The sequence below is a fragment of the Roseburia porci genome, from assembly GCF_009695765.1.
Lineage (GTDB): Bacteria > Bacillota > Clostridia > Lachnospirales > Lachnospiraceae > Roseburia > Roseburia porci.
This window is the reverse complement of record NZ_VUNI01000003.1, coordinates 1-57,259: the sequence shown is the minus strand read 5'-3', so window position 1 is coordinate 57,259 and position 57,259 is coordinate 1. Positions and strand designations below refer to the sequence as shown.

At 40.3% G+C, this 57,259-nt stretch carries 64 protein-coding genes and 1 riboswitch (1 of these 65 cut by a window edge); of the genes, 31 read left to right on the top strand and 33 right to left on the bottom strand.

The window, feature by feature from the left end:
• The 5 genes in view from FYJ75_RS02860 to FYJ75_RS02840 are tightly spaced (at most 60 nt apart) and all read left to right on the top strand, a layout consistent with a single transcriptional unit that may run on beyond the window.
• A protein-coding gene (locus FYJ75_RS02860) for a hypothetical protein (protein WP_154428666.1) crosses the window boundary here: on the top strand, nt 1-214 show its end. It extends 968 nt beyond the left edge of the window; 214 of the gene's 1,182 nt are visible here — the last part of the coding sequence; its start codon lies off the left edge, out of view; the stop codon is at nt 212-214.
• The gene (gene ybeY, locus FYJ75_RS02855) at nt 214-714 is read left to right on the top strand and encodes an rRNA maturation RNase YbeY (protein ID WP_154428664.1); all 501 of its coding nucleotides are present in this window, start codon (nt 214-216) and stop codon (nt 712-714) included. The genes FYJ75_RS02860 and ybeY overlap by 1 nt, the downstream gene beginning before the upstream one ends.
• Nucleotides 715-723: 9 nt before the next feature.
• Nucleotides 724-1,830 (top strand): DUF3048 domain-containing protein, encoded by a 1,107-nt coding sequence (locus FYJ75_RS02850; RefSeq protein WP_154428662.1) that lies wholly within the window; start codon nt 724-726, stop codon nt 1,828-1,830.
• A 14-nt stretch (nt 1,831-1,844) separates the two neighbouring features.
• Nucleotides 1,845-3,509: a putative polysaccharide biosynthesis protein gene (locus FYJ75_RS02845; protein ID WP_154428660.1), complete on the top strand. Its 1,665-nt coding sequence runs from the start codon at nt 1,845-1,847 to the stop codon at nt 3,507-3,509.
• Between the two features lie 60 nt (nt 3,510-3,569).
• Nucleotides 3,570-3,932, top strand: a complete 363-nt coding sequence (locus FYJ75_RS02840; RefSeq protein WP_154428658.1) for a hypothetical protein — start codon at nt 3,570-3,572, stop codon at nt 3,930-3,932.
• Between the two features lie 2 nt (nt 3,933-3,934).
• Here the strand turns inward: FYJ75_RS02840 and FYJ75_RS02835 are convergent, their stop codons facing one another.
• Together FYJ75_RS02835 and FYJ75_RS02830 are read right to left on the bottom strand one after the other, a co-directional pair.
• On the bottom strand, nt 3,935-5,461 hold the full coding sequence (locus FYJ75_RS02835; RefSeq protein WP_154428656.1) for a sodium/proline symporter: 1,527 nt from the start codon (nt 5,459-5,461) through the stop codon (nt 3,935-3,937).
• 199 nt (nt 5,462-5,660) lie between these two features.
• Nucleotides 5,661-6,260 carry a TetR/AcrR family transcriptional regulator gene (locus tag FYJ75_RS02830; protein ID WP_154428655.1) on the bottom strand — a complete coding sequence of 200 codons (600 nt, stop codon included), beginning with the start codon at nt 6,258-6,260 and terminating at the stop codon, nt 5,661-5,663.
• A gap of 140 nt (nt 6,261-6,400) precedes the next feature.
• Between FYJ75_RS02830 and FYJ75_RS02825 the strand changes: the two genes are divergently transcribed.
• From FYJ75_RS02825 to FYJ75_RS02750, 16 genes are all read left to right on the top strand, one after another.
• A complete protein-coding gene (locus tag FYJ75_RS02825) occupies nt 6,401-7,669 on the top strand; it encodes a BaiN/RdsA family NAD(P)/FAD-dependent oxidoreductase (protein WP_154428653.1) in 1,269 nt (422 codons plus the stop codon).
• Entirely contained in the window at nt 7,666-9,273 is a 1,608-nt protein-coding gene (locus FYJ75_RS02820) for an NAD(P)/FAD-dependent oxidoreductase (RefSeq protein ID WP_154428651.1), read from the top strand. The genes FYJ75_RS02825 and FYJ75_RS02820 overlap by 4 nt, the downstream gene beginning before the upstream one ends.
• A gap of 22 nt (nt 9,274-9,295) precedes the next feature.
• Nucleotides 9,296-11,926, top strand: a complete 2,631-nt coding sequence (mutS, locus tag FYJ75_RS02815; protein ID WP_154428884.1) for a DNA mismatch repair protein MutS — start codon at nt 9,296-9,298, stop codon at nt 11,924-11,926.
• 21 nt (nt 11,927-11,947) lie between these two features.
• On the top strand, nt 11,948-13,909 hold the full coding sequence (mutL, locus tag FYJ75_RS02810; RefSeq protein ID WP_154428649.1) for a DNA mismatch repair endonuclease MutL: 1,962 nt from the start codon (nt 11,948-11,950) through the stop codon (nt 13,907-13,909).
• Nucleotides 13,909-14,892 carry a tRNA (adenosine(37)-N6)-dimethylallyltransferase MiaA gene (miaA, locus tag FYJ75_RS02805; protein WP_154428647.1) on the top strand — a complete coding sequence of 328 codons (984 nt, stop codon included), beginning with the start codon at nt 13,909-13,911 and terminating at the stop codon, nt 14,890-14,892. The genes mutL and miaA overlap by 1 nt, the downstream gene beginning before the upstream one ends.
• On the top strand, nt 14,861-16,150 hold the full coding sequence (locus FYJ75_RS02800) for a methionine gamma-lyase family protein (protein ID WP_154428645.1): 1,290 nt from the start codon (nt 14,861-14,863) through the stop codon (nt 16,148-16,150). The genes miaA and FYJ75_RS02800 overlap by 32 nt, the downstream gene beginning before the upstream one ends.
• Before the next feature lie 91 nt (nt 16,151-16,241).
• The gene (radC, locus tag FYJ75_RS02795) at nt 16,242-16,931 is read left to right on the top strand and encodes a RadC family protein (protein WP_154428643.1); all 690 of its coding nucleotides are present in this window, start codon (nt 16,242-16,244) and stop codon (nt 16,929-16,931) included.
• Between the two features lie 23 nt (nt 16,932-16,954).
• Nucleotides 16,955-17,971 (top strand): rod shape-determining protein, encoded by a 1,017-nt coding sequence (locus tag FYJ75_RS02790; RefSeq protein ID WP_154428641.1) that lies wholly within the window; start codon nt 16,955-16,957, stop codon nt 17,969-17,971.
• 9 nt (nt 17,972-17,980) lie between these two features.
• Entirely contained in the window at nt 17,981-18,892 is a 912-nt protein-coding gene (gene mreC / locus FYJ75_RS02785) for a rod shape-determining protein MreC (protein ID WP_154428639.1), read from the top strand.
• Between the two features lie 15 nt (nt 18,893-18,907).
• Nucleotides 18,908-19,429, top strand: coding sequence for a rod shape-determining protein MreD (gene mreD, locus FYJ75_RS02780; RefSeq protein ID WP_154428637.1), 522 nt, complete (start codon nt 18,908-18,910; stop codon nt 19,427-19,429).
• Nucleotides 19,419-22,214, top strand: coding sequence for a penicillin-binding transpeptidase domain-containing protein (locus FYJ75_RS02775; RefSeq protein ID WP_154428635.1), 2,796 nt, complete (start codon nt 19,419-19,421; stop codon nt 22,212-22,214). Before mreD ends, FYJ75_RS02775 begins: the two co-directional genes overlap by 11 nt.
• A 66-nt stretch (nt 22,215-22,280) precedes the next feature.
• Complete coding sequence (gene minD, locus FYJ75_RS02770) at nt 22,281-23,090, top strand: septum site-determining protein MinD (protein WP_154428633.1); 810 nt, start codon at nt 22,281-22,283, stop codon at nt 23,088-23,090.
• Nucleotides 23,080-23,283 carry a cell division topological specificity factor MinE gene (locus FYJ75_RS02765; protein WP_154428630.1) on the top strand — a complete coding sequence of 68 codons (204 nt, stop codon included), beginning with the start codon at nt 23,080-23,082 and terminating at the stop codon, nt 23,281-23,283. Before minD ends, FYJ75_RS02765 begins: the two co-directional genes overlap by 11 nt.
• Before the next feature lies 1 nt (nt 23,284).
• Entirely contained in the window at nt 23,285-24,397 is a 1,113-nt protein-coding gene (locus FYJ75_RS02760) for an FtsW/RodA/SpoVE family cell cycle protein (RefSeq protein ID WP_154428628.1), read from the top strand.
• An 11-nt stretch (nt 24,398-24,408) separates the two neighbouring features.
• Nucleotides 24,409-24,804: a methylglyoxal synthase gene (locus tag FYJ75_RS02755; protein ID WP_154428626.1), complete on the top strand. Its 396-nt coding sequence runs from the start codon at nt 24,409-24,411 to the stop codon at nt 24,802-24,804.
• Between the two features lie 13 nt (nt 24,805-24,817).
• Nucleotides 24,818-25,816 carry a D-alanyl-D-alanine carboxypeptidase family protein gene (locus FYJ75_RS02750; protein WP_154428624.1) on the top strand — a complete coding sequence of 333 codons (999 nt, stop codon included), beginning with the start codon at nt 24,818-24,820 and terminating at the stop codon, nt 25,814-25,816.
• A 62-nt stretch (nt 25,817-25,878) separates the two neighbouring features.
• On the opposite strand, the gene FYJ75_RS02745 is transcribed toward FYJ75_RS02750, so the two are convergent.
• Complete coding sequence (locus FYJ75_RS02745) at nt 25,879-26,085, bottom strand: DUF378 domain-containing protein (protein ID WP_154428622.1); 207 nt, start codon at nt 26,083-26,085, stop codon at nt 25,879-25,881.
• 148 nt (nt 26,086-26,233) lie between these two features.
• On the opposite strand from FYJ75_RS02745, the gene FYJ75_RS02740 reads away from it, so the two are divergent.
• The 7 genes from FYJ75_RS02740 to FYJ75_RS02710 all read left to right on the top strand — a co-directional run bounded on the left by FYJ75_RS02740 (nt 26,234) and on the right by FYJ75_RS02710 (nt 31,971).
• The gene (locus FYJ75_RS02740) at nt 26,234-27,634 is read left to right on the top strand and encodes an HlyD family efflux transporter periplasmic adaptor subunit (RefSeq protein WP_328596843.1); all 1,401 of its coding nucleotides are present in this window, start codon (nt 26,234-26,236) and stop codon (nt 27,632-27,634) included.
• A 21-nt stretch (nt 27,635-27,655) separates the two neighbouring features.
• On the top strand, nt 27,656-28,348 hold the full coding sequence (locus FYJ75_RS02735) for a YggS family pyridoxal phosphate-dependent enzyme (RefSeq protein WP_154428618.1): 693 nt from the start codon (nt 27,656-27,658) through the stop codon (nt 28,346-28,348).
• A 14-nt stretch (nt 28,349-28,362) separates the two neighbouring features.
• Nucleotides 28,363-28,878, top strand: a complete 516-nt coding sequence (locus tag FYJ75_RS02730; RefSeq protein WP_154428616.1) for a cell division protein SepF — start codon at nt 28,363-28,365, stop codon at nt 28,876-28,878.
• Nucleotides 28,879-28,883: 5 nt separating this feature from the next.
• Nucleotides 28,884-29,636, top strand: coding sequence for a YlmH family RNA-binding protein (locus FYJ75_RS02725; protein WP_154428614.1), 753 nt, complete (start codon nt 28,884-28,886; stop codon nt 29,634-29,636).
• Between the two features lie 100 nt (nt 29,637-29,736).
• Nucleotides 29,737-30,318: a signal peptidase II gene (gene lspA, locus FYJ75_RS02720; protein WP_154428612.1), complete on the top strand. Its 582-nt coding sequence runs from the start codon at nt 29,737-29,739 to the stop codon at nt 30,316-30,318.
• Nucleotides 30,319-30,328: 10 nt separating this feature from the next.
• Nucleotides 30,329-31,237 (top strand): RluA family pseudouridine synthase, encoded by a 909-nt coding sequence (locus tag FYJ75_RS02715; RefSeq protein WP_154428610.1) that lies wholly within the window; start codon nt 30,329-30,331, stop codon nt 31,235-31,237.
• Nucleotides 31,238-31,338: 101 nt separating this feature from the next.
• Nucleotides 31,339-31,971 carry a cytidylate kinase-like family protein gene (locus tag FYJ75_RS02710; protein WP_154428608.1) on the top strand — a complete coding sequence of 211 codons (633 nt, stop codon included), beginning with the start codon at nt 31,339-31,341 and terminating at the stop codon, nt 31,969-31,971.
• Nucleotides 31,972-32,265: 294 nt separating this feature from the next.
• On the opposite strand, the gene dtd is transcribed toward FYJ75_RS02710, so the two are convergent.
• Entirely contained in the window at nt 32,266-32,718 is a 453-nt protein-coding gene (dtd, locus tag FYJ75_RS02705; RefSeq protein ID WP_154428606.1) for a D-aminoacyl-tRNA deacylase, read from the bottom strand.
• A 62-nt stretch (nt 32,719-32,780) separates the two neighbouring features.
• On the opposite strand from dtd, the gene FYJ75_RS02700 reads away from it, so the two are divergent.
• Both FYJ75_RS02700 and FYJ75_RS02695 read left to right on the top strand, forming a co-directional pair.
• Nucleotides 32,781-33,521, top strand: coding sequence for a tRNA lysidine(34) synthetase (locus FYJ75_RS02700; protein ID WP_154428604.1), 741 nt, complete (start codon nt 32,781-32,783; stop codon nt 33,519-33,521).
• Nucleotides 33,518-34,579 (top strand): tyrosine-type recombinase/integrase, encoded by a 1,062-nt coding sequence (locus FYJ75_RS02695; RefSeq protein ID WP_154428602.1) that lies wholly within the window; start codon nt 33,518-33,520, stop codon nt 34,577-34,579. Before FYJ75_RS02700 ends, FYJ75_RS02695 begins: the two co-directional genes overlap by 4 nt.
• A 9-nt stretch (nt 34,580-34,588) precedes the next feature.
• Here FYJ75_RS02695 and FYJ75_RS02690 read toward each other — a convergent pair whose 3' ends face one another.
• From FYJ75_RS02690 to FYJ75_RS02680, 3 genes are all read right to left on the bottom strand, one after another.
• Nucleotides 34,589-35,065, bottom strand: a complete 477-nt coding sequence (locus FYJ75_RS02690) for a gamma carbonic anhydrase family protein (RefSeq protein WP_154428600.1) — start codon at nt 35,063-35,065, stop codon at nt 34,589-34,591.
• 4 nt (nt 35,066-35,069) lie between these two features.
• Nucleotides 35,070-35,786: a lysophospholipid acyltransferase family protein gene (locus tag FYJ75_RS02685; RefSeq protein WP_154428598.1), complete on the bottom strand. Its 717-nt coding sequence runs from the start codon at nt 35,784-35,786 to the stop codon at nt 35,070-35,072.
• A 130-nt stretch (nt 35,787-35,916) separates the two neighbouring features.
• A complete protein-coding gene (locus FYJ75_RS02680) occupies nt 35,917-36,300 on the bottom strand; it encodes a LysM peptidoglycan-binding domain-containing protein (protein ID WP_154428596.1) in 384 nt (127 codons plus the stop codon).
• 199 nt (nt 36,301-36,499) lie between these two features.
• On the opposite strand from FYJ75_RS02680, the gene lexA reads away from it, so the two are divergent.
• Nucleotides 36,500-37,120: a transcriptional repressor LexA gene (gene lexA, locus FYJ75_RS02675; RefSeq protein WP_154428594.1), complete on the top strand. Its 621-nt coding sequence runs from the start codon at nt 36,500-36,502 to the stop codon at nt 37,118-37,120.
• A gap of 59 nt (nt 37,121-37,179) precedes the next feature.
• Here lexA and ribH read toward each other — a convergent pair whose 3' ends face one another.
• The 26 genes from ribH to hisG form a co-directional block, all read right to left on the bottom strand.
• Nucleotides 37,180-37,644 (bottom strand): 6,7-dimethyl-8-ribityllumazine synthase, encoded by a 465-nt coding sequence (gene ribH, locus FYJ75_RS02670; protein WP_154428592.1) that lies wholly within the window; start codon nt 37,642-37,644, stop codon nt 37,180-37,182.
• A gap of 1 nt (nt 37,645) precedes the next feature.
• On the bottom strand, nt 37,646-38,851 hold the full coding sequence (locus FYJ75_RS02665) for a bifunctional 3,4-dihydroxy-2-butanone-4-phosphate synthase/GTP cyclohydrolase II (RefSeq protein ID WP_154428590.1): 1,206 nt from the start codon (nt 38,849-38,851) through the stop codon (nt 37,646-37,648).
• Between the two features lie 11 nt (nt 38,852-38,862).
• Nucleotides 38,863-39,498, bottom strand: a complete 636-nt coding sequence (gene ribE / locus FYJ75_RS02660) for a riboflavin synthase (protein ID WP_328596841.1) — start codon at nt 39,496-39,498, stop codon at nt 38,863-38,865.
• Nucleotides 39,480-40,583, bottom strand: a complete 1,104-nt coding sequence (ribD, locus tag FYJ75_RS02655) for a bifunctional diaminohydroxyphosphoribosylaminopyrimidine deaminase/5-amino-6-(5-phosphoribosylamino)uracil reductase RibD (RefSeq protein WP_154428588.1) — start codon at nt 40,581-40,583, stop codon at nt 39,480-39,482. Before ribD ends, ribE begins: the two co-directional genes overlap by 19 nt.
• 161 nt (nt 40,584-40,744) lie before the next feature.
• Nucleotides 40,745-40,859: riboswitch (FMN riboswitch) on the bottom strand.
• A gap of 125 nt (nt 40,860-40,984) precedes the next feature.
• Nucleotides 40,985-41,650 carry an ABC-2 transporter permease gene (locus FYJ75_RS02650; RefSeq protein ID WP_154428586.1) on the bottom strand — a complete coding sequence of 222 codons (666 nt, stop codon included), beginning with the start codon at nt 41,648-41,650 and terminating at the stop codon, nt 40,985-40,987.
• The gene (locus FYJ75_RS02645) at nt 41,647-42,498 is read right to left on the bottom strand and encodes an ATP-binding cassette domain-containing protein (protein ID WP_154428584.1); all 852 of its coding nucleotides are present in this window, start codon (nt 42,496-42,498) and stop codon (nt 41,647-41,649) included. Before FYJ75_RS02645 ends, FYJ75_RS02650 begins: the two co-directional genes overlap by 4 nt.
• A gap of 2 nt (nt 42,499-42,500) precedes the next feature.
• Nucleotides 42,501-42,872 (bottom strand): GntR family transcriptional regulator, encoded by a 372-nt coding sequence (locus FYJ75_RS02640; protein ID WP_154428582.1) that lies wholly within the window; start codon nt 42,870-42,872, stop codon nt 42,501-42,503.
• A gap of 69 nt (nt 42,873-42,941) precedes the next feature.
• The gene (locus tag FYJ75_RS02635) at nt 42,942-43,670 is read right to left on the bottom strand and encodes a YdcF family protein (RefSeq protein WP_235906988.1); all 729 of its coding nucleotides are present in this window, start codon (nt 43,668-43,670) and stop codon (nt 42,942-42,944) included.
• Nucleotides 43,671-43,709: 39 nt separating this feature from the next.
• Nucleotides 43,710-44,189 carry a GNAT family N-acetyltransferase gene (locus FYJ75_RS02630; protein ID WP_154428580.1) on the bottom strand — a complete coding sequence of 160 codons (480 nt, stop codon included), beginning with the start codon at nt 44,187-44,189 and terminating at the stop codon, nt 43,710-43,712.
• Nucleotides 44,190-44,218: 29 nt separating this feature from the next.
• Nucleotides 44,219-44,710 carry a GNAT family N-acetyltransferase gene (locus FYJ75_RS02625; RefSeq protein WP_154428578.1) on the bottom strand — a complete coding sequence of 164 codons (492 nt, stop codon included), beginning with the start codon at nt 44,708-44,710 and terminating at the stop codon, nt 44,219-44,221.
• Nucleotides 44,711-44,797: 87 nt separating this feature from the next.
• The gene (rsfS, locus tag FYJ75_RS02620; protein WP_154428576.1) at nt 44,798-45,136 is read right to left on the bottom strand and encodes a ribosome silencing factor; all 339 of its coding nucleotides are present in this window, start codon (nt 45,134-45,136) and stop codon (nt 44,798-44,800) included.
• Nucleotides 45,124-45,711: a bis(5'-nucleosyl)-tetraphosphatase (symmetrical) YqeK gene (gene yqeK, locus FYJ75_RS02615; protein ID WP_154428567.1), complete on the bottom strand. Its 588-nt coding sequence runs from the start codon at nt 45,709-45,711 to the stop codon at nt 45,124-45,126. The genes rsfS and yqeK overlap by 13 nt, the downstream gene beginning before the upstream one ends.
• 14 nt (nt 45,712-45,725) lie before the next feature.
• Nucleotides 45,726-46,328, bottom strand: coding sequence for a nicotinate-nucleotide adenylyltransferase (gene nadD / locus FYJ75_RS02610; protein WP_154428565.1), 603 nt, complete (start codon nt 46,326-46,328; stop codon nt 45,726-45,728).
• A gap of 4 nt (nt 46,329-46,332) precedes the next feature.
• Complete coding sequence (gene yhbY / locus FYJ75_RS02605) at nt 46,333-46,623, bottom strand: ribosome assembly RNA-binding protein YhbY (RefSeq protein WP_154428563.1); 291 nt, start codon at nt 46,621-46,623, stop codon at nt 46,333-46,335.
• A gap of 30 nt (nt 46,624-46,653) precedes the next feature.
• The gene (obgE, locus tag FYJ75_RS02600) at nt 46,654-47,940 is read right to left on the bottom strand and encodes a GTPase ObgE (protein ID WP_154428561.1); all 1,287 of its coding nucleotides are present in this window, start codon (nt 47,938-47,940) and stop codon (nt 46,654-46,656) included.
• Nucleotides 47,941-47,998: 58 nt separating this feature from the next.
• Nucleotides 47,999-48,283, bottom strand: a complete 285-nt coding sequence (gene rpmA, locus FYJ75_RS02595) for a 50S ribosomal protein L27 (protein ID WP_154428559.1) — start codon at nt 48,281-48,283, stop codon at nt 47,999-48,001.
• 3 nt (nt 48,284-48,286) lie between these two features.
• Nucleotides 48,287-48,616, bottom strand: coding sequence for a ribosomal-processing cysteine protease Prp (locus tag FYJ75_RS02590; RefSeq protein WP_154428557.1), 330 nt, complete (start codon nt 48,614-48,616; stop codon nt 48,287-48,289).
• Nucleotides 48,617-48,632: 16 nt separating this feature from the next.
• The gene (gene rplU / locus FYJ75_RS02585; protein WP_154428556.1) at nt 48,633-48,941 is read right to left on the bottom strand and encodes a 50S ribosomal protein L21; all 309 of its coding nucleotides are present in this window, start codon (nt 48,939-48,941) and stop codon (nt 48,633-48,635) included.
• A 140-nt stretch (nt 48,942-49,081) separates the two neighbouring features.
• The gene (locus tag FYJ75_RS02580; protein ID WP_154428554.1) at nt 49,082-50,275 is read right to left on the bottom strand and encodes a ribonuclease E/G; all 1,194 of its coding nucleotides are present in this window, start codon (nt 50,273-50,275) and stop codon (nt 49,082-49,084) included.
• Nucleotides 50,272-50,994 (bottom strand): TIGR03936 family radical SAM-associated protein, encoded by a 723-nt coding sequence (locus tag FYJ75_RS02575; RefSeq protein ID WP_154428552.1) that lies wholly within the window; start codon nt 50,992-50,994, stop codon nt 50,272-50,274. The genes FYJ75_RS02580 and FYJ75_RS02575 overlap by 4 nt, the downstream gene beginning before the upstream one ends.
• Nucleotides 50,978-52,846 carry a TIGR03960 family B12-binding radical SAM protein gene (locus FYJ75_RS02570; RefSeq protein ID WP_154428550.1) on the bottom strand — a complete coding sequence of 623 codons (1,869 nt, stop codon included), beginning with the start codon at nt 52,844-52,846 and terminating at the stop codon, nt 50,978-50,980. Before FYJ75_RS02570 ends, FYJ75_RS02575 begins: the two co-directional genes overlap by 17 nt.
• Before the next feature lie 23 nt (nt 52,847-52,869).
• Nucleotides 52,870-53,160, bottom strand: coding sequence for a hypothetical protein (locus FYJ75_RS02565; RefSeq protein WP_154428548.1), 291 nt, complete (start codon nt 53,158-53,160; stop codon nt 52,870-52,872).
• 100 nt (nt 53,161-53,260) lie between these two features.
• Entirely contained in the window at nt 53,261-54,541 is a 1,281-nt protein-coding gene (gene hisIE / locus FYJ75_RS02560) for a bifunctional phosphoribosyl-AMP cyclohydrolase/phosphoribosyl-ATP diphosphatase HisIE (RefSeq protein WP_154428546.1), read from the bottom strand.
• A 1-nt stretch (nt 54,542) separates the two neighbouring features.
• Nucleotides 54,543-55,133: an imidazoleglycerol-phosphate dehydratase HisB gene (gene hisB / locus FYJ75_RS02555; protein WP_154428544.1), complete on the bottom strand. Its 591-nt coding sequence runs from the start codon at nt 55,131-55,133 to the stop codon at nt 54,543-54,545.
• Nucleotides 55,134-55,157: 24 nt separating this feature from the next.
• The gene (gene hisD / locus FYJ75_RS02550) at nt 55,158-56,447 is read right to left on the bottom strand and encodes a histidinol dehydrogenase (protein WP_154428542.1); all 1,290 of its coding nucleotides are present in this window, start codon (nt 56,445-56,447) and stop codon (nt 55,158-55,160) included.
• A 5-nt stretch (nt 56,448-56,452) separates the two neighbouring features.
• Nucleotides 56,453-57,109 (bottom strand): ATP phosphoribosyltransferase, encoded by a 657-nt coding sequence (gene hisG, locus FYJ75_RS02545; protein WP_154428539.1) that lies wholly within the window; start codon nt 57,107-57,109, stop codon nt 56,453-56,455.
• Nucleotides 57,110-57,259 lie beyond the last annotated feature (150 nt).

Here is a 57,259-nt window from a genome sequence, read left to right as displayed (position 1 = left end):
ACGGGAATCTGCGCTGGTACATATCGTGGACGCAATTGTCAAAAAAATAGAAGTATTAAATGAAGATGTTACATTGAGTGACTGGAACAGGGACATCCTGATTTACCAGTCTCTTGATGATTTTTCCTCTTCCGGACTGTATGACGAATCCGGAATGAGCATTAATCAGTTTTTACGTCTTAGAGAATATCTGGTAAAGGAGGCTTTAAAATAATGAGTTTTTACCTGGAAGAAGAATGTCCGGTTCCGTTTTCGTTTGATTATCAGGCACTGGCCGAGAAAGTTGTCGGTTTTGCTCTGGAGCATGAGGCATTTCCATATGAAGCAGAAGTAAACCTTACGCTTACGGATAATCCCGGCATTCACACGATCAATAAAGAATACCGGGATATCGACCGCCCGACGGATGTCCTGTCATTTCCGATGTTATCTTATACAACACCGGGAGACTTTTCTTTTTTGGAAGAAGAGAACGATGATGACTTTAATCCGGACACGGGGGAAGCAATTCTGGGGGATATTATTATTTCGGTTGATAAAGTAAAGGAACAGGCCAAAAGCTACGGGCACAGCGAAGAACGTGAATTTGCTTTTTTGATCGTACACAGTATGCTGCATCTTTTCGGTTATGACCATATGGAACCGGACGAGGCTGCTGTTATGGAAGCAAAACAGCGTCAGATATTGGAAGAAATGAACATCACAAGATCATAGGAGGAGATTATGAAAAAAAGATTATGCACACTCTGTCTGATTCTTCTGGCAGTGGGAACCACATTTGCCGGATGTAAAAAGAAAACATCTGATCAGACATCCGAGAAAAAAGAGACCCAGACGGTTGCAACAGAAGAACCGCAGCTGGCAGACAATCATGAGGGGCAGGCGCAGAGTATTCTGACCGGGGAATGGATCGACGAATCTCTCGCATCCAAACGTCCGATTGCACTGATGATTGAAAATACTGAGGCTACACTTCCGCAGTATAACATCAGCAAAGCGGATCTGATCTACGAATGTCCGGTAGAAGGCGGAATCACCCGTCTTATGGGACTTTATCAGGATTACAGCGGTATGGACCGAATCGGAAATGTCCGCAGCTGCCGTCTGTATTATGTATATTTTGCGAAGGAATTTGATGCAATTTACGTACACGCAGGAGAGAGCAAGTATGCGGTAGACGTACTGGACAGCGATTTTATTGATAACATTGATGGAATAAAGTCTGTCGGTAATACCTGTTTTTACCGTACCAATGACCGCAAAGCACCTCATAATCTGTACATTTCTTCCGATGGAATCAGCCAGGCAATCGAAGAACTTGGTTATCGCACCGATTTAAATGCAGATTACAAGGGGCATTATCAGTTTGCAAAAGATGAAAATCCAGTCACCCTCACAGACAGCAGTGATGCAGCTGTGGTATCTTTAGCGTATGTCAATCCAAAACCATGGTTTGAATATCATGAAGATGACGGATTATATTATCGATATGAATTTGGAAATCCTCAGAAGGATGCGGTGACAGACGAACAGCTTGCAGTCAAAAACATCATTCTTCAGGAGTGTAACAGCCATATTATGGATACCGGAAACGGTACTCTTGATGTAGATTATATGTCCGGTGGAAAAGGAAAATATATCTCAAACGGAAAAGCGATCGACATTACATGGAAAAAAGATTCCGATACTTCTCCAACCAGATATTACAATGCCTCCGGCAATGAAATTACGCTGAATCAGGGAAAAACATGGGTATGTATTATTCCAAGCGATACTGCAGAGAATAACATTGTCTATGGCTCCAAAGATGAATTCGAAGCGAATAAGTAAGGAAATCTAATAAAATGAACAAGTCGAACAACAAAGGAACCAATTTTCTGGTTCAGGGATCGATCCTCGCAATTGCATCTATTGTCAGCCGCGTGATCGGTCTGATCTACCGGATTCCGATGACAAATATTATCGGAGATCTCGGAAATAACTATTATGGCTGTGCATTTGATATCTATAATGTCATGCTGATCATATCTTCATACAGTCTGCCTCTTGCCGTCGCAAAGCTGGTTTCAGAACAGATGGCAAACGGCAGACGGAAAATGGCTTATCAGGTATTTAAATGTGCCATGTTATTTGCAATCATTGCGGGTGCTGTCTGTGCGCTTATTGTATATTTTGGTGCAGACTTTTTTACAAGCTCACTTTTGAAAACACCAAATAGTTTATTTGCACTGCAGATTCTGGCTCCGGCCTTAATCATTGTTGCTGTTCTTGGCGTAATCCGTGGATTTTTTCAGGGAATCGGAACTATGATTCCGAGTGCAATCTCCCAGGTTATTGAACAGATTGTAAATGCAATCGTCAGTGTCTGGGCTGCTTATGTTTTGTATCAATATGGTTCTAAGATCGGAAAAGTTCTTGGAAATGAAAAACAGTATGCGGCAGCCTATGGCGCAGCCGGAGGTACTCTTGGAACCAACCTCGGGTCAGTTGCAGGACTTCTGTTTGTTCTGGTTGTTTTTATGACTTATATGAAAGTATTCAAACGCCAGATGCGCAGGGAACGCAAGTCCAAAACAGCGTCTCTTTTGTATACCTTCCGCATTCTGATTGCAACGATTCTTCCGGTCCTGCTCAGTACGATCGTATATAGTATTGCCGGAATTCTGGATCAGGGAATTTTTAAAAATGTTGCGTTGCTTCAGGGATATTCCGAGAACGATATCGATATCTGGTGGGGTGTTTTCTCTGGAAAGTACAAGCTTATGATCAATGTACCTATTTCCATTGCATCCGCACTTGCCGCATCTTCAGTGCCTTCTCTTACCGCGGCATACACGGAAGGAGATATGGACAAGGTACGTTATCAGATCAATGCAGCAATGCGTTTTATCATGATTGTTGCGTTGCCTTGTACCGTTGGACTGGCTGTGCTTGCACGCCCGATTTTTGCAATCCTGTTCCCGGGAACTATCGAAACACTTGATCTTGCAGTCATGATGATGGTCGTTGGTGCATGTGCGGTTGTTTTTTATTCGGTATCTACGTTATCCAATGGGCTGCTTCAGGGAATCAACCGTTTAAAAGAGCCGGTGACAAACGGTGCATTTGCACTTGTGGCGCATATTGTTGTACTTGTCGTTTTAATGATGTTTTTCAGGATGAATATCTATGCTGTAGTCATTGCCAATGCATTCTTAGGACTTCTTATGTGTTTCTTAAATGGAATGGCAATTAAAAAATACAGCAAATATCATCAGGAGGTTATTAAAACCTTCCTGATTCCGGGAATCTGTTCGGCAATTATGGGGATTATCTGTTATCTTGTTTATCATGGTCTTTATGAGGTCACTTCACAGATCTATGTTGCTTTTCTTGCAGCATTTGTGATTGCCGTTTTCGTATATGCAGTAAGCCTGCTTTTACTGAAAGGGCTGACAGAAGATGAGATCAGACATTTTCCAAAAGGAGACAGCCTTGTAAAGGTTGCAAAGAAATTTCATTTGTTATAATAATACAAAATTTGAATAAAAACGAAAAAAATGCAGATACTGTATTTCGGGTGATGATATATGAAACGAAATCTTAGTATCTGCATTTTTTTATTTTTCATTGTACTGTTACTGATTTCTGTAATAATTCTTTTTAACGATCACAAAGAATCCGAACAATTACTTCCTGACTCACAGGAAACACAAAACAGTGAATCCGAAACGGTTATAAACAGTAACAAAGAAATAAAAAGCTATCAGTATATTATTTTAGAGGATCAGGGCAGATTGTCCGTCTACTGTTCCGACAACACAACTTTATATATGAATACCGGAATCCCGGTCAATGCACTTACCGATGAATTAAAGAGCCGGCTGCCTTCCGGTATCTGTTTCGAAACAGAAGAGGAGCTCTACGAATTCCTGGAAAACTATTCCAGCTGATCTTAAACACTTTCAAATTCTTCCACAATTTCCTTTGATGGCGGCGCTGTCAAAAGGCTTACGACTACTATAACAACAGCAGAACAGATGAAAGCAGGAAGTAATTCATATATACCCAGGATTCCGCCTATTGGGGCAATCAGGTATTTCCATATGAACACCATAACTCCACCGACAATCATTCCTGCTAAAGCGCCATTTCGGTTTGTACGTTTCCAGAAAAGGGAAAAGAGCATGATCGGTCCGAAGGTTGCACCAAAACCGGCCCACGCAAATGACACAATGCGAAATACGGAACTGTCCGGATTTCTTGCAAGGAAAACACCAATTACAGCAATCACAACAACTGTAAGTCTTGCCATAAGCATGGAAGCTTTCTTTGATAATTTAATTCCAAGACAATCGGTAATTAAGTTTTCTGAAACACAGGAAGCTGCTGCAAGAAGCTGTGAATCTGAAGTGGACATGGTACTTGCAAGGATTCCGGCAAGGATCAGTCCGGCAAGGACAATCGTAAGGAAACCATGGTTACTTAAAAGCATTGCAGTTCTTACGATCAGCGTTTCTGCCTGAGAAGATCCTTCCAATACTTCGATTGCTCCGGCTTTTGTCATTGCAGATCCGATAATTCCGATAAATATTGCTATAAACATGGATATTACAACCCATACCGAAGCTATTCTTCTGGAAGTTGTAAGCTTATTCTCATCCTCAATTCCCATAAAACGCAGTAAAATATGCGGCATACCAAAATAACCAAGGCCCCATGCAAGAGTAGAAGCAATGGTAAGTCCTTTATATGGAACCGCCGTATTGGATACAGCATCATGCGAAAACATCATGCTTAAATATCCATCCATGGAATTGGCATTTGCAATTACCGCATCCAGTCCTCCTGCTGCATAAATCCCATAAAATACTACAATGACAAGTGCAATCGTCATAATGATACTCTGGATCAGATCCGTCATACTAGCTGCCAGAAATCCTCCAAGTGTTGTATATAAAACGATAACAACCGCACTGATGATCATTGCAGGCAGATATGGTACATGGAAAAGAGTAGCAAATAATTTTCCGCACGCAGCAAACCCGGATGCTGTATATGGTACAAAAAAGATCACAATCATAATTGCAGCAATCGCAAGCAGCGCATGACTCTTATCACGATATCTGTTTGAGAAAAAGGCCGGAAGCGTGATGGAATTATTTGCTTTATGCGTATATCTGCGAAGTCTTTTTGCAACAATCAGCCAGTTTAAATAAGTACCAATTGCCAGTCCGATTGCTGTCCATCCGGCTTCTGCACACCCAGAAAGGTATGCAACTCCAGGGAGTCCCATCAAAAGCCAGCTGCTCATATCCGAAGCCTCAGCACTCATTGCTGTGACAATCGGCCCTAACTTTCGTCCTCCCAGATAAAAATCATTTACATCTTTGTTCCGTTTGGAATAGATGGCTCCAACTATGATCATAACAGCAAGGTATGCTGCCATGACAATAAGAAGTCCTATCGTTTTTCCTGTCATAACATAATCTCCTTTAAACATTTTCGTTCTATCCGTTTTGCATAAAAACGAATTTAAGCGAGTATAGCATGAATAAAGATAGACTTCAATACAGAACAAAGTATAGACTATTTTTTATAAAAATATATGCAAAGGCTGATATATACTGGATTTAATATATAGACTATTATATAAAACAGATTCAGAAATATTTTTATAATTATTCAATTATGGCATGTGTGCAGATACGATACATATAAATTGGCATCGCTGTAGCCGCATAGGATTTCAAAGAATATTCTCCGTTACAGATGCACCAGTCATAGAGGAGTGCGCGTTCCGCAATCGCATAGAGCTTTACCAGTTCATTGACCGACATATCATTTCGGAATTCTCCTTTTTCCTGTCCCTCCAGAATCAGTTTTCTTAAAAGCTTATAATAGTAACGGCTGCGATCTAGAAGCTGCTTTTCCCCTTTGGTACTCAGCTGCGTGGAAAGCAGTCTCGAAAGAAGATCCAGTGCAATGCTGTTTTCAATCATTGAAAACAATTCCTGATTTAAAAAGATTAGCTTATCGAAATAATGATCAAACTGTTCGAGTTTCGGCTCAAGCTCGATATACTTTTCATCAAACAAGTAGGAAAGCGATCCAAGGAGCGCATCCTTCCCTTCGAAATAGTGATAAAACGAACCTTTGGATGTTCCGGATTCGGTAATAATATCGTCAATCGTGGTATCGTCATATCCCTGCTCATAAAAAAGTTTCCATGCGGCAGTAATGATTTTTCCTTTTGTATTGCGTGGCTGCTTCTGATTCATAAATTTCCCTCATTTCTATAACTATGCTGATTATAACATGCTGTAATGTTTTTTGATAGCGATTCTCAACGCATGAGTTGAATGTTTTCGGGGGGTATGATAGAATGTCAGTTGACTTTTAGTAATAAGTTGGTGAATATATGAGCAAAAAAGAGACGCTTTGGGATATCGCAGTGATCGGAGGCGGTGCTTCCGGAATGATGGCAGCTATTACAGCTGCGCGAACAGGAAAAACAGTTGTTCTGATTGAACACAAAGATCAGCTTGGTAAAAAAATCCTTGCAACCGGAAACGGAAAATGTAATTTTACAAACAGCGAAATGACCCCCGAAGCATTTCGTGGAGATCAAAATTTATTTCATTCTATATATAAACAATTTGACCGGGATGAGACACTTTCCTTTTTTCATGGGATCGGAGTTCTTCCCAAATGCCGGAAAGGATATTATTATCCGGCTTCTGAACAGGCTTTATCGATTCAGAGGGCTCTGGAAATGGAACTTACCAATCTCGGTGTTACCGTAATGACCGGATGTGTTCCGAACCGCATCCAAAAAGCAGATTTTTTTAAGGGCTATCTGATTACAGGAGCCAAACTGGATATTCCGGCAAAAAAAATAATTATTGCAACCGGACTTCTGGCTTCTCCAAAATCAGGCAGTGATGGTTCTTTTATTCCGGTAATCGAAAATCTTGGACATCATTTCACACCGGTTGTTCCGGCTCTTTGTGGCTTTGAAGCTTCCGGTTACAGCCCAAAAACTGCTGCCGGAGTCCGTTTTGAAGGAACCGTATCTTTATTGATAGATCATGTACCGGTTGCATCTGACCATGGTGAAATACAATTCACAGAGTATGGGATATCCGGAATTCCGGTTTTTCAGATCAGCCATTATGCGTCTGTTGCCCTTTACGAAAAAAAACAGGTGGAAGCAGTCATCGATCTGTTTCCTTCGCTTTCCATGGAAGAACTTGCTCTCGAATTAAAAAACAGGTTCTATCGGCCATCCCGTTATCGAAGGAATTATATGCAGCTTTTCAACGGCCTGCTCAACCAGAAACTGACCGCCTGCATCTGTGATTATTGTGGTTTTATTCCAGAACAGAAACCAAAAGAAGAACAGTATCCGGATGTGATCGAGACATTAAAAGAAGCCATCAAAGGTTTCCGGATTACACTGACGAAACCAAGATCTTTTGAATATGCGCAGATTGCCTGTGGCGGAATCCGTTCAGAAGAGATTAAACCGGAAACTTTGGAATCCAGGCTTTTGCCCGGCATCTATTTTTGCGGCGAGCTTCTTGATGTGGATGGAATCTGTGGCGGCTATAATCTGCAATGGGCATGGTCTTCCGGATACGCTGCCGGACTTCATGCCGGCAGACAGATTGAAGAGGAGAAATCATGATTCGTATTAATCAGTTAAAACTTCCAGTCACGCATTCTACCGCAGATCTGGAACATAAGATCAAAAAAACGCTCCGGCTTTCAAGTCAGGAGAAATTCACATACCGTATTGTGCGTCGTTCCATCGATGCCAGAAAGAAACCGGATATTTATTACGTTTATGCCGTAAATGTAAACGTTTCAAAAGAAGAGCAGATCTTAAAAAAGATTCATACTCCTTCCGTTCTTTCCGTACGGGAAAAGAATTATCAGTACCCGGTATCCGGAGATACTCCGCTTTTACAGAGACCACTGATTATCGGTGCCGGTCCTGCCGGTCTTTTCTGTGCTTATCTTCTTACGGAAATGGGCTATGAACCACTGGTAATCGAACGGGGCAAAAAGATAGAAGATCGTATGGAAGATGTAGAGAATTTCTGGAAAACAGGCGTTTTAGATCCGCAAAGCAATGTACAGTTTGGAGAAGGCGGTGCAGGTACTTTTTCTGACGGTAAATTAAACTCTGCAGTCAAAGATCCATCGGGACGCAATCAGTTTGTTCTGGAAACTTTCGTCAAATTTGGTGCTCCGGAACAGATTTTGTATGATAATAAACCACACATCGGAACGGACATACTCTCCAAGGTGATCGTGCGTATGCGAAAATACCTGGAAGAGAAGGGATGTCAGTTCTTTTTTGAATGCTGTGCAAAAGACTTCATAATTGAGAATGGAGGCATCCGTCAGATTGTGTGCGACAAGAAAACATTTGATGTGCAGACGGTTGTACTGGCACTTGGACACAGTTCCCGTGATACCTTTGAGAAACTATATGCCAGACATATTTCCATGGAAGTCAAAAACTTTGCAGTGGGATTCCGCGTGGAACACCCACAGAGTATGATCGACCGTGCAATGTATGGAGCCGATCATTTTCAGGGACTTCCGGCTTCTCCATACAAAGTAACCTCTAATTTTCCAAATGGAAGAGGGGTCTATTCATTTTGTATGTGTCCGGGAGGATATGTTGTAAATTCATCCTCGGAAAAAGAAGAGACAGTTGTAAACGGCATGAGTTATTCCGGACGAAACGGTCAGAATGCCAACAGTGCGATTATCGTCTCTGTTACCCCTGCTGATTTCGGTGCTTCAGACCCATTAGCTGGTATGCGTTATCAGCGTAAACTGGAACATGCGGTATATAAACTTGCTGACGGAAAGATTCCGCAGCAGATGTTTGGAGATTATTGTAACAATGTGGAATCCCGTCAATATGGAGATTTTCTTTCTTCCACAAAGGGAGCCGCACAGCTTTCCAATCTGCGTGGGCTGCTTTCTTCCGATATGGAGCAAAGTTTTATTGCCGGAATGCAGCATTTTTCTCATATCATACCAGGTTTTGACCGTGCAGATGCCATCCTTTCTGGCATGGAAACAAGGACTTCTTCTCCGGTGCGAATCAATCGTGAAAAGAACCTGGAAAGTGAAATACACGGCCTTTATCCGTGTGGAGAAGGCGCCGGATATGCAGGCGGGATTATGTCCGCAGCAATGGATGGACTGAAAGTTGCGGAAGCAATCATTCAAAAATATACGAACAAACGACAGATAGAGAGGAATAAATAAAGTGCTTGAAGAAGTAACACCAATGATGCAGCATTATCTGAAAACGAAAGAGGAGTACAAGGATTGTATTCTTTTTTACCGCCTTGGCGATTTCTATGAGATGTTTTTCGATGATGCGAAGATCGTTTCCAAGGAATTAGAACTTACCCTGACTGGAAAAAGCTGTGGCCTGAAGGAGCGCGCCCCGATGTGTGGCGTTCCGTTTCATGCGGCCGACAGCTATATCAACCGGCTTGTTTCAAATGGACATAAAGTAGCAATCTGCGAACAGGTAGAAGATCCGAAGCTTGCAAAAGGAATTGTAAAAAGAGAAGTAATTCGTGTGGTAACACCGGGAACCAATATCGATATGCAGTCTTTGGATGAAACGAAAAATAATTTCATCATGTGTATTGTATATCTTGAAGACCGTTACGGAATTGCTACATGCGATGTTACTACTGGCGAATATAATGTTACAGAAGTGGATTCTGAGCGAAAACTTTTAGATGAACTGAATCGATTTGTACCATCAGAAGTGATCTGTAACAACGCCTTTTATATGAGTGGTATTGATGTAGATGACATGAGAAACCGGCTTCATATTACCGTTTCCTCCCTGGAATCCTGGTATTTTGGAGATGATCTTGCAAAAGAGACTCTGCTTTCACATTTTCATGTCAAACAGCTGCAGGGGCTTGGACTGGAAGATTACGAGTGCGGTGTGATCGCTGCAGGGGCGCTTTTAAAATATCTGTATGAGACACAGAAAAATTCCCTGGATCATATCCTCGAGATTCATCCATATTCCATTGGAAAATATATGATTATCGACAGTTCTTCGCGAAGAAACTTAGAACTGGTCGAAACGCTTCGCGAAAAGCAAAAAAGAGGCTCTCTTCTGTGGGTTCTGGACAAAACGAAAACTGCTATGGGAGCCCGACTCCTTCGTTCCTGTGTGGAACAGCCTCTGATCGATAAATCCGAGATTCTGAAACGACAGGATTTTATTACCAATATCAATAAACATGTGATCACACGTGAAGAATTACGCGAATATTTAAATCCGATCTACGATCTGGAACGACTGATCACAAGGATTACTTATCAGACAGCCAATCCAAGAGATCTGATTGCTTTTCGCAATTCACTTTCCATGCTTCCATCCATAAGAACGCTGCTGGATGATATTGATGGAGATATGGCAGCAGAAATCCGGGATGAATTTGACTGTCTGACAGATATCTATCAGCTTGTGGAGTCTTCCATCATGGAAGAACCACCGATTTCCGTCCGTGATGGAGACATCATTAAAGATGGGTATAACGAAGAAGTGGATAAGCTCCGCAAAGCCAAAACAGAGGGAAAAACATGGCTTGCAGAGCTTGAAGCACGTGAAAAAGAGAAGACCGGAATCAAAAATCTCCGAATCAAATACAACAAAGTTTTCGGATATTATCTTGAAGTTACCAATTCATTCAAAGATCTTGTCCCGGATTACTATACAAGAAAACAGACTCTGACCAATGCGGAACGCTATATCACTCCGGAACTGAAGGAACTGGAAGATATGATCCTTGGTTCAGAAGATAAACTTGTTTCTCTGGAATATGATTTGTTCCGTGAGGTACGTGACCAGATTGCTTCCAATGTTGCAAGAATCCAGAAAACTGCCAAAGCAATCGCAAAGATTGATGCTTTCGTTTCACTTGCCGTTGTTGCCGAGCAGAATAATTACTGCAGACCAAAGATAAACGAGAATGGAATCATTGATATCAAAGGCGGACGTCATCCGGTTGTGGAAAAAATGATCACAAACGACATGTTTATCGATAATGATACCTATCTGGATAATAAAAACGACCGTATCTCGATCATTACAGGTCCAAACATGGCTGGAAAATCCACCTATATGAGACAGACCGCACTGATCGTTCTGCTTGCACAGATCGGAAGCTATGTACCTGCTGCATCTGCGAATATTGGAATTGTTGACCGGATTTTCACAAGAGTCGGTGCCTCCGATGATCTTGCTTCCGGCCAGAGTACCTTTATGGTAGAAATGAACGAAGTCGCAAATATATTAAGAAATGCGACCTCTAATTCACTTCTGATTCTTGATGAAATCGGTCGTGGAACAAGTACCTTTGACGGTCTGAGTATCGCATGGGCGGTTGTAGAGCATATCAGCAATCCAAAACTTCTCGGAGCCAAAACACTGTTTGCTACACATTATCATGAGCTTACGGAACTGGAGGGCAAACTGAGCAATGTACATAATTATTGCATTGCAGTCAAAGAAAAAGGCGATGATATCGTATTCTTACGCAAAATCGTAAAAGGCGGAGCTGATAAGAGTTATGGTATCCAGGTTGCCAAACTGGCTGGTGTTCCAGACTCCGTTATAGAACGCGCAAAAGAGATCGTAGAAGAACTTTCCGCCAATGACATTACAACCATTGTGCGTAATATTACGGTTGACAATGCACCAAAGAAGAAAAAGGAAAAAGAGCATCTCGATGAGGTTGATCTGACGCAGATGTCATTATTTGACACCATATCCGATGACGATATTATCGAAGAATTACGAAACGTTGATATCGGTAATCTTACACCTCTTGAGGCATTAAACAAACTGTACGAATTACAGAATAAAGTGAAAAACCGCTGGTAAACTTGGTAAGAAGGAGGAACTATGCCACAGATTACACTTCTAAGTCAGGATACAATTGATAAAATTGCTGCAGGCGAGGTTATTGAACGGCCTTGTTCTGTTGTAAAAGAGCTGGTTGAAAATGCAATTGACGCCGGAGCGACAGCAATCACTGTTGAAATTAAAGAAGGCGGGATCTCATTTATCCGTATTACGGATAATGGCTGCGGAATTGAACATTCCCAGGTTCCAATCGCGTTCCTTCGCCATTCGACAAGCAAGATCAAAAAAGTAGAAGATCTTCTCTGCGTGAAATCATTAGGCTTCCGTGGCGAGGCACTTTCCAGTATTGCAGCGATTTCACGTGTCGAACTGATCACCAAAACAGACAGCGAACTGACCGGAACAAGATATCTGATCGAGGGTTCCAAAGAAGTTGCGAACGAAGAGGTCGGTGCTCCGGACGGAACCACGTTTCTTGTAAAAGATCTGTTTTACAATACTCCGGCGAGAAGAAAATTCTTAAAAACTCCAAAAACAGAGGGAAATTACATCAGTGATATGCTCGAACGGCTTGCACTTTCGCATCCGGACATATCTTTTAAATATATCAATAACAACCAGACAAAACTGCACACATCCGGAAATGGTAATGTAAAAGATCTGATCTATCACATCTACGGACGTGATATTACAGCAGCATTACTTCCGGTTTCTTATAAAGGAGAATTTTTCCACCTGACCGGCTTTATTGGAAAACCGATCGTCACACGTGGAAATCGTAATTATGAAAATTATTTTATCAATGGCCGGTATATCAAAAGTTCTCTGATTGCGAAATCCATTGAGGAAGCCTATAAGAATTTTATGATGTTACATCAGTATCCTTTCTGTGTTCTCTATTTTGAATTTCCAGGAGAATTGTTAGATGTCAATGTCCATCCAACCAAAATGGAACTTCGGTTTGGACATAACCAGGAAGTCTACAAAGAATTATATGAGACTTTATTTTCTGTACTTTCCGGACGTGAGATGATTCCACAGGTACCGGTTGACGAAGAACAGCCTGTCAAGAAAGAAGAACCGCACATTTATAAAGCTCCAATTCCAGAACCATTTGAAACAAGACGGCGAAACGAACAACAGTCCGTTTCCACTCCGGTTATTCCTGCAGCTGCTGCGGTACGTGAAACGACTTCTTTCCAGAAAATTGAGTCACCAGCAAGAGCGAAACGGGATATTCAGGTTCCAGTTCTTTCCGCACATGCAAAAACACCTCCTGAGCAGAAAGAATCTGCTCCTTCTGTTGAACAGAAAATACCGGATACGCGTAATCCTGAACCAATTACCCCGAAAAAGAAAGAGACCGATTACCAGGAGATCACACTTGGAGATATCAGTAAGGAATTTTTATCTGAGGAATCCCGTAAAAAGCACCGGATCATCGGACAGTTATTTAAAACCTACTGGCTGATTGAGTTTGAAGATAAACTTTTTATCATTGATCAGCATGCCGCACACGAAAAGGTCTTATACGAAAGGACTATGGCATCTTTAAAAAAGAAAGAGTATACTTCACAGACAGTAAGTCCGCCGATTATCTTAAGTCTTGATGCGAAGGAATCCGAAATGCTTGAGAAATTCCGCCCTCAGATTGAACAGCTTGGATATGTGGTAGAGCCTTTTGGCGGAAAAGAATATATGATAAGGGGAATCCCGGGAAATCTTTTCCATATGGATATGAAAGATCTTTTCATTGAAATGCTGGATGATTTCTCCAATCTTACCGGCAAAGAAACACCGGAACTTATTCTGGAAAAAGTCGCTACAATGTCGTGTAAGGCAGCTGTTAAAGGAAACACAACACTCAGCCTTCCTGAGATTGAAGCTTTGATCGATGAACTTCTGACCCTGGACACCCCATACAATTGTCCACATGGAAGACCAACAATCATTTCCATGTCAAAGTATGATATTGAAAAGAAATTTAAGAGGATTGTATAATGGAACAGACCAAAAAACCGATGATCATTCTGACCGGTCCGACTGCGGTTGGCAAAACAGATCTTTCCATCCAGCTTGCAAAACGGGTTGGCGGGGCCGTGATCTCTGCGGATTCCATGCAGGTATATCAATATATGGATATCGGATCTGCCAAGATCACACCGGAAGAAATGCAGGGGGTAAAGCATTATCTGATCGATGATCTTTTGCCTACGGAAGAATTTAATATTGTAAAGTTCCAGGAAATGGCAAAAAATGCCCTGGAGGAAATTTATGCGGATGGTCTGATCCCGATCGTGACCGGAGGAACCGGCTTTTATATCCAGGCACTTTTATACGATATCAATTTTACAGCGGAAAACGGAGATCCGGCATATCGCAGATCACTGGAACAATTTGCAGAAATAAATGGAAATCATGCATTGCATGAAAAGTTAAAAGAGATCGATCCGGTATCTTACGAATCCATTCACGAAAATAACGTAAAACGGGTCATCCGTGCTCTGGAATTCTATCATCTTTCCGGCGTACCGATCTCATCCCATAATGAAGAAGAACGGAAACGTTCCTCCCCATATAATTTTGCATATTTCGTCCTTACTGACGACCGCTCCCATCTTTATGACCGCATCGATAAACGTGTCGATCTCATGATACAGGCGGGACTTGTAGAAGAAGTTACACGCTTAAAAGAGATGGGATGTAAAAAAGAAATGGTGTCCATGCAGGGACTTGGATATAAAGAAATATTTGATTATCTTGAAGGAAAAACAACATTAGAGGAAGCCATATATATCATCAAACGCGAAACACGTCATTTTGCGAAACGCCAGCTTACATGGTTTCGCAGGGAACGCGACGTTGTGTGGTTTGATAAATCAAAATACCACTACGATGACCGGCTTCTGCTCAATGATATGCTGCAATATTTACAAAACAAAGGAGTAACAAATGAATCAGTTTTTAGAGAACCAGTACACTAAGCTTGGAATTTCAAAAGAAGTTCTTGCTTTTGGAGCAAAAATAGAAGAGGAATTAAAAGATCGTTTTGCAATGATTGATGCCCGCGCAGAAGTCAATCAGCTGAAAGTAATCGAGGCAATGCAGAAAAATAAAGTAAGCGCAGAATGTTTTAATATTTCAAGTGGATATGGATATAATGATTTAGGAAGAGACACACTTGAAAAAGTATATGCGGACTGTTTTAAAGGAGAAGATGCACTGGTACGCCCGCAGATTACCTGTGGAACACATGCACTTGCACTGGCGCTGATGTCGAACCTGCGCCCTGGAGATGAACTTCTTTCTCCGGTTGGCAAACCGTATGACACACTTGAAGAAGTCATTGGTATCCGTCCATCCAAAGGTTCACTTGCAGAGTATCAGATCAGCTATGCCCAGGTTGATCTTTTAGAAGACGGTTCTTTCGATTATGAAGGAATTAAAAAAGCCATTAATGAAAAGACTCGTCTTGTAACGATCCAGCGTTCCAAAGGATATGCAACAAGACCAACACTTTCCGTTGAACGGATTGGTGAGCTGATCCGTTTTATCAAAGGAATCAAACCGGATGTCATCTGCATGGTTGACAATTGCTACGGAGAATTCGTAGAGGAACGTGAACCGCTTGAAGTCGGTGCGGATATGATTGTGGGCTCCCTGATCAAAAATCCAGGCGGCGGACTTGCTCCGATTGGCGGCTACATCGTCGGCAAAAAAGAATGTGTGGAAAATGCAGCATATCGTCTGACTTCACCGGGACTTGGAAAAGAAGTTGGAGCTTCCCTTGGTGTAATCCAGTCTTTCTATCAGGGACTTTTCCTTGCACCAACTGTTGTAAGCGGTGCGTTAAAAGGTGCTATTTTTGCAGCTAACATCTATGAAAAGCTTGGCTATAAAGTAGTTCCGGATTCCACAGAAAGCCGTCATGATATTATCCAGGCAATTGAGTTAAACAGTCCGGAAGCATTGTGTGCATTCTGTGAGGGAATCCAGGCAGCAGCACCGGTTGACAGTTACGTCACCCCGGAACCGTGGGCTATGCCTGGTTATGACAGCGACGTCATTATGGCAGCAGGTGCATTTGTACAGGGATCTTCCATTGAACTCAGTGCAGACGGTCCTTTAAAACCGCCATATGCCGTTTATTTCCAGGGTGGTCTGACATGGTATCATGCAAAACTTGGAATTCTCATGTCTTTACAAAAACTTTATGAACATCAACTTGTGAAGATAGATTAAGTGTGATAGAATTAAATGAAATTTCTGAGTCGCAGTGCGGCTCTTTCTGATATGATGGTTTACAGATACCTGGGAGAGTAGAAAGGCATTTATGACCAATCATATGAATATGAAAAATCTGCCGGAATCGGAAAGACCCTACGAGAAATTTATACATTCCGGGCCTTCCAGTCTGACAGATGCTGAACTTGTTGCAGTTATCATCAAAAGTGGAACCTCTGGCAGGACAGCAATGGAAGTTGCAAGAGATCTGCTCACCTACAGACATCAGAATCTTTTGAATCTGTATGAATATTCCTTTGATGAACTATGTAGTTTTAAAGGAATCGGCAGAGTGAAAGCAATCCAGCTGAAATGCATTGCAGAGTTATCGGTCCGGATTGCCCGGACGCAAAGAGGTTACCATATCCAGATGAGTACGCCGGCAACGGTTGCCGAATACTACATGGAGCAGATGCGTCACCGGAAGGAAGAAGCTCTCTGGGCGGCATTTTTTGATGCCAAATGTAATTTCCTCGGAGACAGTGAAATCTCGGTCGGAAGTGTAAATTATGCTTATGTTTCTCCGAGAGATGTCTTTCGGAAAGCACTCGAATGCAATGCAGTATTCCTGATACTTTTACACAATCATCCGAGCGGAGATCCGACTCCAAGTGAGGATGACAGACATGTGACACGTCGTATCATCTCATGCGGCGAATTGCTTGGTGTAGAACTGGCAGACCATATTATCATAGGTGACAATTGCTATTTCAGCTTTAAACAAGAACATATCATATAACTTATGAAAAGGGAGAACGTACGATGAATAATAATGTCTATGGCATTGACCTTGGAACCTGTAATTTTAAAATATTTTGTAAATCTACAGGAAAAATATTAAAAGAGAAGAACACAATCGCGATCATAAATAAGAATCAGATCTATGCATACGGCGATGCCGCATATGCAATGTATGAAAAAGCACCTGAATCGATCAATGTATCTTTCCCTGTTGTAACTGGAGTGATCGCTGATTTCAATTTCCTTCAGACAATGATCTTTGATTATCTGGAGTCTCATATGAAAGGAAAAGTAAAAGGTGCAGAATTCATTGTAGCTGTTCCAACCGATATTACAGATGTAGAAAAACGTGCTTTCTTTGAGCTTTTTTATAAGAGCAAAGTCAAACCAAAGAGTGTACTTTTATGTGAGAAGCCAATCGCTGATGCAGTAGGATTAGGACTGGATGTAAACGAGCCTACCGGTGTCATGATCGTTGATATGGGTGCTGACACGACAGAGATTTCTGTCATTTCACTTGGCGGACTTGTTCTGAGTGATCTGATGCATTTTGGCGGTAATCGTCTGGATGAATCAATCATAAGCTATATCCGCAAGGAATATAATCTTGTGATCGGTCAGAAAACTGCAAAAGCATTGAAAGAGAATCTTGGTTCCGGACTTCCTGGCCGTACAGAAAGCATGGTAATCGTGGGAAGAGATGTCGTAAGCGGACTCCCAATCGAAATGGAAGTGACTGCCGAAGTAGTATACGAAGCAACAAAAGCGAACCTGGAATCCATCTGCAATTCCATTAAGATGATCCTTGAGAAAACTCCACCAGAACTTGCAAAAGATATTATCCATTCTGGTATTTACATTACCGGCGGTGGATCACAGATCAACCATCTAGATCAGTTATTTGAACAGATTACCAATATTAAAGTGAATACCTGTGATGATCCGGAGGAGAGCGCAGTACGTGGTCTTGTAAAAATCGTATCCGATTCCAAATACAAACGTCTGCCATTCAGCATGAAGAACAGCAGTTTAAAATAAGAGGGTCTCATGAAGAAATATCGAAATAAAAAGAAGCGCTTATCAACTAAATATATGCTTTTGATCATGACTATTGTCTGCATTACCCTGATCTTTACAAGCTTAACCTTAAATATATCAGGCGGTCCGTTAAACACGGTCGCCGGATATATTTTTGTTCCGATGCAGAAAGGAATCAATACTGCAGGACAATGGATTTCAGATAAAACCAATGATTTTAAAACGCTTGCACAGGTTCAGGAAGAGAATCAGAAATTAAAGGAACAAAATGATGAACTGACTTCTCAGTTGAACACGATCAAATTAGAGAAATACGACCTGGATAATTTAAGAGAGCTTCTGGATCTGGACGAAAAATACCCAAGTTATCAAAAAGTAGCAGCCAGTGTAATTGCTAAAGACACCGGAAACTGGTTTTCCGTTTTTACCATTGATAAAGGTTCAAAAGACGGATTGAAAAAGGGTATGAACATTATGGCAGGAAGTGGTCTTGTCGGTATCATTACCGATGTTGGACCAAACTATGCCAAAGTACGCTCGATTATTGATGACTCTGCAAACGTCAGTGCAATGGTAACGACAACCGAAGATAACATGAATGTAAGCGGTAACCTTCAGACCATGAATTCCGATCAGGCAATTACTTTCTCTGAGCTTCGGGATTCCGAAGATAAGGTTCAGATTGGTGATCCTGTCGTTACTTCTTATGTTTCCGATCAGTATCAGCAGGGAATTTTAATTGGATATATTGCAAGTATTGAATCCGATTCCAACAAACTGACCAAATCCGGTACGATTACACCGGTTGTCGATTTTGAACATATGGAAAATGTTCTTGTGATTCTTGACACGAAAGAAACCGGAGATTCGACACAGACAGAGTCTTCCGGAGATTCTTCCACTCAGACAACAGAACAGTAATATTGAGGTGCATTTATGTTAAGAAAAGTTGTTTTATTTATCATAATTGCAATCTGTTTTGTATTGCAATCGACAGTCTTTCAGGCTTTATCTTTTGCCAATATTGCTCCAAATCTGATGATCATTGTTGTTTCTTCGTTCGGTTTTATGCGCGGACGTAAGGAAGGCATGTTCATTGGATTTTTTTGCGGATTGCTTATAGACATATTTTGCGGTTTTTATCTGGGTGTATATGCTTTACTTTATATGTACATCGGATATTGCAACGGGATTTTCCAGAAAAGATTTTATCCGGATGATATCAAATTTCCAATGTTGTTGATTGGAGCAAGTGATATTCTCTGTAATCTGGCAATCTATTTCATTATGTTTCTGTTTCGTGGCAGATTCGACTTTTTATATTACGGAAGATCCGTAATTCTTCCAGAATTCGTATATACAATGGTTATAACCATTTTCCTGTACTATATTTTACAGAAAATCAACCAGAAACTGGAAATTTCTGAAAAAAGGAGAGCAAAAAAATTTGATTTATGATATAAAAGATTTTTTGAAGAAGTTTTTTAGCTCAAGATTGTTTGTTTTGTCTGCAGTCATGATTGCTCTTGCAATCATCCTGATCATGCGGGTTTTCTCTTTACAGATTGTAAACGGAGCATATTATCAGAAAAACTTTACATTACAGATTGAGGAAACAATCAGTATCAACGCTTCCAGAGGAAACATCTATGACTGCAACGGGGAACTTCTTGCATATAACGAATTAGCTTATGCTGTCACAATTACCGATGTATTTGATAATTCTGACAATAAAAATGAAGAATTAAACGATCAGCTTGCAAAAATGGTTTCCGTTATTCGCAAAAATGGAGATTCTCTTTACAACGATTTTGCAATCACATTAAATTCCGATGGTACATACAGCTATAATATCAGTGGTTCAACCTTAAATCGTTTTCTGGCTGATGTTTTCGGAAAGAGTTCGTATAAAGACCTGGAATATAATGAAAAGTTTAAATTCAATGAGGCTTCAGCAACTGCAGATCAGATCATGGAATATCTGATGTCCTCCAAGAACTACGATGTTTCCTCCGATTATGATACCCAGACTGCTTATGACATTGTTGTGATCCGTTATGCAATGAATGCAAATCGCTTTTCGCAGTACAAATCTACAACAATCGCACAAAATGTTTCGGATGAGACGGTTGCATATATGAATGAGCATTCGGACGAGCTCACCGGAGTCTCTATTGAAGAAGATACAATCCGGAAATATAATTACAGCAATTATTTTGCATCCATTATTGGATACACTGGAAAAATTTCCACCGATGAATACGATGAGCTCCATAAAACAGATGATTCTTATACGCAGAATGATGTTGTCGGAAAATCCGGCTTAGAACAGTATTACGAAAGTTACCTTCGTGGTGTAAACGGAGAGCAGACCGTATTAACGGATAATATGGGAAAAATCACAGAGGTAGTATCAACGACCGATTCAACCGCTGGAAATGATGTTTACCTAAGCATCGATGCTCATTTGCAGGAAGCTGCATACAAACTTTTAGAGCAGGAGATTGCCGGTATTTTATATGACAGTGTACAAAATGGTACCGTATCCATGCAGGATGTTTATTTTGCACTGCTTAACAATAATGTTATCGATATCAACCATTTTACCAGCGATTCAGCCAGCGGTAATGAACAGGCACTTCAGGCACAGTTTGAGAGCCATCAGGCACAGTCTTTATCCATGGTTGAAAACGAACTGAATTCAAATTCTCCGACAGCAAACAATAATATGTCAGAGGAAATGCTTGATTATATTACGCATATTATCTCCATGCTGAAGGACAATAAGATTCTTCTTACAAGTGAAATTGATGATTCTGACAACACCTATACTGCATGGAAAGCCGGAACAATCAGTCCAAAGGAATACTTAAATTATTGTATTTCCAAGCAGTGGATTGACATTACGCAGCTTGATGTGGATCAGAAATATGCAGATTCCAGTGAAGTATATTCCGCTTTGTGCCAGTACATCTTAAATGAGCTCAAAGATGATAAAGCATTTTCAAAACTCGTTTATAAATATATGGTCAATAATAACGAGATCAGCGGAACCACACTTTGCCTGATTCTGTTCGATCAGGGAGTTGTAAACTACGATGAAGCTACCGTAAATGGTCTTTCACAGGGATCTGTCAGTCCTTCCAGCTTCCTTTTAGACAAGATTAAAAATATTGAGATCACACCGGCACAGTTCGGTCTTGAGCCATGTACCGGTTCTACCGTAATCACTGACGTCAATACTGGTGAAGTAAAAGCTCTTGTAAGTTATCCAGGTTATGACAACAACCGGCTTGCCAACACCGTTGATGCCGATTACTATGCAAAACTGAATGAAGACCTTTCCAAGCCGTTATATAACTATGCGACTCAGGAACGTACGGCACCGGGTTCTACATTTAAGATGGTATCTTCGACAGCCGGACTTGCAGAGGGAATCATTTCAACCTCCAGCGAGTATAACTGTACCGGAGTATTTAATGATGTCAGCAATAAACCTCGCTGCTGGAATCATAGCGGTCACGGGAATCTGAATGTTTCTGAGGCTCTTCGTTATTCCTGCAACGTATTTTTCTATACAGTAGGTTTTAATCTTGCAAAAGATTCTACCGGAACATACGATGATCCTGTTGGAATCCAGAAAATCCAGAAATATGCAGATATTTATGGTCTGGATCAGAAGAGTGGACTGGAAATTGCAGAAAACACTTCTGCGATTGCAACACAGTATCCGGTTATGGCAGCAATCGGACAGAGTGATAACAACATTACTACCGTTGCATTGTCCCGATATGTAACAGCTGTTACTTCTGGTAATTTATATAATTATCAGCTTATGAATAAAATCGTCGACAAAGACGGCAATGAATTACAGCACTATACTCCACAATCCCAGGATATTTCCAATGTTCTCTCTCAGGATCAATGGGATGCTATCCACTCCGGAATGCGAATGGTAGTAGAAGATATGAGTGAATTTAACGACTTTGCAGTAGAGGTAGCAGGTAAAACAGGTACCGCACAGCAGGAGAATCATCCAAACCACGCTTTGTTTGTCGGCTATGCGCCTTATAACAATCCGGAAGTTTCCATTGCAACACGTATTGCTTATGGTTATTCTTCACATAACGCTGCTGCAGTATCCAAAAACATACTTTCTTATTATTTTAATGCAGAAGATCCGGCTTCCCTGATTGATGGTGTAGCAGAAGAAGCAAGTGGTGTTTCTGCAAGCAATGATTAATGATTTGATAAAGTGAATCCTCACTTTTCAAATAAATAAAACAAATTTAACAGGAGGTTCATTTTCATGGGTGAAGCTATTGTTTTCACTTCAGGAAAAGGCGGTGTGGGCAAAACAACAACAATTGCCAACATCGGTGCAGGACTTTCACAGTTAGATAAAAAAGTTGTCATGCTCGATGCAGACATGGGACTTCGAAATCTTGATGTTGTTATGGGAATGGAAGACAGAATCACATATAATCTGTTTGATGTTCTTGAAAATCATTGCCGGTTAAATCAGGCTTTAATACGAGACCGGAAATATCCAAATCTGTATATGATCCCGGCGTCTCTAAAATACCGGGATGTTACAGAATATGAGGAAAGGCTGCTTGCTTTGATCCGTGAACTCAAAAAAGAATTTGATTACTGCCTGATTGACTGTCCGGCCGGAATCGATGATGGATTTCATTTTGCAATATCCGCTGCAGACCGGGCAATGGTTATTACAACACCGCATGTATCTGCGGTACGGGATGCAGGAAGGGTATTATACCTTCTTGAGAGCAGTCATATAAAAACCATTGATCTTCTGATCAATCAGATGAACCGGCGTATGATCCGGCGTCATAATATGTTATCACAAAAAGATATCGAAGATGTTCTGGACATGAACAGTTTTGGGATAATTCCAGTGGACGAGCATATTGTGATTGGACAAAATAAGGGAATGCTTGTAATGGATAAAAAAACGGTTGCACAAAAAGCATTTCGCGAAATTTGCAATCACATCATCAATCCGGATGTTATTTCACTAAGTATTCCGGAGACGAAAACCCAGATCCGGAAATCACATTCTATTTTCCACAGAAAGGAATGTGACTATGCTGGCTAAGAAAAATTATTCAAACCGTATTGCAAAAGAACGTTTAAAACTGATGATGGAATCAGAACCACTTGAATGTGCACCTGAGACCATGGTTCAGATGAAAAAAGAAATTTCTGATATTGTAAGCAGATATTTTGAAATTTCTCCGGATAAATATGAGATAAAGGTTATTTTAAAGCAAAACAGGAAAAGAGCATAATATGTTAAAACAGTATAAACTAAAGAATTATCATTTTCAGTTAATTGCATATGTCGTACTTCTTACAATCCTTGGAATCATGATCATCGGAAGTGCAGAACAATCGGTTCAAAACAAACAGATTGCAGGATTCGTTGGCGGGCTCATCATTATGGTGGTGGTTTCGCTGATGGATTACACGGTTCTTTTAAAGTTTTCATGGATTTATTATATCGGCACATGCGGTTTACTGATTCTGGTATATGTATTTGGTGCTTCTTCCCATAATGCCCAGAGATGGTTTTCCATAGCAGGAATTAAATTCCAGCCATCTGAAGTTGCCAAAATTGGTATCATCCTGTTTTTTGCAGCATTTTTTGCAAAATATCATGAAAAAGTAAATACCTTAAAAATGCTGATGATTTCTTTTATACTCGCAGGAATCCCTTTAGTTCTGATATTAAAACAGCCGGATCTTTCTACGACCATTGTTACTGCATTAATTTTTATTACACTCTTGTTTATTGCCGGATTAAGTTATAAAATAGTAATAGGTGCATTAGCAATTGGCATTCCATCTGTTATCATTGTGCTCGCATTAACAGTAAGCGGAAAAGTCGATTTTCTGATAGGATACCAGCGTACACGTATTATGGCATGGCTGGATCCGACAAATCCGGAATTTTCCGACAAAGCCAGACAGCAGCAGAATTCCATCATGGCCATTGGCTCCGGGCAGTTATGGGGCAAGGGCTTAAACAACTCCGCAGCAACCTCCATGAAAAATGCAAATTATATCATCGAGCCACAAACCGATTTTATTTTTGCAGTTACCGGAGAAGAGCTTGGGTTTATTGGAACGATTGCGATTATTCTTCTGACATTTCTGATTGTTATTGAATGTATTCTGATAGCACGTAAAGCAAAAGATCTATCCGGAAGACTGATCTGCTGTGGTGTTGCAGCCTGGATCGGATTTCAGGCATTTGTTAACATCTGTGTTGCAACCGGTCTGTTTCCAAACACCGGTGTAACGTTACCATTCGTCAGCTACGGGTTGACATCTCTGATGTCACTTTATATCGCTATTGGCTTTGTATTGAATGTTGGTTTGCAGCCCAAAAAATATCACTAGGGGGTATTCATATGAATATAGGACTTGTCGCACATGACTCAAAAAAGAAATTAATGCAGAATTTCTGCATTGCGTATAGAGGTATCTTGTGTAAAAATGAACTTTATGCAACCGGAACAACAGGACGACTGATTGAAGAAGTCGCCAACCTCCAGGTTCACAAATATCTTGCCGGTCACCTCGGTGGTTGTCAGCAATTAGGAGCTCAGATTGAACATAACGAAATGGACCTTGTTATTTTCCTTCGTGATCCATTAAAACCTAAGTCTCATGAACCGGATGTTAATATCATTGTACGCCTATGTGACGAACATAACATTCCGCTTGCAACCAATCTTGCAACCGCTGAACTTTTGATCAAGTCTCTGGATCGCGGTGATCTGGAGTGGAGAGAAATGTACAAATAATCTTGGAGAACTTATGAAATTTTTAAAAAAATTGAAAACGAATCAAACAATCAGGCGACTGCTATGCATTACATGTGTAGCAGCTGTTTTTGTGACGGGATGCAGCAAGGATGAAGGATTCAAGGATTCCTACAATGTATACTCGTCAACTCTTGCACAAAATGTTTCTTCTGATACCGGCTCCACAAGCTATTTTGCTGACGATCTGTGTGTGACAGAAGATATTAATTACGGCACAGACCAGACCGATTCCTGGGTAGCAGAGGGGGCTGGTGTATTTAATCTTGACACCAAACAGGTTCTGTATAGTCAGAATCTGTTTGAAAAACTTTATCCTGCAAGTACAACGAAGATCATGACAGCCTATATTATCGTAAAAAATGCAAATCTTGATGATATGGTAACCGTCAATGCGGAAGCAGTAGATCAGGCATCTGATTCTTCTGTTGCACATCTGAAAGAGGGCGATGTCATCAGTGTCCGTGATCTTTTATATGGTCTGATGCTTCCAAGCGGAAACGATGCGGCAATTATGCTTGCCGATTATTATTCCGGAAGTGTTTCTGCCTTTGCAGAAGTCATGAATGCAGAGGCACTTCGTCTTGGCGCCACAAACACACACTATGTAAACGCAAACGGTCTTCCAGATGACGATCACTATACAACTGTCTATGATATGTATCTGATCTTCTCAGCTGCACTTCAGGAACAAACTTTTGTCGATCTGATCAGTACGACCTATCATGATGCAGTATATACTGATAAAGACGGAAATCAGGTTACAAACTCCTGGCACAATACAAACGGTTATCTGACCGGCGCTTTCAATACTCCGGATGGTTTCCAGATTATCGGTGGAAAAACAGGAACCACAAACGAAGCCGGCTATTGCCTTGTCCTTTATTCTCTGAATCCCGAGGGACAGCGTATCGTAAGTATTGTATTTAAAGCAGATTGCCGTTTAAATCTGTATTTACTTATGAGCGAGATTCTTTCCGGTTTTGCAACGTAATTTATCTGCATTGAAATATCAAAGGTGCTGTATTTTAAAATACAGCACCTTTTCTAATTGCTCTAGTCACCATCAACACCACGAATTCTGCCAAAAAAACTGATCAGATACAATCCACTAAGTCCAACAAGAGCATAGATGATCCTTGTAAACCAGGACATGTCACCAAACAGAAAAGCGACAAGATCAAAGCGGAAAAACCCGATCAGTCCCCAGTTCACACATCCGATAATGGCAAGTGTCAGAAGTGTATAATCCAGCCATTTCATATTGCATTCCTCCTGTAATAATTTTCATCTCTGAATTTACATATATAGGATTTGTTATTATCTCCAAAATTATACATAACAGAATATTTCCGGCAGTTTGTTGTATTTCTCCTATGAAAATGATACACTATACATATATTATATTGAGGTGAATTTTTTGGCGAAAAATAATAAAATTGTTAAATATAAAAAACCACTTTCGATTAACATCGGTGTGGTTATTTTTGCGATTATCATCATATATGTCTTGTTCAATCTCTTTGTGTATCTTACCTCTGATCAGATTGCAGAGTATGAAGTACAGCAGGGAACTATTGCTACCAATAATATCTATAAAGGTCTCATTATCCGGGATGAGGAGATTGTCAACACCGATCAGAGCGGTCTGATCAACTATTACCTGCGTAATGGCTCACGTGCGTCGGTGAACGATGTCATTTATTCCGTTGATACCGATGGCAGTATTTCCAATGAGATTACATCCGCTTCCAAAGACGGTTCCACACTTTCAACAGCAGAATTAAACAGCCTTTCCGAGAAAATTGATACGTTTACATCCACTTATCATCCAAATGATTTTTATGATGTATATTCCTTTAAGAATGACATTAATTCGCAGCTTTCCCAGACACTGAATACCACGGCGCTCAATGATCTGTCGGATCAGGTAAATACAGCGATTGGAAATGGAACTTTCTTTAAAAACACAACTGCAACACCGGGAATTGTTCTGTATTATGTTGATGGTTTCGAGGGACTGACCGTTGACAGTTTTACTCCGGACAAGCTGGATCCAACTACATACAGCAAAACAACTTTAAATACGCGAACCGAAGTTGCAGCCGGTGACCCGGCATACAAACTTGTGAAAAGCGAGGATTGGAATATCATTATCAGTATTTCAAGTTCTCTTGCAGACCAGTTAATCGAAGACAATTATATCAAAGTGCGGTTCTGTAAAGACAACCAGACTGCCAACGCAACCTATTCCATACTGAAAAAAGATGATAACTATTATCTGAATCTTGCATTTACAAATTCTATGGTTCGTTATGCATCAGAACGGTATATGAATGTTGAATTGCTTTTAGATGAACAGAGTGGATTAAAAATTCCCAATTCTGCAATTACAGAAAAGGATTTTTATGCCGTCCCGAAAGAGTATTTCACACAGGGCGATGATTCATCGGATTATTCACTTCTTGTCCAGACATCAAATGGAGATAAAAAGTCTGTAGAGCTGGTCACACCAACTATTTACTATGAAACGGATACCGCATTTTATATTGATGATGAAACAGTGAAAAGCGGTGATTCCGTTGTAAAAAACGATTCCAGCTCCACCTATACCATTGGAACCGATACTGCAACTTTACAGGGGGTTTATAATATTAATAAAGGATATGCTGTTTTTAAACAGATCAATATTATCTATCAGAATGAAGAATATGCAATCGTTGAAACAGGAACTGCATATGGAGTTGCTTTATATGATCACATTGCACTCGACGGTAGTAAAGTGCAGGAAGATCAATTAATAATCAAATAACCAGGAAGGAATGATACAATCATGTTAAAAGAAAATCTGCAGTCTGTAGAAGAAAATATTAAAAAAGCATGCGAAGAGGCAGGACGCAAACGAGAAGAAGTTACACTGATTGCTGTCAGCAAAACCAAACCGGTAGAAATGCTTCAGGAAATCTACGATCAGGATATCCGCGATTTTGGAGAAAATAAAGTGCAGGAAATGTGCGACAAAATGGAAGTTCTTCCAAAGGACATCAAATGGCATATGATCGGACATCTTCAGACGAATAAGATTAAATATATTATCGGGAAAACAGAGTTAATCCATTCCGTAGACAGTCTTCATCTGGCACAGGAGATCAGCAAACAGGCCGTAAAACATAACGTGCAGGCAGACATCCTGATCGAGATCAATATTGCAAATGAAGAAACCAAATTTGGTATTGATGCAGGCGATACGATTCAGCTTGTTCGCGAGATTGCGGAGCTTCCAAATATTCATATCAAAGGGCTTATGACCATTGCGCCATTTGTTGAGAATCCGGAAGACAATCGTTTGTATTTCCGCCGTATTCACCAATTATCTGTTGACATAACGAAAGAAAACATAGATAATGTAAGCATGGATGTATTATCTATGGGAATGACCGGCGACTATATGGTAGCCATTGAAGAGGGTGCTACCATGGTACGTGTAGGAACCGGAATTTTCGGAGAAAGAAACTATAATAAATAAACCAGGAGAGCATTATGAGCTTTGTAGATAAGTTTTTAAACGCAATGAGATTAAACGAGGATGACGACGATTATGATTTTGACAACGATGATTATTTAGATGACGAAGAGGAAGAAGAGACTCCGAAACGTCACAGTTTTCGCCGTGATAAATTCGAAGAAGAAGATTATAGAAGCACCAAAGAAAAACCAGTAAAAACAACACCTAAGATCACTCCAATTAACAAAAACTCAAGAAAGGGTGGAAGTGGTATGGAAGTATGTGTAATTAAACCAACCTCTGTTGAGGATGCACGCGAGATTACAGAAACATTATTAAATAACCGCACCGTTGTATTAAATGTTGAGGGACTTGATGTAGAGATTGCCCAGAGAATCATTGACTTTACCTCTGGTTCTTGTTTCGCAATCAGTGGAAACCTTCAGAAGATATCCAATTATATTTTTATCGTAACACCTGCAAGTGTTGATATATCTGGTGATTTCCAGAATATCATGGATGCATTTGATCTTCCAGGCACTACATTGTAATACATATGGACGAGCAGGAATTATGTAAAAAAAGGCTTGTGGATCTGTCCCGTCAGGCCGACACAAGAGATATCGTTACATTCAGCGATTTTCTCAATTTAAATGAACAGAATATTTATCATAGCAATAAATCGCAATATTATACGATTTCAAAGGCTTTTGGCGGCTATGAAAACGCAGAGCGTCAGATGATTGCATTCATTCCTGATGCTCTTTGTTATGAGTGGACCTATCCGATCTGTTGTATCTGTGTTTCCCCTTTGTATCCGAAATATGCTGAAAAGCTGACCCATCGTGATATACTTGGAGCACTGATGAGTTTAGGCATCACCAGAGGTAAACTCGGTGATATTATCTGTCATGACTCTAAATTTTATGTTTTTGCCGAAGAGCAGATTGCAGATTTCATCGCAACGGAACTGACACAGATTAAACATACAACGGTTCAGTGTTCTTTCTTAGACGATATACAGAATCTGGATGTATCACCGGAATATGAGGAGCACAGTGATATGATTGCTTCCAACCGGATCGATTGCATTATCGCAAAGGCATATCATCTTTCCAGATCCCAGGCATCGGAATATCTGATATCTGAGAAGGTATTTGTCAATGGAAAATGCATTACAAACTGTAATCAGGGCTGTGATTCCGGTTGTATTATTTCTGTAAGAGGAAAAGGCCGTTTCCGGTTCGAAACAGCACAGGCACTCAGTAAAAAAGGAAAATTAAAAGTTTCTTTTTACTATTATAAATAAGCAATACAACTGAATCGCATGTTTAGTTTACATAAAATATTTATGTAAACTAAACCGTGTAATTCTATACGAAAACAGTAAAATTAATAGGAGAACATCTATGATCTGTAAAAAAAATTCAAAAAATATGATTTCAGCAGGCCTTTTCATTCTAATTCTCGTTCTGCTTGATCAAATCACCAAGCTGATTGCAGCTACAGCATTAAAATGGAAAGCACCTTTTGAGATTATTCCCGGAGTATTCGAATTACATTATCTGGAAAACACCAGTGCCGCATTTGGAAAAGATCCGGTTTCGATTTTAAATACTATTTTTCATTTTTCATATTTTACCGAACATCCTGAAGCACTTCTTTCCTGGAAAATGGGATTTTTTATTGTATTTACCATAGTTGCCGTCCTCGTTCTTTCATTGATTTATCTGCGTATTCCAACAGAGAAACGCTTTTGCTGGATAAATATGATCCTGCTCTTATTAATTGCAGGTGCAATTGGTAATTTTATTGATCGTGTTTTCCGCCGTTATGTAATTGACTTCTTTTATTTCAAATTAATCGATTTTCCGATTTTTAATGTGGCAGATATTTATGTTACGGTCGGAGTTGCATTGCTTATCATTTTTGTACTTTTTTATTATAAAGAGGATGATTTCGACGCAATTTTTCCTCCAAAGAAAAAATAAAGGAGAGCTTATGAAGGAAGAAATTTTTCAGGTCACAAGCGAACAGGATGGGGAACGTCTGGATAAATTACTCAGTATGATTTATCCGGATTTTTCCCGTTCTTTTTTTCAAAAACTGATCAAAGAGAATTCGATAAAAGTAAATGAAAAAATACAAAAAGCCAATTATAAAGTACAAACAGATGACATGATTTCCATCCTGATTCCGGACGCAGTAGAAACGTCCATTGAGCCTGAAAACATTCCGCTCGATATTTTATATGAGGATGACGATGTACTCGTTGTCAATAAACCAAAGGGAATGGTGGTACATCCTTCAGCCGGACATTATTCCGGTACTCTGGTAAATGCGATCATGTACCACTGCAAAGATTCCTTAAGCGGTATTAACGGTGAAATCCGACCGGGAATCGTACACCGCATTGATATGGACACCACAGGTTCTTTAATTGTCTGCAAAAATGATGAAAGCCATGTTGCAATTGCCGAACAGATCAAGGAACACAGCTGTAACCGGATCTATGTTGGAATTGTGTGCGGAAATATTAAAGAAGATGAGGGCACCATTGATGCACCAATTGGCCGTCATCCGGTCGACCGAAAAAAAATGGCGATTAACGAAAAAAACGGAAAACCCGCAGTTACACATTATAAAGTTCTAAAAAGATTTGGAAAATATACCTATATGCAGTTCAAACTGGAAACCGGGCGAACCCATCAGATCCGTGTCCATATGGCCAGTATCGGGCATCCATTACTTGGGGATGAACTTTATTCCAAAAACTGTCCGTTTAAGCATTTACAGGGACAAACTCTGCACGCAAGAACCATCGGATTTATCCATCCACGCACGAAGGAATATATGGAATTTTCAGCACCTCTGCCAAAGTATTTTGAGGATTTGCTTCAAAAATTGTAAATATTCTGTCAAAATAGTTGAAATCGCACCTATAAATGGTATAATTTAACTAAAGAAATTATTATTAAGATGCATTGGCTTCTTAGAAAGGGCGTGAGTTTATGAGCAATAAAATCTATACAATCGGACGCGAATTTGGCAGTGGGGGAAAAGAAGTCGGTGAAAAGTTAGCCGCAGAACTTGGTATTAAATTATATGATAAAGAATTATTACAGCAGGCTGCAAAAGAATCCGGTTTTTGTGAGGAAATTTTTGAAAATCACGATGAAAAACCGACCAGCAGTTTTTTATATTCACTCGTCATGGATACCTATTCCACAGGTGGATATTCAGCAGCTCCATTTCTTGATATGCCATTAAACCATAAGGTATTTCTGGCACAATTTGATACCATTAAAAAGATCGCAGAACGTGAATCCTGCGTAATTGTCGGCCGGTGTGCAGACTATGCTTTAGCTTCCAATCCACAATGCTTAAATGTATTTATTCATGCAGATATAGAAGATCGTGCAAAACGTATCAGTAAGAAATTAAATATCACCGAGCAGAAAGCAAAGGATATGGCACAGAAACAGGATAAACAGCGCGCAAGCTATTATAACTATTACACCTGTAAAAAATGGGGAGATTCCAAGAGCTATGATCTTTGCTTAAACACAAGTAAGCTTTCAACCGATGATTGCGTTAAGATGATTCTTGAATATCGCAAACTAATGGATGAGCATAAAAAATAAAATAATTAGAATGTTCCACACAATTTATTGGATTCAAATCTTATTTATAGATAGATTCCAATATCATAAAACAAAAAGAAACCTGGTAATATATAAATCATGTGTATACCGGGTTTCTTTTTGTTTGTATTTGAAAATTCGTATGCATCTATTTTAGAATCTTAGATCACCGGATCCTTAAAAACATAAAAAGCTTTACAAATCAGCATATTTAGCGTATGATTGATTTAAACGGCGTAAACTATTCGTTAAACTTGAGTTTAGCGAATAGTTATATCTCTCTTATATCATACGTCAATGAACGATTTCTTTTGAATCCAGTACAATGGTAAATGGACCATCATTGATCAGCGATATCTTCATATCCGCACCAAATATCCCTGTCTGGACGTTCGAAACTGTTTTTTGACATTCGGATATGATATATTCATACATTTCCTTCGCGAAATCCGGTTTTCCCGCATTTGTAAAGGAAGGACGATTTCCTTTACGGCAATCCGCATACAATGTAAACTGCGAAATAAGCAACAAACTGCCGTTTACATCTTTTAGTGACAGATTGGTTTTTCCGTTTTCATCACTGAAGATGCGCAAATTTAACATTTTGGAGAGCATTTTATCCGCGATTTCCCTGGTATCGGTATCTTCAATACCGATCAACACACAGTAACCGGCATCAATTGCTCCCGTAATATCCTGATCCACCTTACAGCTTGCTTCTGTGACTCGTTGGATCACAAATTTCATTACAATCACCACCTTTTATTGTTCTTTATCTATCATACAAAAATATTGGAGTACAATCAATTATGAAACTACAAAAATTATACAGTCAGGTACGACGCGCCATTGATGATTATCAGATGATACAGCCAAACGATAAAATCGCTGTCGGAATCTCCGGTGGCAAGGATTCTTTAACTTTACTTTATGCGCTTGCCGGACTTCGCAAATTCTATCCGGTTCCTTTTGAACTGATTGCAATCTCCGTTGACCTGGGTTACCCGGATTTTGACCTTAGCGAAGTGAAAGAACTTTGTTCAAAACTACAGGTTGAATACCATATCATCAACACCCAGATAGGGGAAATTCTTACATCAAATACACAAAAAGGATCGCCATGCTCTCTTTGTGCCAAGCTTCGGAAAGGTGCATTAAATCAGGCTGTAAAAGATCTCGGGTGCAACAAAGTTGCCTATGCTCATCATATGGATGACATTATTGAGACCATGTTTTTATCTTTAATATTTGAGGGAAGATTTTATTCCTTCTCTCCTGTCACACACCTGGATCGTATGAACCTGACCGTAATACGCCCGCTCATGTACGTACTGGAAGCTGACGTGATCGGCTTTAAGAATAAATATGAACTTCCAGTTGTACACAATCCATGTCCTGCAGATGGTCACACCAAACGCGAATATGCGAAACAGCTTGTACGACAAATTCATCATGAAAATCCTGGAGCAAAACAACGGATGTTCCATGCAATTATAAATGGAAATATTGAAGGCTGGCCATCACAGATTACCCCTATGAAGAAAGGATGAAAACATTGAAAAAAGATAACGCTTATTATGAAGATGTTAATATTAAAAATGAACTTCATCTTCGAAAACTATTAGAATCACTTCCACCATATTGCAAACAATTCTTTGTAGGAATTGAGCCAACCACTTCCTCCAGAACGCGAATTGCTTACGCATACGATCTTGGAACTTTTTTTGATTATTTAAGAGAAAATAATCCAGTATGTAATGAAAAAAAGAATACCGCTATTCCTCTTTCCCTTTTAGATGAACTGAAGCCGCTGGATATCGAAGAATACCTTTTTTATTTGAAATATCACGAAAAGGATGGAATTGCACATAGCAATGATGAACGTGGAATCAAGCGTAAACTGGCTTCGCTTCGAACATTTTACAACTACTTATATAAAAATGAGATGATCAAGACCAACCCTGCATTTAAAGTGACTATGCCGAAGATTCATGATAAGGCAATCGTACGTCTGGATGTAGATGAAGTTGCTCAACTGCTTGATGAAGTTGAATCCGGAGAAAAACTGACTGCACATCAGCAAAAATATCATGAACGTACCAAAACAAGAGATCTTGCCATGCTCTCTCTTCTGCTTGGTACCGGAATTCGTGTATCCGAATGTGTCGGACTTGATATTGACGATGTTGATTTTAAAAATAATGGAATTAAAATTCACCGAAAAGGTGGTGCTGAGGTAATTGTATACTTTGGAGATGAAGTTCGTGATGCACTTGCCGATTACATGAACCAGAGAAGCGGAATTACCGCCCTTGAAGGTCACACCAATGCATTATTCCTTTCTATGCAGAACCGCAGGATCAGTGTCCGCGCTGTAGAGAATCTGGTAAAAAAATATTCGAAGCTTGTGACAAATATTAAAAATATTACTCCGCATAAACTTCGAAGCACATATGGTACCAATCTTTACCAGGAAACCGGAGATATCTACCTCGTCGCAGATGTTCTCGGCCATAAAGACGTTAATACAACAAGAAAACATTATGCAGCAATTGAAGATAACCGTCGAAGAAAAGCTGCCAGATACGTACATTTACGCGAAGAATAATGTTATGAATTATACTTCTTCCTGATACTTCGCCGAAAGCCTGATATAATGCAGCGCATTCTCGTGATTGGAATCAATTTCTTCCTGTGTCAGTTGTCTCACAATATGTGCCGGGCTTCCCATGACAAGAGAACCGTCCGGAATAACCATCTTACCGGTTACAAGTGAACCAGCTCCAACAATACAATTGGCTCCAATCACAGCACCACTTAATACAATACTCCCCATTCCGATGACAGTATTATCTCCTACCGTACAACCATGAACAACTGCATTATGTCCTACCGTAATATAGTTGCCTAATACAACCGGATGTCCTTTATCTGCATGAAGCGTACAATTATCCTGAATATTGGTACCTTCACCAACCGTAATTGAATCGGTATCCCCGCGTATGACGGCCTGAAACCATACATTCGCATCCTTTTTCAAGGTAACATCCCCTAAAACATATGCACCAGGTGCAATGAAATTTGTTTTACTCATAAGATCATCCTCTGACTTCTTTGATTTTCTGTTCGATTCTTTCTTTCACAAGAGCTGCAATCTCCTGTGTCTTAAGATCCTTATATTCTTCATAAGTAATTGGTTCAAGATAATAAACATAAGTTGTGATTGGTCCAATATGGAAGCTGTTAAAAACTTTATAAGAATCAATCAAAGCAATCGGGACAATCGGTGCTTTTGATTTTAAAGCAATCTTAAAGCTTCCTGCCTTGAAATCACAGACTTTATTCCTGTTGTTAAATTCATATCCCCCCTCTGGAAACAGAATATACTTCTTGCCGGCTGCTACATCTTTTGCAACATCCGTGATAATATGAATTCCCTGTCTTGGATTATCCTTCTCTAATCTTTTCGCCTGCACCAGATCTACAAATTCACGTACCAGTATTGTATTGGATTTTTTCTTATCCATAACAAATGTGCAGGGATCTCCATGTGTATACATGATACCAAGAACATCATACTTTCCCTGATGATTCGGATACATGATATACCCGCTGTCTTTTGGAAGATTCTCTGTTCCAAATGCTACCGTATGGATCTTTCCGGTCTTATTCATCAAATAAATTGCATGAAGCACCAGAGAATATCTTCGTTCTTCTGAATACTTCTCAGGATGATCCGCATACGTACGCATCTTGGATATCATATACGGTGCCCGATGTAAATTCATGAAAATAACATATAATAATTTTAACATTTCAAATTCTCCTAAAGTATTATTATATCGGAAAATGAGAAATTTATCAACTTTTGTCCCCACTGTTTCTGGTACTTCTCTCCTATAAAATCAGGTGATGATACAAATTATCACATAAGAATTATCATTATTATTTCTGTTCCGCAGAATAGTATGCAACCGTAAGATGCTGACCGCATGTAATATGATCATCTGATGCAAGATGATTCAGTTCACGAATCTCTTTAATATAATCTTCTTTATCAATATCAGAATTACCAAGATATTCATCCGCAATCGTCCATAAAGTATCGCCGGACTGAATCTCATAGCTTGTATAATATTTATGAATCTCTTTGCTTCCAGTCTGTGAATTCGCATATGCAGAAATCGATGTACAAAGAATCACTACTGTGACAATAAGAAATGCTGCAATAAGTGCAATCATTCTCTTCTCAACTGCAACTACTGCAGCTCTTCTGTTTAAGCTTCTGTTTGCTCTCTCGGAAATTCTACTGTTATATTCTCTTCTCATACTTTATTCCTCCGTAAATATTGTATCGAACACTTGTTTGTATTTATAATATAGTACGCGAACATGTGTTTGTCAACAGCTTTTTCGAACAAATATTCGGAATATATGTTTGCGTTTTGTATATCCATATGATAAAATGAGGTTAACATAAATTTTATAGAACATACGATAGATTCAGCAAATATGGAGGATTTTCAGCATGTCATATGGCAAGATTTCAGATAAACAGAAAGAGATATTAGAATTCATTAAGAACGAGATTTTAAACAAAGGTTATCCGCCAACTGTCCGGGATATCTGTGAGGCTGTACACCTCAAATCCACCTCATCGGTTCATTCTCATCTCGAAACGCTTGAGAAGAACGGCTATATCCGCCGTGATCCTACAAAGCCAAGAGCAATTGAGATTATAGACGATAACTTTAATCTCACCCGTCGCGAGGTTGTCAATGTTCCGATGGTTGGACAGGTTGCTGCCGGAGAACCGATCCTTGCAGTTCAGAATATTGAATCTTATTTTCCTATTCCAACAGAATTTATGCCGAATGAAGAATCCTTTATGCTTAAAGTAAAAGGCGAGAGCATGATCAATGCCGGCATATTCAATGGTGATAATGTTTTAGTCAAGAAACAGCCTACAGCAGATAATGGCGATATCGTAGTTGCTCTTGTAGACGATTCCGCTACAGTCAAGACGTTTTATAAAGAGAACGGACATATCCGTCTTCAACCGGAGAATGATACCATGGATCCAATCATTGTGAATGACTGTTCGATCCTTGGAAAAGTATTTGGTGTATTCCGTTTCCTGGACCGTTAAAAAATGCTTCAGCTGTCATTTGATCCGACCGCTGAAGCATTTTTTCTGAAATATATTTTTTAATCAAAAGACCGAATCAGATTCACCATTTCAATCGCACCCTGGGCGCATTCAAAACCTTTATTCCCTGCTTTTGTTCCCGCACGTTCGATTGCCTGTTCGATTGTATCTGTTGTAAGTACACCAAACATAACCGGAATATCATTTGCGAGGCTGACCTGAGCGATTCCTTTCGACACTTCATTGCACACGTAATCGTAATGACTTGTGCTTCCGCGGATTACGGCACCAACACAGATAATGGCATCGTACTTTCTGCACTTTGCCATTTTCGATGCAATAAGCGGGATTTCAAAGGCTCCTGGAACCCAGGCTACATCTATATCGTCTTCCTGTACATTTTCTCTCTTTAAGCCGTCTAATGCTCCGGATACCAGCTTTGAAGTAATAAATTCATTAAACCTCGCTGCCACAATTCCTACTTTGATATTTTCTGATACAAGTTTTCCTTCAAATGTTTTCATTTTATGCCTCCTCAAGTTTTAAAATATGGCCCATACGGGTCTGTTTGGTTTTTAAGTAAAAACGATCAAATCTGGTTGCCCTGATTTCGATTGGTACGCGTTTTGCAATTCTCATACCATAATCTTCAAGCTGATATATCTTGTCCGGATTATTTGTAAGAAGCTCCAGTGAATGGATTCCAAGATCACGTAAAATCTGAGCTCCTGTGTAATATTCTCTCATATCACCCTGAAAGCCAAGTGCTATATTGGCATCTAACGTATCCATCCCTGTATCCTGCAGGTGATATGCCTTCAGTTTATTCACAAGACCGATTCCTCTTCCTTCCTGACGCATATATAAAAGAACGCCTCTTCCTTCTTCTGCGATCATTCGCATTGCCTTATCAAACTGTTCCCCACAGTCACAGCGGAGGGAGCCGAACACATCGCCCGTCAGGCATTCCGAATGTACACGACAGAGGATATTCTCGCCATCACCAATCTCGCCCATCACAAGCGCTACATGATGTTCCCCGTTCAGCCGGTTCACATAACAATGTGCTGTAAAATTTCCGTATTTCGTCGGCATTCTGGTTGTTGAAACACAGGTGACAAGTTTTTCTTTTACCTTCCGGTATTCCTGAATCTCCTGGATCGTAATATAGGAAAGCTCATGCCGGTCTGCAAATTCATGCAATTCTTCTGCACGCATCATCGTTCCGTCTTCTCTCATGATCTCGCAACAGAGACCACATTCGGAAAGTCCTGCAAGCCTCATAAGATCCACAGTTGCCTCCGTATGACCGTTTCTCTCGAGAACACCTCCGGCTTTCGCAATCAGAGGAAACATATGTCCCGGTCTGCGAAAATCCATAGCAGAAGCATTTTGGGATACGCACATACGTGCAGTCATTCCACGTTCTTTGGCTGAAATCCCGGTTGTGGTATCTTTGTAATCGATCGACACCGTAAAAGCGGTTTCATGGTTATCCGTATTATGTTCGACCATGGGAGAAAGCCTCAGACGGTCTGCAATTGCCTGGCTCATTGGCATACAGATCAATCCCTTTGCATAGGTTGCCATAAAATTTACATTTTCGGTAGTAGCAGCTTCGGCCGAACAGATCAGATCCCCTTCATTTTCACGATCTTCATCATCGGTAACAAGTATTATTTTTCCTTCTTTTAAGGCCTTAAGTGCATTTTCTATTTTCCTGTAGTCCATCATTCTGCCTCCTAAAATCCATTTTGTAATAACATTTCTTTCGTAATGCCACTATGACTGGTCTGCGTGATATATTTTTTTACATATTTTCCAATGCAGTCATTCTCAAGATTTACGATATCCTGCACTTTTCGGACGGCGAGTATCGTATTTGCCATTGTATGCGGAATTACCGATACCTGAAAGGAATTTTTGTTCACTGCAGCAACGGTAAGACTGATGCCATCCACTGCAATGGACCCTTTTTCTACGATGCAGTCAAGAATTTCTGCTTTCGTTCCAATCGTATACCAGATCGCATTACTGTCTTTTTTTATACCAAGTATTTTCCCGGTTCCATCAATATGCCCGGATACAATATGTCCACCAAACCTTCCATCCGCCGGCATTGCACGCTCCAGATTCACCAGACATCCAGGTTTTGTGTCTGCAAGAGAAGTACGCCTTAACGTCTCATGCATCACATCTGCCGTAAATGTTTTTCCGCTGATTGCTGCCGCAGTCAGACAGATTCCGTTCACGGCAATACTGTCTCCCGGTTTTATATCTTCCAGGATTTTTTCTGCGGTTATTACGATACGAACCGATTGCCCTGTCCGCTGTATCCGGGCAACGGTTCCGGTTTCTTCTACAATTCCTGTAAACACGAATGTTTCACTTCACTTTCTATTAAAAAGTCATTTCCGATTTTCAAAATCACGCTGTTTTCCAAATGATATGCCTCATCCGGGCTTGCAACTCCCAGACCATTCACCGGAGATGCTGCTGTTCCACCAAAGATTTTTGGTGCAATATACGTCTGCACTGCATCTACAATCCCACTCTCTAACGCACTCCAGTTTAAGGTTCCACCACCTTCCAATAAAATACTGTCGATCTTCTGTTCGCCAAGTATCTGCATCAGTTGTGCCAGATCAATATGGTCATCCTTTTGGGGCACATCAAGTACGATACACGACTTTTTCCGGTATAATTCCTTTTTGTTATCATCCGTGGCTGATGTTGCAATGATTGTTTTAACGTCTTTTGCAGTCTGCACAATCTGTGACTCAACCGGTGTTCTGAGTCTGGTATCACAGATAATCCGGACCGGACTACGTCCATCCTTTAACCGGCAAGTTAAAAGCGGGTCATCCTGAATTACCGTATTGACACCAACCATGATCGCACAGTATTCATTTCTTGTTTCCTGCACATGCATTCTTGCATCCTCATCGGTGATCCATTTTGACGCACCGGTCCTGGTCGCAATTTTTCCATCCATGGTCATGGCATATTTCATCAAAACATACGGCCTTTGCGTGGTAATATATTTGCGAAATACCCGGATCAGTCTTTGACATTCCTTTTCTAAAACTCCAACGACAACTTCAATTCCTCTGTTTCTTAGCAGAGCTGCACTTTTTCCTGCCATAAGCGGATTGGGATCGAGCGTTCCGATTACAACCTTTGCAATTTTGTTTTGAATGATTGCCTCGGTACAGGGCGGTGTCTTTCCGTAATGACAGCATGGTTCGAGTGTTACATATAAAGTTGCACCTTTTGCCGGCTCCGTACAATTTTTAAATGCATTTCTTTCTGCATGGAGCTCTCCATAGCGTTCGTGATAACCCTGTCCGATTATTTTTCCATTTTTCACGATCACAGCACCGACCAGTGGATTCGGATTCACCTTCCCTCTCCCTTTTTGGGCAAGTTCTAATGCGAGATGCATATATTCCTCGTCGTTCATAATTCACCTTCTTTCTTTTTGTATAAATTAAAAAATGTCCTGAATAGCGATCTATCCAAGACATGAAAAGCGTTCTTCGTCAGCTTATCTGATTTTAATATAAAAAGCTCTGGAACGATCCAATTTATCATTCCAGAGCATAGTAAACATTCAAAGTATACGTTCATCTTCTTTCATCCAGACTGTACTGTCGGCTTCGGAATCACACCGAATCATGCCTTACGGCTCGTGGGCTTTACCACCGGTAGGGAATTTCACCCTGCCCTGAAGATCTGTTATTCAATTACAAATCTTATAATACCGCTCTTTATACAGTATTGCAAGCATTTTTTACATCCCTCAACTTCCCATAAGTTGTTATATTTTTCCATAACTTTTAAAAATTTGGTGTCAAATTGGTGTCAAAATTCCTTCTTCTCCCAGACTTTACAGCTGATTCTATATGATATATACGTCAACAGGCATACCAAAATAATCGCAAACGGAAAAACCTGACCAGAATGTCTGGAAAAAATTTCTGACACACGTGCAGAAACGTCCATTCCTGTCCGCTGCGCCCATTTTTCATATGCATAGCCCAGGATAAACATAATTCCGATAATTACGATCCACACAATTCGTCCCTTCTCCTGACCGAACTTTAAAATAACCGGAAGAATCAGTGCCAGAAACAGAATCATCGATAATAAAATTGCTGTCACCTCCATGACAGATTCTTTATTTAACATAAAATGACCGCTTATCATGCCAAATACCAGTTTGAGTACAACTCCAATTCCCCATCCGATAAAGGTCACAATGATTCCGAACAGATATTTTTCCCGTATGAATTCTCTTCGGGTTACAGGAAGTGTCATAAGAAAGGTTTCTCCATTATCCAGTTCGTCATAGGAAATCGTACTGGTCGCCAATAATATAAAAATAAATCCAACATATGCAACAACAAATGTACTTCCAGAAGCAGCGCTGGATGTTGCACCAAGCATGCCTCCTATCGTCAATACCATAATAAGAAGCTTTCTTTGCAACATCATAAGTGCAAAATCTTTTCTCATCAGTCCTCTCATCTCAGCTCGCCTCCATTCATCATAATAATCAGATCATCAATCGTACCGCTCTGTATCGCAATTTTAGGATAATTTTCCAGATAAAACTTTTTCTGATCTGTCAAGCAGCAATATCCAAACGGCTCTTTTTTCGTTTTTATCAGATATTGCTTATCCAGCGTTTCATAGTCTGTTTCAGAAACTTTAATCACTGCATAATCTGAAAGCAGAACATCGGTATCTTCGTGCAGGATCACTCTTCCGTCATGGATCATATACAGATCATCACACAGATTCTCCAGATCCGAAGAAATATGTGAGCTGATCATAATCGAACACTGTTCATGATTTTCCATGTATTCACGGATCAGATCCAGTACTTCATCCCTTGCGATAACATCCAGTCCCACTGTCGGCTCATCTAAAATCAGAAGATCCGCATTATGACACAATGCAGTTAACACCTTTACCCTTGCTTTCATTCCCGTCGAAAATTCCTGTAGTTTCTTTTTCATTGGAATTTCAAACTGACGGCATTTATCCTGGAAAAATTTCTCATCAAAGTCGACATAAGTCGATTTTAAAATAGCCCAAATATCCTTCATCGTCAGATAATTACTAAATCCACTGTCTGCAAATGCCACACCAATGCGCTGTTTATCTTTAGAATCAAGTTCTGACACTGGTTTACCGAAAACATCTACAGACCCGCCATCCAATGCAATAAGTCCAAGCATTGCTTTAAATGTCGTTGACTTACCAGATCCATTCTTTCCAATCAAACCTGTAATCATTCCCGGATTTGTCTCCAGCGAACAATCGAGCGAAAATCCCGAATAATTTTTCTTAGCATGATCTAATTTCACCATATCTACTCCTCCAGCAGCATATTGAAAAGATCTGTTATCTCCATATCTGACAGACCGCATCGGCGTGCTTTATCAATCAGCTGTTCAAATTCCTCTTCAATATCCTTTTTCTGTTCTTCCTTTAAAAAATCCTGACTTGTTTCTGCCACAAAGGTTCCTTTTCCATGAATGGTTACCGTAAATCCCTCTTCCTCCAGATAATCATATGCTTTCTTAACAGTAAGCGCGCTGATCTTCTGTTCTCTTGCAAGCGCACGAACCGATGGAAGTGGATCTCCCGGCAGTAATTCCCGGGCCACAATAGAAGCTTTTATCTGATCTACGATCTGTTCATAGATTGGAACCATGGATGAATTATTAATAATCATATGCATATTTTATCCCTCCGGCACAAACAGTATATAACAGCATATAACTGTTGTCAACTGTTATATACTGTTATATTAAAAAAGAAGAAATTTTATGACTGCAAAATATTCACGCAGCATATTGTTTGGAAGATATAATCGGTTTGAACGGGATGCAATTCCACATACATTCTGCATTCCCAGTTTTTTAACAAGACAAAGCGCACGAAACATATGAAAATTGTTTGTTACAATCCCCACATGACAGCGTTTTGGAAGAAGTTCACGACTATTGATCAGATTTTCTTTCGTCGTTTTTGATCTGTTCTCTAAAAGGATTCTTTCCTTTGCGATTCCATGCTGCTTTAAATAATCTGCCATTCCGACAGCCTCCGGAAATGGTTCATTTGGTCCCTGCCCGCCTGACACAATGCAGATCGTCTTCGGGTTCTCCTTTAAATACATCATTGCGCGATCCAGTCTGGACTGGAGGACAAAACTTGGGCCGCTTTCTTTCACCTGCGCTCCCAAAACGATGAGATAATCCAGACCTTCCTGTCCTTTTTCACGCATATTACGTATTATACAGACTTCTATGATCACAAAAGACAAAACAAACAGGCTCAAAAGTGCTATGAGCCCTTTCGTTATAATCTCCGGCAGCATCCCCCACACGTTCAGATATGTCAAAATGCCACCGCTTAATACTATTCCCGCCAGCACATACCATACTCTGAAAAACCCTGTTCCAGAGTCGGTTGCACGGATCAGTCTGCCATATCCCATGCAGCAGAGTGTCAATACTATACTTATCCCTAACATCATAATTCTAAATCATCTTCTCCTTTATGATCCGGTCAATACTTACGTTTTTTGAAACGCCATCCGTTCACTTCCGTCCTGAAGCCGGATTGTTCCACAATACACAAATCCCAGTTTCTTCAGAAGCGACTGCATCGGAATATTATCTTTATGCGTATCGATCCGGATATTCGGATGCTTGTCGTATGCCCACTTCATGCAATACGATGCCATACCTTTGCAGGTTCCATTCGTCGCAATCCTGTGGATCACCCCATAGGTTTTCTCATTCTGCCATTTACCATCAATCACCCGATAGGTTGGTTCTTCTGTTATTTCAAAAGAAAAAACGCATCCGATCTTTCCGTTTTCCGTGCAGACATAAGAATGCCCTTCCTCAATATCTGCGAACACCCTGGTTTCCTCCGGTTTGCGGTCGCCCCACTGATTTGGATTTCCATGCTCTTTCATAAATTTTCTCGCATATGTATAGACTGCTGTAATTTCTGCCAGATCATTTTTCGTAGATCTTCTGATCTCCATAGTTTTCCTTTCTTTTTCCGAATGTTCTGCTATACTTCATGATAATAAGGACAGATATCCTCATAATGACCGTCCTTCATTCGAAATCCTTTGGGAATAACTCCAAGCTGGGTAAAACCAAGCCGTTCATACAGATGTCTTGCATGTACATTGGATGCGACAACCGCATTGAACTGCAAAACACCATATCCATGTACCTTTGCCTGACTCAGGCAGTCTTTTACAAGTTTTTCCCCGATATGCAGCCCTCTTGAATCACGGCTCACTGCGTAGCTTGCATTGCAGATATGTCCGCATCTTCCCACGTTATTTGGATGAAGAATATACAATCCATAGATTGTACCTGTTTCTGTATCCTGTGCCACCGCACTATAGGTCTGCTGTGCAAAAAAATCTTTTCCAGTCTCTGCTGTAAGTAATTCTTCCTGAGGAAATGCAACGCCATCCTCAACCACTTCATTCCAGATCCGGATCATTTCGGATAAGTCTTTTTCTTCATAAGCTCTGATTGTAATTTGCATGTTTATCCTTCTTTCTATATTTCAAAAAGCTTGAAAACGTTTTTGTCCTCAAGCTTTTCGTGATTAAATACCATTATACATGAAACCCTACAGTTCCACAACTTTTCCATCTTTCCAGATGTGTTCCAGATCATAGAACAAACGATCCTCTTTTGAAAAAAGGTGTACGATAATGTCCTGATAATCCATCAGAATCCATGTGGAATTGCTGTTTCCTTCCACCTGTTTTGCATGTACTCCGTTTGTGTACATCGTCTCATCTACTGCATCCTGCATTGCTGTAAGCTGATTCGCATTGGAACCATTTGCAATCACAAAATAATCTGCGATAGAAGAAATCTCATGAATGTCAATAACAGTTACATCCTCTGCCTTCTTATCTTCGAGCGCAGCCTTTATTTTTTTAACAAGGTCTAATGTTTCCATTCCTGGTCCTCCTCAAATCTTTTATAAAACTGATATGCCAGTTCTGTTGTCGGATCAATGGATCCTTTTTTTCCTTTCAGAAAATGAAGTGTATCATACAGGATCTCTGCCATGCAGTGATCCAGATCCTCAAATGCGATCTTACGGATATATTCCAAATGTGGAGCCTTATCCCGTTTCGGCTCGATATAATCTGCAATGTAAATGATCTTATCCAATGTATTCATATCCGGTTCTCCTGTAGTATGAACCCGGATTGCATGAAGTATGAGTGGGTCGGTAACTTCATATTTTTTTTCTGCAAGAATTGCACCAGCCTTCGCATGCAGCAGATATGGATTCTCCAGTTCAACATTGGAGATGATCACATGATTTTCTCTGCAAATACTGATTTTTTCATCATTTGGGATACATTTTGCACAATCATGCAAAAGTCCTGCAAGCATTGCCTTCTCAATTGGATATTCATATGCCATTGCAAGACATCCCGCAGTATACATGACTCCTTTGGTATGTTCATACCGGTCCTTATCCAGTTCTTTTTTTAATTTTTTGCGAATTTCTGTCAGTTCCATCTTCTTCATCCTATCTATGATCGATAAAGATCATGTTCCTTTATATAACACAGCACTTCCTGTGATATCCACCCGGATACCTCTTCCTCATTCAGGAGCTTTTCCCGGATCTCATGTGAAGAGATCGGATATTTTTCACAATGAACGATTTGTATATCGGCTGGAAACAGCTGTCTGATCGCTGCGATCTTTTTCTTCAGATCCTCATCCTGAAACTCGTCCCGGTTTACAACAAGAATATGTGCAAGTGAACAGATGATTTCCGGATGCCTCCACTGATCAAAATAATCCAGAGAATCAGCCCCCATTATGAAATACCATTCATCATCCGGATAAGATTCTTTCAGTTTTTGAATCGTCCGGTAGGTATAGCTTCTTTCTGCTGAGACCATTTCAATATCCGATACCTTTAAAAATGAATAGGAATCCGCCGCAAGCCTGCACATCGCAAGTCTGTCTTTGGCCTTTGTCATTTTCCCTTCATCCTTGTTCGGCGAATGTCCGGCCGGAATCAGCCATACCTCGTCAAGTTCATATTCCTCATGCGCTTTCACTGCCATATGCAGATGTCCATTGTGGATCGGATCAAAGGATCCACCCAGAATTCCAATCTTCATTCTCTTATTCTGGCAGTTTGATCTTCGGATTTTTCTTTGGCTGACGATAGAAGATCATTTTCTTACCGATTACCTTTACAACCTCAGAGTGAGTTCTTTCGCCGATCATTGCAGCGATCTCTCTCGGATCATCGATACAGTTTTTTAAAACAGAAACCTTGATCAGTTCACGTTTCTCCAGTGCCTCATCTAACGCTGTGATGATCTCCGGAGTTAAAGAAGCTTTTCCAATCTGAAAGATCGGAGTCATGGAACTGGCAAGACTTCCTAAATAAGCACGTTGTTTGCTGTTCATAGTTGTTTTACCTCATCTTAATTATAGCTGTTATTTATAATAATCAAATTCATTTCCATACATACGTACGGTGTCGCCTTCTTCGATACCCATCTCTTCGAGTTCGTCTAAGATTCCCTGTTCTTTCAGGAAGCGCTGGAAAAATACAAATCCTTTTTCAGAATCAATATTGGTATAACCGAGCATTTTGTCGATCTTTGGTCCCTCGACAACATATGCACCATCCTCTGCAATCTCAATCGTATATGGTTCATCCTTAAATACCATCACTGACGGGTCAAATTCCTGTTCATAGACCATTGGCTCTTTCGGGCATGTGGCAAGCAGATCTTTTACATGATAAAGAAGTTCTTTCACACCCTGTCCGCTGACCGCCGAAATCGGAAATACGCGGATTCCCTCTTTCTCCTCAAATTCTTTGCGGAGTGCAGAGATAATCTCATTCTCGTCACCATAGATTGCATCAATCTTATTCGCAGCGATTACCTGTGGTTTTTCTAAAAGTTCCGGATTGTATTCTCTTAACTCTTTATTGATGGCATGAATGTCCTGGATCGGATCACGTCCCTCTGTACCTGCAGCATCCACAATATGGATGATTACCTTTGTACGCTCTACATGACGTAAAAACTCGTGTCCAAGCCCGATTCCTTCCGAAGCACCTTCAATAAGTCCCGGAATATCGGCAATGACAAAACCAAAGCCTTCTTCCATATCAACAACGCCCAGATTTGGCTGAAGTGTCGTAAAATGATAATTGGCAATCTTTGGCTGCGCATTTGTTACACGGGATAAAAATGTAGATTTACCAACATTCGGGAATCCCACAAGACCGACATCTGCAATCACCTTTAACTCCAGTGTCACCTCAAGTTCGATTGCGTCTCCACCTGGCTTTGCATATTTTGGTGCCTGCATGGTTGCTGTTGCAAAATGCTGGTTTCCAAGTCCACCACGGCCACCTTTTAATACTGTGACACGCCTGTTTTCGCCAGACATATCTGCAATCACTTTTCCGGTTTCCGCATCTTTGATAACCGTTCCCTGTGGAACCTTTAAGATCAGATCCGCACCATTCTTACCATGACAGTTTCTCTTGCTGCCTTCTTCTCCCGGTTCCGCAGCAAATTTACGACGATGGCGAAAATCTGTAAGTGTGTTAAGGCCGTCATCTACAACAAAGATCACATCTCCGCCATGACCGCCATCTCCGCCATCTGGTCCACCATTCGGCACATATTTTTCACGGCGGAATGATACATGTCCGTCTCCGCCTTTGCCTGATTTTATAATAATTTTTGCACGATCTGCAAACATAATTTTCTACCTCTAATACACAAATAGCCCCGGCTGTTTCAGTCGGGGCTACAAAATATTATTCGTTTACTGGATATACGGAAGCCTGTTTCTTATCTCTTCCAACTCTCTCGAATCTTAAAACACCATCTACTTTAGCGAATAAAGTATCATCACCACCGATACCAACGTTAGTACCTGGATGAATCTTTGTTCCACGCTGTCTGTATAAAATGTTACCAGCTTTTACGAATTGTCCGTCTGCTCTCTTAGCTCCTAATCTCTTGGATTCGGAATCACGGCCGTTCTTTGTAGAACCAACTCCCTTTTTGTGAGCAAAAAACTGAAGGTTCATATTTAACATGTCTTACACCTCCTTGAAATCCAGAATGATAAATTCATTCCCATAGTCTTTTTGTATTCCCTGCAAACCTAATATCATGGACTGCATCAGTAATGCAACATCATGATCCGAATAATTCTTAAGTCTGCAGTCGATCAAACCAGATTCTGCTTCTGTCTCAAGCTGAGGCATCACAGATGTGAATTTCTCAATGGAATTAATCGCATTGATCACAAGTGCGGATACTCCTGCACATATGATATCACTCCCTGCATCTGCATATCCCGAATGACCTATGCATCGAAAACCGGTGCATTCATTTGCATGATTCTGATAAATCGTTATATGAATCATAACAATTACCTATCGATTACGCATTAATTTTTTCGATCTTAACCTGGGTGAACGCCTGTCTGTGACCGTTCTTCTTGTGATAGCCAGTTTTTCTCTTATACTTGTAAACGATTACTTTCTTAGCTCTGCCTTCTTTAACTACAGAAGCCTCTACAGTTGCTCCAGCTACAGTTGGAACTCCAACTTTCATTTCGTCTCCGGAAACAGCTAAAACCTGATCAAAAGTAACTTTCTCACCAGCTTCAACACCAAGTTTCTCAATGGTAATGATATCGCCTTCAGATACTTTGTACTGTTTACCACCTGTTGCTATAATTGCGTACATATGGCACCTCCTATTATCATTACTCGCCAGCTTCGGTGCTGCATGATTGCAGACTTAAACCACGCTGTGCGGCATACTCATTTATAATACTGAATGTTTTTCCAAATGTCAACATCTTTTCAAAAAATTTTCTCATTTTCTCATTTTGTTTCAAGAATCTCTTTTAAGGAGCGGTAGACTTTTTTTCTTGTAATTTCAACAAGTCCGAGTTTTGTAATATCAATGACACTGCACCGGACCGGATCTTTTGCCACTTCCTGTTTCAGCATTTCCATCAGCTGCCTGTCTTTTTCTTTTGTATCCATATTGATAAAGTCAACAATTATCATTCCTGAGATATTGCGAAGCCTGAGCTGCCTTGCGACCTCCACTGCTGCTTCCATATTAACTTTAAACAATGTTTCTGTTTTCCCGGAAATGTTTTTACCGGTGTTGACATCCACAACCGTAAGCGTCTCAAGCTGCTCAATAATGATATTTGCACCGGATTTCAGCCAGATCCGTTTTGCCAGCAGACGATCTATATTGCCTTCAATATTATACAATGCATGAAGACTGAGTTTTTCATCCTGATAAAGGACTAGCCTGTCCTGGATATTTGGAAGTTCTTCCTGGATCGTATGAAAAATCTCCTTGCTGTCTGTATAGATCTGATCGATTTTTTGAAAATCTGTGCTTTTCAGCCGGCTGATATATCCTGGCGGATTCTTACTGATCTGTGTAAAGGCATTTTTATGTACCGCCGTATCGATCATATGGTGATATTTTTGTATGAGGGAGCAGACATCCTGCTGCAGTTTTTCTTCCTGTACTTCTTCTGCGTTCGTACGGATCACGATTCCATAATTTCGATCCGTTTCATCTTTCATCCACTCCTGAAGCTGGCTTTGCAATTTTTTCCGCTTTTCATCCGGAATCTTTTTTGACACACCAAGACTTTCATTGTCCGTTGTAAGTACCGAATAAGTTCCGCTTAAAGTCAGTTTGGTCGTCACAACAGCTTCTTTTGTTTTTACTGCATCCCGTTCCACCTGTACCAGAAGTTCATCTCCAATGGAAAGATCTTTCTTCTCAGACTGTTTTTTTGTAAATACCGGCGATTTTATATTACCAAACGGCAAAAAACACCGTTCATCTTCTGAAATCCGGACAAAAGCCGCCTTGATATTGGGAAGAATATTTTCTACCCGTGCAATCACAATATCATTCAGTCTTGTCTTTTCCGCCTTTTCATACAGCTGAAAATCAATAAAATCCCGTTTTTCATCCAGCATGATATAAGCCAGATATTCTGTTTTTCCTTTTACAATCTCTGTGATTGCAAGCCTGTTCATGAATTCAGGATCTCCTCTCCCATATCAAGCAGAGAAATAAACGTTCCATCCTCCTCTGCATAGACATCATTTCTGTGGATCTGGATCGCATTCGCATCATATTCAAGTCCGGCTGCTGCATAAATAGAAGATAACAGAAGTTCCGGCTTTATATTATCTGTGCTTCCGGTAGAAAGCTTAATATAAAATTCCGGTTGTTCTTCGGTTCCCTGGACTTTCAGATCATAGATCAGAGGTTTTAAGTCAATTTCCTTTTCACTTTTCTTTGTCTTTTTCATGATCACAAACGAAGGCTGTTCAAAGAAAACTTCCTGAAGCAGTGCTTCCCATTCTGTTCTGGTATGCATAACCGGATATCCTTCTTTGTAAGAAAGAACATAATCCGCCGCCGCAACGATCGACATTGCTGTTTTTGCAGAATCCGGAAGCCTAACGTAGCCACTGATCTCCACGCCCGGAACCATTGTCTGATTGAGTGCTGCCATACTTTCCTTCGAACTTTTGCTGGAATGCACTTCAATATCCAGATATTCTCCATCACTGGTAATTCCTACACCAAGCGGTGCCGCAAATGACATGATCTGATGCGGGGAAAAACCTTCGGAATAACAGATATCAATATCCGCTCTTCTCATTGCCTTTTGAAAATACCGCATCATATCAAGATGTCCGATAAATTTCATAACTCCATATTTTCGAAACTTAATTCTGACCTTCAAAGCAGACACCTCCATTAAACTGTTTTGCACCACAACCAGAACAACGCATTCTGCAGTTTGGTGTCACTTTTTCATTCTGAGCATTATGCCATTCTCTTAACATAAACTCTTTCGTAACTCCCGCATCAATAAAATCCCATGGGAATATCTCATCATCCGGGCGATTGCGCATCGTATAAAAATCCGTGTCAATTCCACATGCTTCAAATGCTTCAATCCATTTCGAATAATCAAAAAACTCAGACCATGCATCAAAAAATCCACCATGCTCGTAAACATAAAGAATGGCCTTTGACAACCGCCTGTCACCTCTTGCAAGCACACCTTCTAATACTGTCACATCTGCTTCATGCCAGTTATAACGGATACTCTTATGGTTGAGCTGAGCCTTTACGGTATCATTAACGATCTTTGCACGTCTTAAATATTCATCCGGTGTCTGCATTCCTGCCCACTGGAATGGTGTAAACGGTTTTGGAACAAAAAACGAAGTGCTGATCGTGATCTGGCATTTTCCATTTCTCTGTTCCTTCGGAACTGTTTCATAGTACAAAGCCGCAATATCATTTGCAAGTTCCGGTATTGCCTTCATATCTTCCTCTGTTTCAGTTGGAAGTCCCAGCATAAAATAAAGCTTTACCTTATTCCAGCCGCCTTCGAATGCCTGTCCTGCCCCGTTAAGGATCACTTCTTTCGTCAGACCTTTGTTAATAACATCTCTTAAGCGCTGGGAACCGGCCTCCGGAGCAAACGTCAGGCTGCTCTTTTTAATATCCTGCACCTTTCCCATAACATCCAGGGAAAACGCATCGATACGGAGCGATGGAAGCGAAATATTCACACCCTTGCCGTGGAATTCATCAATCAGAAAGGTTACCAGTTCTTCCAGCTGTGAATAATCTGAGGAGCTTAAAGAACTTAAAGAAATCTCTTCATGTCCGGTTGACTTTAACATCTTATATGCAAGATCTTTCAGACGTTCTACGTCCTTCTCCCGGTTAGGACGATAGATCATTCCCGCCTGGCAGAATCGGCAGCCTCTGATGCAGCCTCTCTGGATCTCAAGCACAACACGGTCCTGTGTCACCTTGATAAATGGAACGATCGGCTTCTCCGGATACACGGATGTTGTCAGATCCATCACGATCTGTTTTTTGATTGTCTTCGGAATATCCTCGTATTTCGGCGTAAAAGCGGCAATCGTTCCATCTTCTTTATAACTTACCTCATACAAAGAAGGAACATACATGCCTTCAATCTTCGCAATCGCATGAAGAATCTCTTTTCTGGATGCGCCATCATTCTTCATCTGCTTATACATATCAAAAAGTGCATCATACTGTGTCTCTCCCTCACCGATATAGAAAAAGTCAAAGAAATCCGCAATTGGTTCCGGATTGTAAGTACACGGTCCTCCTCCGATTACGATCGGATCATCCTCGCCTCTTTCGCTTGCCAGAAGCGGAGTCTGCGCAAGATCGAGTATCTGCAGCACATTGGTATAACACATCTCATACTGAAGTGTCATCGCTATAAAATCAAAATTTTTGATTGGCTCCTGAGATTCCAGCCCGAAAAGCGGAATCTTTTTCTCTTTCATAATTGCATGAAGATCCGGCCACGGAGAATACACACGTTCACACCACGTATCCTCTCTCCGGTTAAACATATCATATAAAATCTGGATTCCAAGATGCGACATTCCAATGTCATAAACATCCGGGAAAACCATTGCGACCCGGATATCAATTGTATTTTTATCTTTTACAATACTGTTAAGCTCATTGCCAATATATCTGGCCGGCTTTTCAATCTGCATCAGAATTTCATCAGATAATGCAAGCTTTGCCATATTATAAATCCTATACCTCTCTTTTAGTCATATAGAATCATAATAACATAATTTTGCAGTTTTGTGTATAAATCATTGTTGATCACCTGCTCATATATCTGATCACTGATCCCATCCGGGAAAAATCCTGAAAACTGACTGCTCAAAAGAAACAGTAACAGTAAAAATGCCGCAATGCTGAACCGGATCAGAAAAGCCGTTCCACTTCGTCCAGCTCCTCCCTGCTTTTCTTTTACCTCCAGCGCTCTCATATTGTTCTGCATCCGGTAACGATATCCGGTCTGATAAGCATGGCTATGATCTTTTTCTTCCAATTTTTCTCCTTTTTCTGCTTTATGGTCTATGTAATTATATTCCGGACATAAAAAAACAGACCCTGTATCTTCCAGGATCTGTTCGGATTCTATTTTTATTTTATCTTTGTGCCAGTTCAGTTGTAATGTCTTCCCAAGTGATTCCTTTTTCAACCATAAGGATCATACAGTGATAAATAAAATCGGTGATCTCAAACTTCACTGCTTCCGCTTCCGGATTTTTGGCAGCAATTACAATCTCCGTTGCCTCTTCTCCAAGCTTCTTTAAGATCTGGTCGATTCCCTTATCCAGAATATGGTTGGTGTAAGAGCCCTCTTTCGGATTGGCTTTCCGATCCGCAATCACATCATAAACACTCTCAAGTACCTTAAGTGGATTCTTTTCAACATATTCTTTCTGTACGATTGGATTAAAAAAGCAGCTTCTTTTTCCGGTGTGACATGCCGCCCCGACCTGTGATACTTTTGCAAGAATCGTATCATAATCACAGTCTGCGGTAAGAGATTTCACATACTGGAAATGTCCGGAGGTCAGTCCTTTGATCCAAAGTTCCTGACGGCTTCTGCTGTAGTAGGTCATTTTTCCGATCGTGATTGTGGTGTTAAATGCCTCCTCATTCATATAGGCAAGCATAAGCACCTCATCCGTACGGTAATCCTGGACTATAACCGGAACCATTCCATCGGAATTAAGCTTTAAGTCAGACCATTTTAATGCAGCCTCAAAATTATCCATTTTAATTCCGGCATTCGAGAGCGTTGCTTTTAACTTCATAATGTCCGCATGCGGATCATTAATAAATGGTCCTGCAATTCCTCTTACATTCTCCCGTTTTAAAACCTCAACGATTTCATCATACTGCGCATCATCAAAATTTATGACATAAGGAATATCTGTCATATTCTCAATCGCATCAATAATATTTTTATTCAGGACAAGAATCTCATGAAACGTATTATCAATCTCACCCTTATGCTTAAATATAAAGTCTACATTCTCAACCGATACAAGAATGCGGTCCTTGCCAAACCGGCTGCTTGCCTCTGCTGCAAGTTCCAGATTACCATGTTTCGAGGCATTTAAGATTACCTGTACACAACCCGCATATAAAAGTTTTTTAATATCATCGATCCGGTTAATGTTACCGCCTGCACAGACTTTCACTTCAATGTTACGGTTAATATTTGTGATCGTATGAATGTTCTTCTCATGTTCATCGTCATCTGTGCTGAGGTCAAAAATGATAATCTTGTCAATTCCACTGTCGTTGTATAACTGACACAGCTGATATACATTATCAATCTCCGTCATATCGGTACGGGATTTCACAGCTTTACCATTTTTCAGATAAAGTGTTGCTACGATATTCTTCTGCTCCATATTACAAACTTCCTTTCGTTGACAGGATGTCCGTGATACGCGGATCATATGTAGTTGCCTCATCCAGCGCACGTGCAAATGCTTTAAACATTGCTTCGATCATATGATGATTATTTCCCGGGTTTAATACCTTGATATGAAGGTTCATCCCTGCGGAATAAGATATGGCATAAAAGAATTCCTTTACCATTTCCGTGTCCATATAGCCGACACGCTCTGCCGTAAATTCTCCGTCAAATACAAGATATGGTCTTCCGGAAAGATCAATCGCGCAAAGCACAAGTGTCTCATCCATTGGAAGTATGCAGCTGCCGAATCGTTTGATTCCTTTTTTGTCGCCAACCGCCTCTTTAATCGCATTGCCAAGTACAATTCCACAGTCTTCAATTGTGTGATGACAGTCTACTTCAAGGTCTCCCTCACATTGCAGTTTCAGGTCAAAAAATCCATGTTTGGAAAATCCCTCCAGCATGTGATCAAAAAATCCAACCCCGGTATTTATCTGTGCTTTTCCGGCTCCATCAATATTCAAGCTGACAGAGATATCCGTTTCTTTTGTCTTGCGCGATAACGCTGAAATTCTATCTGCCATATATAACCCCACCTGCATTTCTTATTATTTTTCAAATCTTACCTTAATCGAATTTGCGTGAGCTGTCAACTTTTCACATTCAGCAAATTTGACAATATCCTTGTAAACAGGCTCTAATGCATCCCTGGAATAGGAAATAATGCTTGATTTCTTGATAAAATCATCTACACTGAGAGCCGAGAAGAATTTTGCAGTTCCATTTGTCGGAAGTACATGGTTTGGTCCTGCAAAATAATCGCCAAGCGGCTCAGAAGAATATTCTCCGATAAAGATCGCACCTGCATTCCGAATCTTTGTCATAACATGGAATGGATCTTTTGTAACGATTTCCATATGTTCAGAAGCGATCTCATTTACCGCATCAATTGCCTCATCAAGATCCGATGCAACGAGAATATATCCATAATTATCCAGAGATTTCTGAATAATCTCTTTTCTGGAAAGTTCCTCTACAAATCCATCGATCTCGTCCGAAACCTTCTTGGCAAGTTCCTCGCTCGTTGTGATTAAGATTGCAGATGCCATCTCATCATGCTCAGCCTGTGAAAGAAGATCTGCTGCAACATATCTCGGATTGGCTGTTTCATCTGCAAGAACAAGAATCTCACTCGGGCCAGCGATGGAGTCAATGCTGACATATCCAAATACTGCCTTTTTCGCAAGTGCAACATAAATATTGCCTGGTCCGACAATCTTATCAACCTTTGGAATGCTCTCTGTTCCAAAAGCCATGGCAGCAATTGCCTGTGCTCCGCCAACTTTATAGATTTCATCAACACCAGCTTCTTTTGCAGCAACCAGTGTGGAAGCATATACTTTTCCATCTTTTCCAGGAGGTGTGCACATGATGATACGGTCAACACCTGCTACCTTTGCCGGAAGCACATTCATCAGAACAGAAGATGGATAAACTGCTTTTCCGCCCGGTACATATACACCGACTTTCTCAAGTGCAGTCACTTTCTGTCCTAAAATAATACCATCTTCGGATGTAAACCAGGACTGCTGTCTCTGTTTTTCATGATATTTACGGATATTGACCAGAGCTTTGCGGATTACCTCAAGTAATGTCTGATCTACCTGCTCATAAGCCTCTTTGATTTCTTCTTCTGTTACCAGAACATTCGATGCATTGATATCAGCGCCATCAAACTGTTTGGTATAAGAAAATACCGCCTCATCCCGGTCACTTCTTACCTTTTCAATGATTGCATTTACACGGCCTTCAAATTCGGTATAGTTATTCGGGCTTCTTTTTAATAAGTTCTCAAGTATATCTTTTCTGCTTTCTTCTGTAAGTTCAACAATTCTCATCTTGTTTATTCCTCCTTCTCAATTACTGTCTTCAGATCACGGATCAGTTTATTAATGCGTTCATGTTCCATTTTCATGCTTACCTGGTTGACAACAACCCTCGCAGATAATGGACAGACTTCTTCCAAAACGGTCAGACCATTTTCCTTCAGTGTCGTACCTGTCTCTACAATATCACAGATCACTTCTGAAAGTCCGACAATCGGCGCAAGCTCGATTGATCCGTTTAATTTGATAATTTCAACCGTCTGATGTTTTTTGTTGTAGAAGTAATCCTTTGCAATATGCGGATATTTTGTTGCAACACGGATCTGTTCATGATGTTTTAACAGTTCTCTTGCACTCTCCGGTCCGCAGATGCACATTTTACATTTTCCAAATCCAAGATCTAACACTTCATAAATGTTTCTGCCTTCCTCAAGAATCGTATCTTTTCCGACGATTCCGATATCTGCTGCACCATATTCTACATAGGTTGGAACATCCGGCCCTTTTGCAAGGAAAAATTTAAGTTTCAGATCCTCATTCACAAAGATCAGTTTTCGTGTGTCCTTATCTTTCATTTCCTCACAGGTAATTCCAATCTGTTCGAAAAGTTCTAACGTTTTTTTAGCAAGTCTGCCTTTTCCCAAAGCAAATGTCAAATAGCGATTTTCTTCCATCTTTCTTCTCCGTATCTTTTTACGGTAGTGTCAAGTTAACTACCTTTTTTATTTTTATAAACATTATATTTTCAAGGATTTCTCACATTTTTTTACAAAAAAAGTGATTACCCCCTAAAAAAGCAGTATAATTGAATCTGCGAAAACACA

Bases quoted from the DNA above. Each gene is read 5' to 3' on its own strand.
- FYJ75_RS02825 (WP_154428653.1), top strand. From the start codon at position 6,401: ATGAGCAAAAAAGAGACGCTTTGGGATATCGCAGTGATCGGAGGCGGT.
- FYJ75_RS02645 (WP_154428584.1), bottom strand. From the start codon at position 42,498: ATGGTGAAATTAGATCATGCTAAGAAAAATTATTCGGGATTTTCGCTC.
- ybeY (WP_154428664.1), top strand. From the start codon at position 214: ATGAGTTTTTACCTGGAAGAAGAATGTCCGGTTCCGTTTTCGTTTGAT.
- mreD (WP_154428637.1), top strand. From the start codon at position 18,908: ATGTTAAGAAAAGTTGTTTTATTTATCATAATTGCAATCTGTTTTGTA.
- FYJ75_RS02765 (WP_154428630.1), top strand. From the start codon at position 23,080: ATGCTGGCTAAGAAAAATTATTCAAACCGTATTGCAAAAGAACGTTTA.
- FYJ75_RS02685 (WP_154428598.1), bottom strand. From the start codon at position 35,786: ATGTTAAAATTATTATATGTTATTTTCATGAATTTACATCGGGCACCG.
- lexA (WP_154428594.1), top strand. From the start codon at position 36,500: ATGTCATATGGCAAGATTTCAGATAAACAGAAAGAGATATTAGAATTC.
- mreC (WP_154428639.1), top strand. From the start codon at position 17,981: ATGAAGAAATATCGAAATAAAAAGAAGCGCTTATCAACTAAATATATG.
- FYJ75_RS02695 (WP_154428602.1), top strand. From the start codon at position 33,518: ATGAAAACATTGAAAAAAGATAACGCTTATTATGAAGATGTTAATATT.
- obgE (WP_154428561.1), bottom strand. From the start codon at position 47,940: ATGTTTGCAGATCGTGCAAAAATTATTATAAAATCAGGCAAAGGCGGA.
- FYJ75_RS02700 (WP_154428604.1), top strand. From the start codon at position 32,781: ATGAAACTACAAAAATTATACAGTCAGGTACGACGCGCCATTGATGAT.
- FYJ75_RS02590 (WP_154428557.1), bottom strand. From the start codon at position 48,616: ATGATTCATATAACGATTTATCAGAATCATGCAAATGAATGCACCGGT.
- FYJ75_RS02830 (WP_154428655.1), bottom strand. From the start codon at position 6,260: ATGAATCAGAAGCAGCCACGCAATACAAAAGGAAAAATCATTACTGCC.
- hisG (WP_154428539.1), bottom strand. From the start codon at position 57,109: ATGGAAGAAAATCGCTATTTGACATTTGCTTTGGGAAAAGGCAGACTT.
- FYJ75_RS02580 (WP_154428554.1), bottom strand. From the start codon at position 50,275: ATGAACAGGCTTGCAATCACAGAGATTGTAAAAGGAAAAACAGAATAT.
- FYJ75_RS02570 (WP_154428550.1), bottom strand. From the start codon at position 52,846: ATGGCAAAGCTTGCATTATCTGATGAAATTCTGATGCAGATTGAAAAG.
- radC (WP_154428643.1), top strand. From the start codon at position 16,242: ATGACCAATCATATGAATATGAAAAATCTGCCGGAATCGGAAAGACCC.
- FYJ75_RS02630 (WP_154428580.1), bottom strand. From the start codon at position 44,189: ATGGAGATCAGAAGATCTACGAAAAATGATCTGGCAGAAATTACAGCA.
- yhbY (WP_154428563.1), bottom strand. From the start codon at position 46,623: ATGAACAGCAAACAACGTGCTTATTTAGGAAGTCTTGCCAGTTCCATG.
- FYJ75_RS02680 (WP_154428596.1), bottom strand. From the start codon at position 36,300: ATGAGAAGAGAATATAACAGTAGAATTTCCGAGAGAGCAAACAGAAGC.
- mutL (WP_154428649.1), top strand. From the start codon at position 11,948: ATGCCACAGATTACACTTCTAAGTCAGGATACAATTGATAAAATTGCT.
- yqeK (WP_154428567.1), bottom strand. From the start codon at position 45,711: ATGGAACTGACAGAAATTCGCAAAAAATTAAAAAAAGAACTGGATAAG.
- FYJ75_RS02625 (WP_154428578.1), bottom strand. From the start codon at position 44,710: ATGCAAATTACAATCAGAGCTTATGAAGAAAAAGACTTATCCGAAATG.
- FYJ75_RS02745 (WP_154428622.1), bottom strand. From the start codon at position 26,085: ATGAAATGGCTGGATTATACACTTCTGACACTTGCCATTATCGGATGT.
- hisD (WP_154428542.1), bottom strand. From the start codon at position 56,447: ATGAGAATTGTTGAACTTACAGAAGAAAGCAGAAAAGATATACTTGAG.
- ribH (WP_154428592.1), bottom strand. From the start codon at position 37,644: ATGAAAACATTTGAAGGAAAACTTGTATCAGAAAATATCAAAGTAGGA.
- lspA (WP_154428612.1), top strand. From the start codon at position 29,737: ATGATCTGTAAAAAAAATTCAAAAAATATGATTTCAGCAGGCCTTTTC.
- FYJ75_RS02845 (WP_154428660.1), top strand. From the start codon at position 1,845: ATGAACAAGTCGAACAACAAAGGAACCAATTTTCTGGTTCAGGGATCG.
- FYJ75_RS02690 (WP_154428600.1), bottom strand. From the start codon at position 35,065: ATGAGTAAAACAAATTTCATTGCACCTGGTGCATATGTTTTAGGGGAT.
- FYJ75_RS02835 (WP_154428656.1), bottom strand. From the start codon at position 5,461: ATGACAGGAAAAACGATAGGACTTCTTATTGTCATGGCAGCATACCTT.
- FYJ75_RS02640 (WP_154428582.1), bottom strand. From the start codon at position 42,872: ATGCATATGATTATTAATAATTCATCCATGGTTCCAATCTATGAACAG.
- rpmA (WP_154428559.1), bottom strand. From the start codon at position 48,283: ATGTTAAATATGAACCTTCAGTTTTTTGCTCACAAAAAGGGAGTTGGT.
- nadD (WP_154428565.1), bottom strand. From the start codon at position 46,328: ATGAAGATTGGAATTCTGGGTGGATCCTTTGATCCGATCCACAATGGA.
- FYJ75_RS02850 (WP_154428662.1), top strand. From the start codon at position 724: ATGAAAAAAAGATTATGCACACTCTGTCTGATTCTTCTGGCAGTGGGA.
- hisIE (WP_154428546.1), bottom strand. From the start codon at position 54,541: ATGGAGCAGAAGAATATCGTAGCAACACTTTATCTGAAAAATGGTAAA.
- hisB (WP_154428544.1), bottom strand. From the start codon at position 55,133: ATGGCAGATAGAATTTCAGCGTTATCGCGCAAGACAAAAGAAACGGAT.
- FYJ75_RS02725 (WP_154428614.1), top strand. From the start codon at position 28,884: ATGGACGAGCAGGAATTATGTAAAAAAAGGCTTGTGGATCTGTCCCGT.
- FYJ75_RS02820 (WP_154428651.1), top strand. From the start codon at position 7,666: ATGATTCGTATTAATCAGTTAAAACTTCCAGTCACGCATTCTACCGCA.
- rplU (WP_154428556.1), bottom strand. From the start codon at position 48,941: ATGTACGCAATTATAGCAACAGGTGGTAAACAGTACAAAGTATCTGAA.
- FYJ75_RS02790 (WP_154428641.1), top strand. From the start codon at position 16,955: ATGAATAATAATGTCTATGGCATTGACCTTGGAACCTGTAATTTTAAA.
- FYJ75_RS02650 (WP_154428586.1), bottom strand. From the start codon at position 41,650: ATGAGAGGACTGATGAGAAAAGATTTTGCACTTATGATGTTGCAAAGA.
- FYJ75_RS02800 (WP_154428645.1), top strand. From the start codon at position 14,861: ATGAATCAGTTTTTAGAGAACCAGTACACTAAGCTTGGAATTTCAAAA.
- minD (WP_154428633.1), top strand. From the start codon at position 22,281: ATGGGTGAAGCTATTGTTTTCACTTCAGGAAAAGGCGGTGTGGGCAAA.
- FYJ75_RS02755 (WP_154428626.1), top strand. From the start codon at position 24,409: ATGAATATAGGACTTGTCGCACATGACTCAAAAAAGAAATTAATGCAG.
- mutS (WP_154428884.1), top strand. From the start codon at position 9,296: ATGATGCAGCATTATCTGAAAACGAAAGAGGAGTACAAGGATTGTATT.
- FYJ75_RS02760 (WP_154428628.1), top strand. From the start codon at position 23,285: ATGTTAAAACAGTATAAACTAAAGAATTATCATTTTCAGTTAATTGCA.
- FYJ75_RS02715 (WP_154428610.1), top strand. From the start codon at position 30,329: ATGAAGGAAGAAATTTTTCAGGTCACAAGCGAACAGGATGGGGAACGT.
- ribD (WP_154428588.1), bottom strand. From the start codon at position 40,583: ATGAACGACGAGGAATATATGCATCTCGCATTAGAACTTGCCCAAAAA.
- FYJ75_RS02735 (WP_154428618.1), top strand. From the start codon at position 27,656: ATGTTAAAAGAAAATCTGCAGTCTGTAGAAGAAAATATTAAAAAAGCA.
- FYJ75_RS02635 (WP_235906988.1), bottom strand. From the start codon at position 43,670: ATGATGTTAGGGATAAGTATAGTATTGACACTCTGCTGCATGGGATAT.
- dtd (WP_154428606.1), bottom strand. From the start codon at position 32,718: ATGAAATTTGTGATCCAACGAGTCACAGAAGCAAGCTGTAAGGTGGAT.
- FYJ75_RS02710 (WP_154428608.1), top strand. From the start codon at position 31,339: ATGAGCAATAAAATCTATACAATCGGACGCGAATTTGGCAGTGGGGGA.
- FYJ75_RS02750 (WP_154428624.1), top strand. From the start codon at position 24,818: ATGAAATTTTTAAAAAAATTGAAAACGAATCAAACAATCAGGCGACTG.
- FYJ75_RS02665 (WP_154428590.1), bottom strand. From the start codon at position 38,851: ATGGACTACAGGAAAATAGAAAATGCACTTAAGGCCTTAAAAGAAGGA.
- miaA (WP_154428647.1), top strand. From the start codon at position 13,909: ATGGAACAGACCAAAAAACCGATGATCATTCTGACCGGTCCGACTGCG.
- FYJ75_RS02730 (WP_154428616.1), top strand. From the start codon at position 28,363: ATGAGCTTTGTAGATAAGTTTTTAAACGCAATGAGATTAAACGAGGAT.
- FYJ75_RS02840 (WP_154428658.1), top strand. From the start codon at position 3,570: ATGAAACGAAATCTTAGTATCTGCATTTTTTTATTTTTCATTGTACTG.
- rsfS (WP_154428576.1), bottom strand. From the start codon at position 45,136: ATGGAAACATTAGACCTTGTTAAAAAAATAAAGGCTGCGCTCGAAGAT.